We start from the raw sequence: 57,671 nt of genomic DNA, 5'->3' as shown, positions 1-57,671 counted from the left end.
ATTTTATTATAACCCTCTTTTAATTTAGCACCCTGCTTATCAAGATATGCCGGAACATTTTTCTCTTTCATTTCTTTTATTGTTGCTTTAACTGCAGCGAGTGATAAAGCTTCGCCTCCGAATGTTGTATAAAAGAAAATATCTTCATCTGCCAATTGCATAATTTTCTTTTTGCCGGTCAAGATTGAAATCGGCATACCGTTGGCAACAGCTTTAGAATAGGTTGCAAGATCGGGAGTAATTCCAAAATATTCCTGCGCTCCGCCGAGTGCCATTCTAAATCCGGTCCACATTTCATCAAAGATAAGTATAACATTTTTTTCTTTACATAGATCGGCGACCTTATGTAAGAAGTTATCTTTTGGTTCTTGAAAAACAACCGGTTCTAAAATTACCGCAGCAACATCATCATCAATTGAGTCTTTTAGTGAATCAATATTATTATAATCGAATGTGTATGTAATTGCTTGAACTGCTTCGGGAATACCGTGGTTGCGTGCGGTAACGGAAACATACCAATCATGCCAGCCATGATAACCGCAGCATAAAATTTTATTTTTACCTGTATAAGCTCGCGCAAGTCTGACTGCCGCACTAGTAACATCCGCACCGGTTTTACTATAACGAACCATTTCCGCATTTGGAATTATATCACGAATAATTTCCGCAACTTCAACTTCCAAAGGATGAACGAGAGAAAATGTAATTCCGTCTTCCAATTGTTTTTTTACTGCTTCATCAACTTTATCGTATGCATAACCGAGCGAAAGGGGACCGATACCCATATTATAATCGATGTATTCATTTCCGTCCACATCCCAAACATGAGAGCCCTTACCTTTAACTAAATATTTAGGTGCCATTCCGTTTACATATTGTGTTGGACCTTTTGCGAGTGTCTGAGTATTTGAAGGAATCAATCCAAGTGATCTTTTATAAAGTTCTTCTGATTTTTCAATAACGGGATAGTCATTATTTAAGTCAATCTTGTTGGGCATGAAGTTAAACTCCCTTGCAAGCAATTTTATTAATCAAGAAACTGTATATCATTGTCATTCCGATCGAACCGTATTTTGGTGAGAGAGGAATCTCAACTAAAACAAAATAATATTTTACATTTAGTAGGGTTGAGATTCTTCACTCCACTTCGTTACGTTCTGAATGACAGTCTCATTTGTTTACGGCTTTAATTTATTAATTATTTTCTCGGCAACTTGTATTGCTGTAAAACCTTCATACTCTAAAACATCATTTAGCAATGCCGGTTTAAACCACTTGTCCATCAATGCAATTGGCAGAACATCGGCTGTCCTTTTATTTTTTAATAATAATTCAGACAAGATAGAAAACAAACCTCCGGTAATAAAATGATCTTCTAATGTGACTAATAGTTTACAATCGTTTGCAGCATTCAATACTGCATCTTCGTCAATGGGTTTTGGTGTTCGAAGATTGATCAATCTTATGTTATAACCTTTTTCTTCAAGTAATTCCTTTGCTTGGTATGCTTGATTAAACAGAAAACCGTAAGTTAAAATTGCAATGTCTTTCCCGTCACCAAAAATTTCCGCTTTACCGATTTCAAAATCATCATGTTCAACCAATGGTTTTTGATTGTTATATCTAATGTAAAAAGGTGATTCATCAGCGAAGACTTTTGTTAATCCTTTTAACATCTCGTCTTCATCTGCGGGACAGAATATTTTCATATTGGGAATTCCGCGCATCAAAGAAATATCTTCTATAGATTGATGCGTTGGTCCGTTTGCATCAGATAAAAATCCCGGGACAGCTCCGACAATTTTAACTGGTAAATTACCGATTCCGACATCGGTACGAATAAACTCAAATGCGCGCATTGTTAAAAATGTTGCAAGTGCGTGAACAATCGGGATTCTACCGCGCAACGCCATTCCGGCTGCAACGCCAACCATTGTTTGTTCTGTAATCCCGGTATCTAAAAACTGATCTGAAATCTTTTGAGGTAATGTTCTTATCGCTGCTCTATTCTCGGCTGTGATAATAATGTACCTTTTATCATTAGTTGCAAGTTCGTATAGCAAATCTTCGTAGTTCATTATCGCACCGTCAATGTTTCTGATGTAAGTTCAGCTTTCGCAACACCGTGTAATTCTTTTAATAGTGCTTCTACTTCTTCATCTTTGAAATTTACGAACCATCTATCTGCACGTTTTTCAATGCTTGGTAAACCCTTACCTCGAATTGTATCGGCAATTATTACAGAGACTTTATTCTTTTGAAAGGGGAAAGAAGAGAATGCTTTTTCCATCTCTTCAAAATCGTGTCCATTAATTCTTTTAACCGAACATCCGAAAGCTTCAAACTTTTTCTCGAGCGGTTCGAGGGGAATTAAATCTTCTGTCTGCATATTAGCTTGAAATGCATTTCTGTCAACTACGATGCATAAGTTATCAACTTTATGTGCAGATGCAACTAAAAGAGCTTCCCAATTAGAACCTTCGTTAAGTTCACCGTCACCGACAATTGTAACAACTTTGTTGTTTTGTTTCTTTAGTTTGCAATCAACCGCAACGCCGAGAGAAACTGAAAGTAAATGTCCCAAAGAACCCGAATGGAATTCAATACCGGGAATATTCCTATTTGGATGCCAGTAAATGTTATCATTTGTTTTAAGATGATTTTTTAATCTATCCTTTTCCATCCAACCTAATTCAACAAAAGTTCCGTAAAGAGCCGGAACGTCATGTCCCTTTGATAGAAAAAGATAATCACGATTCTGGTCTTGTAAATTATCTTTTGTTGTGTTAAGAAATTTATTGTAGAGAAAAACAGTAAGATCAGCGCAGCTCAGTGATGCGCCAATAAAACATCCTCCGTTGCCAGACATTCGGATAATATGTTCTCTAACGCGTAAAGCCTGATCTTGTAATTTTTTTATTTCATCCTTAGTCATTGTTCTTGAATTCTCTCTTCTGCTTGTATTCACTAATGTTATTTAATTCATCAAGATGATTTTCATACCAATATTTACCGAGATGCTTTTCATTTATTTTATAAATATAAGGTTTTTCTTTCAGCAGATTTAGAATATCATTTATTCCGAAGTTGGGATTAATATCAAACAATTCATCATAAACAGTTTTTATAAATAAATAATCTTCTTCATAATCAATCGTCCAGCGATGAGTTGTTGAATAATCCAATCCGGTTTCCCATTCAACATTACCGATTCTGAATTTATTTTTATCTTCCCAGATGTATGGTGTTGTATGTTCTCTTTCAAAATCTTTTGAAGCTTCCTTCCAAGCTGTTTCAATTGTTTTGAATGACATTATTTCTACATCATTTCCATCAGGGTAAGTTGCCGGATGAAGATTGCTCACAAAATCATATTTATCAATGTTATCAAGAAAATGTTTAATGACTTTATCAATCACAGTCGGATCTATTAACGGGCAATCGGAAGGAATTTTTACAATTGCATCAGCGTTATATTGTTTCGCAACTTGATAATGTCTATCAAGTAAATCATTTAGACTACCTCTGTAATATTCTAAATTGTTTTCTTTGCAAAGTTTTTCAATCGGATTATCTTCTTTGTCAGTTGAAGTTGCAATTACAATAGATTTGACATATTTAGAAGCTTGAACTCTTTCCAACATTCTCAAAAGTAGAGGTTTATTTTTTATAGAGAGTAGAACTTTATTCGGTAAACGCGAAGAACTTGTTCTTGCTTGAACTACGGTTACAATTTTAATTTCATTCATAAATCATCGTCAGCTTAATGAGAAAGAGCTTGTTTTAATTCAAACTCTTCGTGGATTTCTTTTTCATTTTTTGCAGGTTGTTCAATGAGACTTCGTCCAAGTCTTGCTATGCTTTCTGCAGAAGTCCCGCTATTTTGAATTGGTGTTAATTTTTTTAATACATCTTCAGATAAATCCGAGTAAACTTTCTTGCCGAGGACGGCAGCAACAAGTACAACAGATGAATACCGCGTTAATAAAATGTCACAATTGGCTATCATATAATTTGTGTTGCCGTTAGTATATATTAATGAACCCGGAGCATATTTGTTAATTTCTTCGGTAGCCCGTTTAATATTTTCATTTGGGTGAAGTTTGAAAATTATCTGTCTGCCTTCGGCAATTTGAACCGCACGCTTAATCAACTTTTTTCTGTTTTCATATTTCCAAGTTTCTCGCATGTCTGAAGTAGCAACAAGTAAATAGTTTTTATGAGGAAAGTCATTATCAAAATATTTATGAACATCATCAAAGTTCGGTATACCGGTTACAATCAGTTTAGAGGGATCGGCTCCTTTGCGAATGAATAATTCCCGGTAACCTTCCGAAGCAATACAAAAATAAGTATACAGGTTAGACATCCCGGTTGTTGATGTACTTGCAGACCATCTAGGTAAGTGTAAATATTTTACCAAATAATATGCAAATGTTTCCGGGTCGGTCATCCCTTCTTGAATAAGAAGAATTTTTTTGTCCCTAATATTTTTTGGAACTATCAAATCTGAACAAGTAAAAGCAAGCTCATACTCGCTATTAAACTTTTCTCCTCTGTAATCGACTTGTAAATTATGTGTATTGAAGTAAGCTAAAGTTTGTTTTCGGAAATTCCCATTTCCTACAATTGTAAAATCTATTAACCTTAGTTTTGCATACATCTTAACAAAGTCATCTGCATAGTAATGTGTGAACCAACAATCATAATCATCGGATAAATTTTGTGAGATTTGGTGCATTATTGTGGTCTGGTTTAGCGAACCGCATATAAAAAGTATTTTTTTCTTCGACATAGTTCCCAAAAGTAATTAACAAATAATGATAATTTAATAAGTCTATGTTACTATTCTGTTAATCGAGTATTAAATTATAGTTAAGCCCTAGTTGCAGAAATTGATCATATTAGAAATGAAAAATACTAAAAAGTAATGACTAACTACCTCTTGGTGTGTGATTTTATTCTATAATGAATTTTGTTTGATTATGTATCTTCTCTGAATTGTGATTGTCAAACAGGTGCAGAAGTAAAATAAAGATAACCCCACATTCTATCCTTTTATTCTCAATAGACGATTCCAATTTTTCATTAATGAAAAAATTCTCTATTTGAAATAAGATTTTTACTAAAGAAACAGCTTTTTTAGGCGAAAGTTATGAGAAATATTCTCCAATTTTTATGATTTACTGGCATAGTATGTGAAACCAAATTATGACAATCATAAAATGAAAACAGAATGAAATTATTTAAATCAATTAAAACATTCCGCGGTGGTGTTCATCCTGCCGAGTTAAAAGAGTTAAGTGAGAGTTGCGAATTTGAAATTATGCCGAATCCAAAGCAGGTGATAATTCCTCTATCACAACATTTAGGTAAACCGGCAAAAGCTCTCGTTAAAAAAGGTGATGTTGTCAAAGCGGGACAAATAATTGCAGAACAAGATGGATATATATCTGTTCCCATACATAGTCCGGTATCAGGTAAAGTCACAAAAATTTCTAATGAAATTAGTGCTTCGGGATTTCCCAAAGAGTCAATCTTAATTTCCGCGGATGAATCAAATGAATTGGAATTACAACCTTCGTTGAATCTTGATTGGGTAACGCCTGAAGAAATTCAAGAAAGAGTTAAATGGGCTGGTATAGTTGGTCAAGGCGGAGCGGCATTCCCTACATTTGTTAAAATAACTCCTCAACCCGATAAAAAAATTGATGCCGTAATCTTAAACGGTTGCGAATGTGAACCATATCTTACCAGAGATTACAGATACATGCTGGAAAAAACCGAGGAAGTTGTTGACGGTTTAAGATTAATAATGAGATCACTTGGAGTTCAAAAAGGTGCGATAGGAATTGAGGATAATAAACCCAAAGCAATAAAAAAATTAAAAGAAGTGACTGCAAAGTATGACAATATCACTGTTGAAATTTTAGAGACAAAATATCCGCAAGGTGCGGAAAAGATGTTGATTAAAGCCGTACTTGATAGAGAAGTTCCTCCCGGTAAACTTCCGCTTGATGTCGGTGTAGTAATTCAGAATATCGGAACTGCAGTTGCAATTTTTGACGCAGTTGTAAAAGGTGAACCTCAAATAACAGCCGCAATGACAGTCAGCGGTTACGGAATTAAAGAACCTAAAAATGTTATTGTTCGTGTTGGAACTCCATTAGCAGACGTAATTGAATATTGCGATGGCGTTAAAGATGACGCAATAAAAGTTGTAGTAGGCGGACCAATGATGGGCGTTGCACAATTTGATTTTGCCGCACCGGTCATGAAAGCCACATCCGGATTATTAGTCCTTACTGCTAAAGAAGAAAATTTACATGAAGAAACGCCATGTTTACGCTGCGGTAAATGTATAGATGTTTGTCCGCTCGGTTTAGTTCCCTCAAAGTTAGCAAGGTATTCACAACTAGATAGATTAGAAGATGCCGAAGGACTTGATATAACAGTTTGTATGGAATGTGGAACTTGTACTTATACTTGTCCGGCTAACATACCACTTGTACAATGGATAAGATTAGGTAAGCAAAGAGTTTTGGCTATGCAGAGAGAACGAAAATCCGCATAAACAAAACTTATCATTCCGGACTAGATCTGGAATCTCAGCTTAATTTGGTAAAATTTCTAGATCAAGTTGAGAATGAAAAGCGATTAAGACTATGATTAAGAGAAAGATTTAGATTACTGGAAAAAATAAATGACTATAACAACTACAGAAAATCCTACTTACAAATTAGAACTAGCAAGTTCACCGCACGTGCATTCACGTTGGAATACTAAACAAGCTATGTGGCTGGTAGTGATTGCATTGATTCCGGCTGTTATCTCAGCGGTGATCTTTTTTGGAATTTATCAATTATTGGTTATTGCCGTTGCCGTTGGTTTTGCTGTTGGAACCGAAGCTGCAATAAAAACGATTCGTAAAAGAAAGGTTACAATAACTGACGGAAGTGGTATAATAACCGGATTATTACTTGCATTAATTCTTCCACCAAATTTTAACTTAGCATTTACCGCACTAGGATCAATTGTCGCAATTGGTTTAGGCAAAGAAATTTTTGGTGGAATCGGGTATAACATTTTTAATCCGGCTTTAGTCGGTAGAGCTTTTCTTCAAGCTGCTTTCCCGGTACCAATGACAACATGGACGAATCCTAATTTTTCACAAGTTGATGCTGTAACCACGGCAACACCACTTTCTGCATTCAAATTCGATTCGGTTGCAACGGAATTATCGTCAATGTTCATCGGAAATATCGGCGGTTCATTGGGAGAAACTTCTGCGATTGCTGTAATGCTCGGTGGAATATTTTTAATCGCAATTGGTGTAGTAAATTATCGAGTTCCGGCTGCGATGTTAATTGGTGCCATATTATTCGGTGGTGTATTTTGGATGATTGATCCTATTGCTTATCCCAATCCATTATTCCATTTATTAGCCGGCGGATTTTTGTTCGGACTTTTCTTTATGGCAACCGATTGGGTTACTTCGCCAATGACACCGAAAGGAATGTGGATTTATGGACTTGGAATTTCTCTAGTACTTATAATTATCAGATTATTCGGAGGTTTACCCGAAGGTGTTATGTACGCAATTTTATTCATGAATGCATTCGTTCCATTGATAAATAGATACACAAGACCAAGAGTATTCGGGGAGGTGAAATGAAAACAGTAATTAAAATGTTGATCACTCTCTCATTGATAGGTGTGGTTTCCGGCGGTTTACTTTCAGAAATAAGTAAATGGGCAGAACCTAAAATTGAAATGCACAGAAAAGCTGCTACTGAACAAGCAATTTTCCTTGTTCAACCTGATGCAAAATCTTATAACAAAATTGAGAACCTGGACTTTGAATTGTATGAAGTCTTGGATGAAAACAATAATAGAATTGGTTTTGCTTTACCTTACGAAGGAAACGGATTCCAAGGAAAAATAAGATTAATGTTTGGAATAAAATCAGATTTGAAAGAACTTGTTGGACTAGAAGTTCTCGAACAAGTTGAAACTCCCGGACTTGGAACGAAGATAACAGAAGAACCATTCACAAGTCAATTTGTAAATCTAATTGCTGAGCCAAAAATTGAATGGGTAAAAGGTGTTGCTCCATCAAGCGATAATGAAATTCAGGCAATTACGGGAGCAACAATTTCCTCAAAAGCTCTTGTAGAAATTATTAATGCAGGATTAACAAAACTCCGTTCTGTTGAAAATGGAGGAAATTTATGAAAAAGAAAGTAACTCTAAGTAAAGAATTCCTTAAAGGATTGTGGGATCAGAATCCGGTTTTCAAACAAGTACTTGGAATGTGTCCAACTCTTGCCGTGACAGTTTCTGCAATAAACGGAATTGCGATGGCGCTCGCAACAACATTTGTATTAGTCTCTGCTAGTTTGATAATCTCATCTATTAGGAAATTAATTCCAACTCAAGTTAGAATTGCGGCTTACATTTTAATAATTGCAACATTTGTAACTATAGTCGATTTAGTAATGAAAGCACAATTTCCCGAATTAAGTAAATCATTAGGACCATATATCCCATTGATAGTTGTTAATTGTTTAATACTTGGAAGACAAGAAGCGTTTTCATCAAAAAATACGGTCTTCAGATCTTTACTAGATTCATTAGGAATGGGAACAGGATTTTTAATCGCATTATTTGTCTTAGGAAGTTTACGTGAAATATTTGGTACCGGTACAATTCTTGGTTATACAATAATGCCGTCATTCTATGAACCTTGGTTAGTTATGATTTTACCTGCCGGTGCGTTTTTAACATTAGGATTATTATTTGGTGCGGCAAATAGTTATTTGCAAAGAAAAGATAAAATTGAAAAGAATTATCTCGTGGAAAAATATCTTAAAGCAAAAAGAGATGCAGAACAAGCAGGGGAGGCGATCTAAATGGAACTATTACTTATATTTTTATCCGCTGCTATTGTTAACAACTTTGTACTTGCATACTTTTTAGGAATTTGTCCTTTCATTGGAGTTTCCGGTAAAATTACTTCGGCATTTTCGATGGGACTTGCTACTACTTTCGTTATGACAATTACTGCAATTGTAACATGGTTGATTTATCATCTATTACTAGTTCCATATCATTTGGAATTTTTACAGTATGTATCATTTATTCTTGTCATTGCATCACTTGTTCAGTTTGTTGAAATGTTTATTAAAAAAGTTAGTCAGCCATTATATCGTGCGTTGGGAATTTTCCTTCCTTTAATTACTACGAACTGTGCGATTCTAGGTTTGGCTTTATTTATGGTATTGAAAGATTACTCATTTGTCCAAGGCGTCGTTTATGGAGTCGGCGCAGGTGCAGGTTTTACGTTAGCGATAACAATTATGGCTGGAATAAGAGAAGAACTTGATTTAGCGGATGTTCCAAAACCATTTCAAGGTGCACCAATAACTCTAATTGTCGCCGGTTTGCTTGCCTTGGCTTTTATGGGTTTCTCCGGACTGATATCAGTCTAAGTAATAGTTTAAAACAGTACGTTGATTGATTTAAATTTTTATAAATAAATGGAATTCAAAATGGAAGATGTACTTTTAATTGCAATTGCAACAATGGGCGGACTAGGATTTATTTTTGCCGGTGGATTAGCTATTGCAGATAAAAAATTAAGAGTTTATGAAGATCCCAAAATTGCTCAAATAAATGAAGCATTACCCGGAGCAAATTGCGGTGGCTGCGGATATGCAGGTTGCTATGATTTTGCCGTCAATGTTGTTGGCGGAAAGGCTTCTGTTACCGGTTGCCCTGTTGGTGGTGAAGATTGTGCTCAAGATATTGCAAATATCATGGGAGTTGATGCCGGTTCAAGTGTTAAATTGCTTCCTAGAATTTTATGTAAAGGTGGTCATCAAGAAGCTGTTGAAAAAATGGTTGAGTATTATGGACCGTTGAGCTGTTCGGCAATGACAATTGTTTCCGGCGGTGATAAACAATGTTATTACGGATGTCTTGGCGGAGGCGATTGTGTTGAAGCATGTCCTTTCAATGCTATGGTTATGAATGATAACGGTCTACCCGAAGTAATTGAAGAATTATGTACCGGCTGCGGTAATTGTGAAAAAGCTTGTCCGCGAAATGTAATTGAAATGCATCCGGCAGATAGACAAATATTTGTATTCTGTAAAAATCATGATGATCCCAAGAAAGCAAAAGATGTTTGTACAGTTTCTTGTATGGGTTGCGGAATTTGTGCTCGCAAATCCGATGGCGGTGTTGAGATGGTAGATAATTTAGCTGTTATTAATTACGATCATCTCGATACGGATAAGATTCCATTTGATAAATGTAAAACCCATGCAATCGGATTTCTTGATGGAAGAGAAAAGAAATTATTAGAAATAAAAGAAGAACAAAAGAATTGATAAAACAAAACTGTCATTCAGAGTCACGATAAAATCGGGACGAAGAATCTCACCCCAAATCATTTTCAAAGTGAGGTTCCTCGGTCGTCAGAAAAACGACTCCTTGTGAATGCCATTTGGTATATAAAACGTGCAAAACGAAAACATCATAGAAAAAGGAATTGTAATTTCTTCCGGCAACGGACATGCTGAAATTGCTTTAATTCAGACCGGAGCTTGTGAGGAATGTTCTGCAAAAATATTCTGTAAAACTTCCGAAAATAAAGATTCGAAAATCCTCGAGGTAGAAGATTCATTTGGAGTAGAAGTAGGTGATGAAGTTGATATAGAAATTAAAGGTAGCGATGTGCTTAAAGCATCATTTATGTTGTATGGAATACCGCTTATTTTAATCATCTTTGGTATAGTGATAGGAATGGATTTCTTTCATAGCACTAAATTACCCGAATTGCTTTCATTCATATTTGCAATCGGATTAACTTCACTTTACTTTAGCGGATTATTCCTAATAAAAAAATTAAAACACACCAAACCGAAATTACCTCAAATCACATTTGTAAAACGGTTAAAGTAATTTCAGATTTTTAATACAGCTTGAGAGAAATAAACTAAGCCCCCATTTTTACCCTTTCAATAAGATTTCTTTTTTTCATATTTTCATTTATATGGAATACAAACTATTTAAAAATCTTCCGGTTATTTTAATTCTTTTTACGACCACACTTTTCGCACAATATAACGGAAACGATTTCGGAATTTATTTGGCGGCAAATTATACAACCAGTGCTCGATTCTTTCTTAATCCCGATGCAACTCAAAAATTAATCAGAGAAGACAACGTTGAACTCGTTGATAATTATAGCGGATCAATTGAGTTTCGGTATCGTTTAACCGAATCGATTATCATCGGACTCGGGACAGAGTACATTGAAAAAGTTTCCAAAGAAAGAAATGTCATAGGTTTTCATCCTCAACTTGCCGGAGTTGAAGTAGAAGAAGGTTATCGAATGATTCCCGTTGAAGCCAGTATATATTATTTTATTCCTTTCTCAACGGATGATCTTAAGTTTTATATGGGCGGCGGACTCGGAATCTATTTTGGTGAATACATTCGTGATTTTGCAAATGTGAGTCTCGAAAATACCGGTAGAGATTTTGCGTGGGGAATTCACGGGCGAATGGGAATGGATTATATGGTTACAAATTATTTTTCCGTTCGCGGTGAGATGAAGTTCCGCGATCCCGATTTTAGAATGGAAAGTAAATACAACAAAGAATTTTTTGTATTCCGCGGTGAAGCTAGATCGCTGCCTCAAGAACCCTTTCCTACAAAAGTAAATATTGATGGGATGACATTTGCAATCGGATTAGTATTTCATTTTTAACATATCAACTTCTCATTCCATCTCTATTTTCAATATATTCTATTTATAAATAATTATGATTGAGCACAAACTTATATATCTAACCGGATTTATGACCAGCGGTAAAAGTACAATCGGACCGATACTTGCAAATGTGCTCGGTTGGAATTTTTATGACCTGGATAAAGTTATTGAAGAAAAAGAAAATAAATCAGTAGTTGAAATTTTCGATATCAACGGAGAAGCATATTTTAGGGATGTTGAAAACAAAACATTGAAAGAATTATCCGAACAAGCAAACACCGTTATCGCGCTCGGTGGTGGGACTTTAACCAACGACGAAAATTTAGATATAATTAAAAATTCGGGTATTTTAGTTTACTTAAAAGTGTCGCCCGAAGTTTTATATAAAAGATTAAGAAACAAAATCGATCGTCCTTTATTTAAGGATTTGGTTCTCGGTGAGAAAAGCGAAGAAGAATTTGTACAAAAAATTGAAGATCTCCTCGAAAGAAGAGAAAATTATTATAACAAAGCCGATCTAATAATTAACACTGATGAAACTAGAATTGGTTACACTGTTGATAAAATTGCTAAACAAATATTGAGTTTACTAAATGGAAAAAATTAAAGTAGATCTAAAAGATTATCCTTACGAGATAGTAGTCGGTCAAAATATTTTTGAAAACTTATCGGAAATTGTTGATTCAAAAAAACTTAACAAACATATATTTTGTTTGATCGATAAAACAGTTTACACTCTCTACAAAAATGAATTAGAAAAAGTATTCACTCCGCAACCCGGAAAATTTTCATACTTAACGATTGATTCAAAGGAAAAGAATAAATCGCTCTCAACTTTAGGTAAGATATATTCATCGCTAGTATTACCTAACTATGGAAGAGATTCACTGCTTATTGCAATCGGCGGTGGAATAATTGGTGATTTAGGTGGATTTGCTTCTGCAACTTATTCGCGCGGGATTCAATACATTCAAATTCCAACAACACTTTTAGCAGCGGTTGATAGTTCTGTCGGTGGAAAGACCGGAATAAATTTTGGTAAGACTAAAAACATCGTCGGCGCTTTTTATCAACCCAAGTTTGTTTTAATCGATACGGAATTTCTTAAAACACTTTCTCCGCGGGAAAGAATTAGCGGCGTAGGTGAAATTGTTAAGTACGCATTTCTAATCGGTGATGATTTCTATAGTTACGTTGATAAAAATTTAGAGAAGTTGATCGAACTCGACAACAAAGTTGTGACAAAAGTTATTTCGGAATCCGTAAAGTACAAAGGAGCGGTTGTAGTTCAAGATGAAAAAGAAGAATCGGGATTAAGAAAAATTTTGAATTTAGGTCACACTTTCGGGCATGCAATTGAAATTGAACAAGGACACAAACTTAAACACGGTGAATGTGTTATAGTCGGACTGGCGTGTGCATTATATCTATCACATAAACTCGGTTACTTGAATGATAAAAAATTGGTAGAAGGACTAACTCTTATCAAACGAGTTTCGAACAGTATAAAAATTAAGAAGTACGACAGAAAGAAAATTATGAACTTGATGAAACGCGATAAGAAATCCAAAGACGAAGTTTATAGATTTGTTTTACTGCAAGATTTTGGAAAAGTATTAGTTGATGTTGAAGCCGAAAACGATGATGTTAACTGGGCTATTAAAACCGGGATTAAGTTTTTTCAATAACTGATGAAAAAAGCATTCATATTTATTCTAATAATCATTTCAATTTCCTTAACAGCTCAAGTTAATAGAGAAACTCGTGCTGTTTGGCTCACTACAAACTTTCGTCTTGATTGGCCTCCAACTTCAACCGATCCTAAAATTCAAAAAAGTGAATTAAAAAAAATCTTTGACGATATTAAAAGTAAACGTCTCAACACTGTTTACTTCCAAGTAAGAAGCAATGGAACCGTGATGTTTCGTTCATCGTTTGAACCATTATCACCTTATATAAGCGGTGAAGTTGACGGAAAATCATCATACGATCCACTTAAATATGCTATTGAATTAGCTCACGAAAGGGGAATTGAAATTCACGCTTGGGTAAATGTTGTAAGGTGTTTTACCGGAAATGAAAAATTTATTTTTGAGCATCCGTATCACATCGCGCAGAGAAAACCTCAGTGGGTAATTGAAAACAATCGTGACGGAAAATCATATTGGCTTGATATGGGCTTGCCCGAAGTTAGAACTTATCTCATAGCAATTTTTGATGAGCTTGTAAAAAATTATGATGTTGACGGATTACATCTGGATTTTTTGCGTTATCCAGGCAAGGATTTTAACGATGACTTTTCATTTAATCTTTACGGTGAAGGACTTTCACTTGATGATTGGCGTAGAGATAATTTAAATGTTTTCGTAAAAGAACTATCGCAAAAAGTTAAATCCGTAAAACCGCTTATAAAAATAGGAGCTGCACCAATCGGGATTTATAAAAACAGCTCAAGCGGCAGCGGATTTGAAGGTTATGGTGAAGTTTATCAAGATTCAAGAGAATGGCTTAAACAAAAATGGATTGATTATTTAGTTCCGCAAATTTATTGGCCGTTGGAAGGTCCGCCCAGATTTGATAAACTTGCTCTTGATTGGACAAATGACACATTCGGAAGAAGTGTTGTCCTCGGTGTTGCGCCTTACAAACCGGAAGTTAAAAAACAATTAAAAAGAATTATCGATTTTACACGCACAACAAAAGCCGACGGAATTGCGTTTTTCCGGTACGGCAATATTAAGGATGTTTTTCCATTTACAAATGATTATGTCGCACTTCCGGCAAAAATGCCATGGATTGAATCTTCTATCCCGCTTGAACCGGCTAACTTAATGTTCAACTACGATTCGTTCGATGCAAGTATCGTAACTTTGGAATGGGAAAAACCAACTTATTCAAATCAACTTGACAGCACAAGTTATTTTGCTCTTTATAGTTTACCGGATAGAAATGCCAAGCCGAGCGGTGATACACTTTTTGAAATTATTTCATCGGATAAAAATTCAATTAAAATTGCCATAGATAAACCGAAAAGAATTAACTATTACTTCACACTAAAATCTCTTAACAAACTTTGGAATGAAAGTATAAATACATCAAATATGGTTGAAGTTACATTCCGGGAACTAAGTGTTGTCGCCGATATGAATAAGATTTATGAGAGCCCGGTTCTTGTAAAAGAAAAAAATGAAACACCAAAAATTTTGCTTTACTCAAATAAAGAAGATCAAATAAAAATTCTTGATTCCGGCGGTAAAATTGTAAAAGAAGCTAATGTCTTTGCCGGGAAGAATATCATTTCTTTAAATACATCTGATACTGAAAGTTTGATAATTCAGTACGTTAGTTCGGGTAAAGAAGTTAAGTTGCCACGTTAGTGATTTTTTGACCACACTTGTTGTAGTTCATCCCTCCTGAAAGACAATGAAAAACATGAAATTAAGTTTATAGTTTTTAATTATTCCTTCTTATAATTAAAATCGCACTAATTATCCACGAAAGGGTAAAAATTCGTCTCCATTATTTTTGATAGTTTATTAAACATGATAAAATTCAAAATAGAATTTTTTTATTGCCATTTAATATAAAATTATTCATGTTATAAGGGGAGAATAAAGTCTTTAGTTCATTTAATTAATTAAAGTGTAATTTTAAATAGGGAGGGGAAATTTTTGATTCATCGTAATCATAGTATTGGTGTATTGGTGAGAAAATTTATATGGTTTTTTCAGGATCGATTAATTATTAAGGAGAAATTGAAGTGAAGAACAAATATTTATTCATTTTATTCATATTGTTCATATCACTGCTTGTTAGCAGTTGTACACATACTATTTCAAAATATAGTAATGAACAGGAACTTGAGTTTTATAATAGAATTGGGAAAATATGCGAGAGCAAGGATGATATTACAGTTGAAACAGTTGATAAGGTTAAGTATCAGGGGGGAGAATTGAGTATTACCTTAGATACTACCAGTTTTATTGACTATAGAACTAATCAATTTATTGTTAAGAATACACAAGAAATATCATCCATCAGTTTTTCTGAAATGTCTCGCGGAGCTTTTGAAGGTTTTTTGTACGGGGCAATGATAGGAGGGGGTGTAGGTTTGTCTAGTCAATTAATAAACTTAGGAGGTGCCCCTAAGGGAGATATTTATTTTATTCTTTATTCAGCAATAACAGGTGCTGTTGCTGGTGTAATTTATGGATTAATTAATCCTAGCAAAACAATAATTAAGATCAATTAACTTTAATGGAGAGGTACGAGAAAGTCTATTGGTATAGTGGTATTTTGTCTTCTTTCACTTAACACAATTTTTGCTCATAAAGAGGAAGTTCATCAATATATGGTGCGTGAAGCGTATAAATTGCTTAAGAACTATGTTGGTCAGGAATTATGGGAAATGAAAGACCATGTTGGTTATAGTGAGCAAGGTAATGGTCAGTTTAACCCTGGCGGTCTATTAGTAATTGGAGCGTATCAAGAAGATCATACAGATGCAACGAACGAAGGATATGGCTTTTTGGGTTGGTTTGTTACAAATACTCATTTTTGGGATCCGGATCAAGGTGATAATTCGACGTTTGATTATGCTGGAAACTCATATTCTAATGCATATAAAAAGGCTAAAAAATATGTATATGGTGGATATGAATTAAGAGTTCCTTATCCAGCAAATCAAATTATAGAAGCTTATACGGCTCCAACAAATATATTTCAATTCTATAAAGATGGTCTAATATTCTATAGAGGCTATTACAACTCTTTAGGACAGTTTATTTCCCGTAATCGATGGATACTGCCTCTCTTGAATTCAGAAAAAAGGTGTTTTGGGAAATATTGGGCAGGGTTTGTCATCTATTAGGTGATATGTCTGTACCTGCCCATGTTCACAATGATCCACATCCACCTACCAATCCAGATTTTTACGAAAATTATATGAGTAAACCATGGAATTATTATCAATGGACATTTCAAAATGCTTTAGATCAAGGAGGTGTAATAATCCCAAACAGTTCAAATCCCTTAAAGTCTTTGTTTTATCCAGTTGCACAAATTGCAAATTTTTTTAGCAGTAATGATGTGGATGGCAATGATACAAATGGAATTAATGATTCCTTCCAGCTTTATCCGGGACTTTCGGAAATGCTGCAAAATTTAAATAATGAATTTAATGGTCCTCCAGATAAAACAATTCAATGGCTTTCTGGGACCTCAGATTACGCTTTCGTTTACGGAATTCGTGCAATTGCTGGGTTGCTGCTCTGGATTGCAGACGAATGCAATTTAATCCCACCTCCACTATCAATTCCACCAATAATATCTGGACTAAGCCAAACTCCTGATCCAATCTGTTAAAGTTCATACGGATATGTATACTGCAATTTATCGCAAGGGAACGGAACATTAACTTATACTTGGTCAGCTACAGATTTACCCGCAGGAGCATACATAACTCCTGATGGGAACAAATGTAAAGTAACATATTCAACTGCATTATCAGCAAAGGATGCGGGTGTAGATCAAATCATGGCGCCGATAGCACAAATATATTGCACAGTATCAAACTCAGCCGGATCAGACAATAAATCAATGACTCCTTCATTTAGTACAAATTGCGGGGGCTGCCCAACTTTAGCATTTAACAATGGCACAGAGAAAGCGGATGAGAATACATTATTAATCAATTCACTCTCAAACCCCGATGTTGATGTAACCGATTACTACTTGATTAATACTTCCGATAAATACAATAACGGTAATATAGAATTCATAATCCACGAACCTACAGAAGAACATAGCTGGTTTGATGAAATAGAACTGTGGGAATTAAAAGCAAATCACGGGGAGTTTATTGCTGTAACCGACGAAGGTGAATTTGTTAACTTTAAAGAGACAAAAAGAAATTATAAGTTTATACTGAATAATGAAACAGATATAACTGATTATCTTGAAGCAGAAGATGGTAAAATGTATCCGTTTATGCCCGGTGATCTTTTACGAATTGAGATAGAAAAAAGTAAAACACAAGGAGTGATTCAAGAAACCGAGACAATGTATGCAACAGCCATCGGAATAATACCGCCTCCGGTTGAGAAAGTTGTAGCAGGAAATATTTATGTAAAAAATTCTAAGAACAAACTCCCAAATGTAACAGGTGAAGATTATGGGTTAGGCGGATTTTACTTCCGGGATAACCTTAGCACAGTCTCAAAGAAGATAGGTGATTTAACTGACGATGATGCAGTTGAAATAGTCTTCAATAACATAACTGAAATTGATTATTTTGTCTTAACCGGAAACTTAAAGACAATAAAAGCAGAAAAACTTGAGCTAATAAGCTCACAAAAGGGTAGTGAAAACTTACGTAACAGTTTACTAACAAAAGACGGCAGCTATGCAGAATTATTCCCCGGTGAGGAAATTCGGTTTAAGTATAATACCCAACAGAATTTTGATAAAAAGGAAAAGATAAAACATGTTTTAAAGATTGTTGGCCGATATGAAAAAGAAGAAAATAGCGGACTACTTGCAAGTAAAGGTAATGATGATGGAATATCAAATGATGATGAAGAACTACCTAAAGAAAACAAGTTATTTGATAATTATCCAAATCCATTTAACCCGACAACAGTGATAAAATATGAGATAAAAGAACCTATGCATTTAAGTTTGAGAATATTCGACTCACTTGGAAGGTTGGTTGAAGTTCTTGAAGAAACGACAAAATCAGCAGGCAGACATGAAGTTAAGTTTGATGGAAGGAATCTATCGAGCGGATTTTATCTCTACCAACTGACATCAGATAATTTTAACTTCACGAAAAAAATGTTGTTGGTCAAGTAGTACCAAGTACCCAATACAAAGAATGGAACTTGAAAAATCCCACAATTTATAAGCTTGTGGGATTTTGTTATTCTAATTGGAGGTTAGAGTGAGAAAATTTATTTCGGTTTTCTTTTTATTTATAGTAACCAATAATGTCTTTCCTCAAGAAATCGATTCCACCAATTCAGCTAATGAAAATGAATTACGAAACATCTTTGTAACTTTTAATACTGGCATCTTGGAGTTTATTTCAGTCGGGATCGGTTATCAGATGAATGATGATTTTTCGATTGCGTTAAAAGGGTCGGCAACTTGGATCGGCTCCTCAGCAATGGGGCTTCCCAATAGTGCTAGTGGATTTGGGATTAAAGCATCGTATCACAAACCTTTTCTATTTTTTAATACAACCTCAATCGATTATCTAGTTTATTTTAATAGTACTTTAGACTGGGAAAGTAAGAAACAGCCCTGGAAGCTTGGTTATGAACCATTCGTAAAAGGACATTATTTTGAATTTAATGTCGGAAAAGAAAATATCAAGAAAAACGGATTCAATTTTTTCTGGTCTATTGGAATATGTGTAAGTGCCGCTAAAGAAGCACATATTCTTGTAAGTCCATCACTGAAAGGAGGCGTTAATTTTAATTTTTAGGTTGAATAAAGATAGATAATCTTTTCTCGGCTGAGAGGACCATTCCTCGATATGGGTAGTATTTTAATTTACAAAAAAAGTAAAAATAATTTTAAAACTATAAGAGACTAGAATGCAAAAAATAAAAACAATTTTTTTGATAATAGTGCTAAGCGGTATAAGTCTGTTGGGATTTCAACAAACAAATAAAAGTATTGATAGTCTATTTGCTCTTATGGATAAAGTAAGTTTAAATACGCAGAATGATTACGAAATGATAAAAGATTTACAATCTGATACAACATTTATAATAAAATTGGAAAATTACCTATACCAGTGTTATGCTTTTTGGCCGATGGAATTTGAAAGAGAATTACTTGAAAGAATTGAAAGTTGGGAAAAGTCACAAGAGAAACAGAGTATAAAACCAAACATTTTATTGGATTCACTCAAAAATCAGCTCATTATTAGATACGGTAAAAAGTATGTATTATACCTGGAAACACCATATTTCCTTAAAATAAGAGCATTAGACATACAACGATCTGAGTATGTTGTAAGTAGACCAGGAAGAGAAATAAAAGTCCCCAAGATAAATCTTGTGGTTGAAGTAATCGATGTGCTTAAAGGTAATCACGCCTACTCAAATGGGGATATTATAACCGTAAGTTACCTGCCTCATACATTTAAAGAATCACCGCAACCAAATTTTGAAATAAATTCTATTTATGCCTTTCCATTAAAGCACTGGTTTAGACCGTCAATGGCTAATTATGATGAACTAATGATGAAATTAAACGGACTGGATACATTTTATAAAATTGAGAATGGGAATGTGACCATGCCTCTCTTGTACTCAGAAAATAATCAAAAATCTTGGATCGATTTTAAAAAAATACTAGAGAAAGAATATTTTTTTAGGGAAAATGAATTTAAGGGGGTGAATAAGTGAAAAGAATAGAATTCGTATTAATTTTCTTCCTCAGTTCTGTATCATTTTATTTCACTAAACAATGTCCAATTGATTTCACTAGGTTTATTTTCTCTTAATGCGATTCATTAATGATAGTTTCACGGCTGTCGAGTTCATTCATCGACATAGGTAAAAGTTTATTTTAAAAAATTAACTATCTCAAAACCGGCAAAATTATTTAAAAGATAATCAATCGGTATTCAGTTTATATTTCCAGTCTACCCCAAATTGTTTTCTTCTCTCACTTCAAATTAACCCTTGCTATGTTACGTAAATTAATCAAAAATACCCTTGTTATGCTGCAAAAAATTATTAAATTTACCCTTGTTATATTACATAAAGGTGAAAATTGATAAAAAGAAACATATATGAAGATCTTCTGAAGTGGAAAGAAAATCCCTCACGGAAACCGCTAATTATACGCGGAGCAAGGCAAGTTGGAAAAACTACTTTAATAAAGTCATTTGCAGAAGGATATAAATATAAAATTCTACTTAATCTTGAAAAATCATCTGATAAACAAATTTTTGAAGAATTTAATAATGTTAAAGACATTATTGATGTTCTTCTCTTAAAGTACAATTTAACTACCGAGAATATAGATGGGTTACTTCTTTTTATTGATGAAATACAAGAATCTCCTAGAGCGATAAAATTATTGAGATACTTTTATGAAGAGTACCCGAAGATTCACGTAATTGCCGCAGGGTCACTTTTGGAATTTTCCTTAAAAGAAATAGAAAATTTTCCGGTAGGTAGAGTTGAGTATCTCTATATGCATCCAATTAATTTTTTAGAATACTTAAGTGCTATAGGAAACCGTAATATTCTTATGCAGCTAAATAAGATTCCGGTTGAAAAAAATGCTCATTCAGTTTTGATGGAACTTTTTAATAATTATGCAATAATTGGTGGAATGCCGGAAATAATAAAAACTTATGTTGAAAAGAGAAGTTTGGCAGACTTAAAAAGGATTTATGAGAGTCTTTGGGAAACTTTCAAAGATGATATGACAAAGTATGCATCAAATAAGACAGAGTTGAATGTAATACGGCACATAGTAAATACTGCTTATCTCAACTTAGATGAACGAGTTAAATTTCAAAATTTCGGAAACTCAAATTATAGATCGCGTGAAGTCGGTGAAGCAATGAGAACATTGGAAAGTGCAAGATTTTTATTTTTAATATATCCTTCAACAGAAGTGCAAATTCCGATAAAACCGGATATGAAAAAATCACCGCGATTACAGTTTTTGGATACCGGATTAATTAATTATAAAAACGGGATTCAAAATGAACTATTAGCGATTAAAGACTTGAGTACATATTACAAAGGATATTTAATTCCACATATTGTTACACAAGAAGTTATTTCTCTAAACAATTTAACTAATACTAAACCAAATTTTTGGGTGAGAGAAAAAACTCAATCATCAGCGGAGGTTGATTTATTAATTCCATTTCAAGGGAAAGTAATTCCAGTCGAAATTAAATCGGGAAGTGTCGGTAAGCTAAGGTCGCTACATCAGTTTATGGAAAGAACAAATCATAAATTTGCTGTGCGGATTTACGGTGGTGAATTTTCAGTTCAAAAAGTAGTATCGCCAAATAAAAAAGAATTTCTATTGATGAATATGCCTTATTATTTGGGGACAAAAATTTTTGATTATCTAGAGTATTTTATTACAAGTAATTGATTATGAGCTGGGACAGAGTAGCAGCTTATAATCAATTAAGAATAGAAGAAAATTAAAAAGATATCAAGCACTATTGCTTGATCGAAATTTTCTAGCAGCATCTTCTAATTTAATTCATCTCAAATATTTCTCAAACCACTCCTTCCTCATTCTATCAACTTCTTTTCTGTGTCCTTTCAAGAAATGATCTCCGTCTTTCAGCATGACTAATTCGAATGGAATGTTGTGCTCTAAAAGTTTGTAAGAAAGATCAAGTGAATCATGAGGTAAAACTCTGTTATCGGCAGTTCCGTGTATTAATAAAAGGGGAGTGTTCTTCGAGAGCTTGTTCGCAAAATTTACAATTGATCTCGATTCACATTTTTGATTGAAACTCCCCGTACCGTGCTTACCCATTGTAACTTCATATAATTTTTTCATGAATTTACTTTCATCGGAATTACAACGAAGATTAGCAATACCTCCGGTTACAACGGCACACTTAAAATCGTGATCTTTTGTTAAAGTTAAATAAGTCATCATACCGCCGCGGCTCCATCCTTCAATTCCCCAATTCTTTGTATCAGCACATTCGATTTCTTCTGCGACGGATTTTAAATTTATGACATCATTTACATCACTTCCGCCGAATTCATCTTTTCCTTCACCACCATCATTACCACGATATTGGGATGTAAGAACAACATAACCCCAACTTGCAAGCTGACCGAAAATTCCTCGTGCGTTAAAAGAATCAATCGCACCGGCATTACCTATTCCGCCGCGACACCAAATTATACATGGATATTTTTTTGAATCGTCATTCGGCTTTGCGATATATCCTTTTACTTTCAAACTATCGGATTCATAAGTGATCTTTTCCACGGTTGTATTATCTATAGTTTCATTTCCCCAACCGCTTCGTATCATCTTCTCTTGAATAGGGGATAGTTCGATTACTTTTCTATCAATAATTTTTGACATGATTTCTCTTAGTAAAATGTGTTAAATTTGTTCGTGCTTAAATAACAAAGATACTCATACAATAAAAATATGTCTAAAAAGAAAAAGGTTATCAAAAAAAATTATATGCCGCATTATATTACATTGTTTTTAGTGCTATTGATCGGGGGATATTTCATGTTCGGTAATTCAAACGATGAATCCGCAGAAAATAAATTTTCCGGTCATCAACAGTTTGATTTCAGAAAAGACGGTGAACTCACTTTTCAAAATTCTGACGGAAAATTTATTTCTAAAATTGATGTTGAAATCGCCGATGATTTAGTGGAACGCGCTGTTGGTTTAATGTATCGCGAAAAATTAGAATCTGATCAAGGCATGCTTTTTATCTTTCCTAACGAAGAATATCAATCCTTTTGGATGAAGAATACTGTACTTCCGCTCGACATACTATTCGTAAATAAAAAAATGGAAATTGTCACTATCCATAGAGACACAACACCTTTTGCCGAAACATCTTATCCATCCACTGCTCCTTCGATTTATGTCGTAGAAGTCAACGCCGGATACACCGTACAATTTGGAATTAAAGAAGGTGATAAAATTAGCTGGAGATTGAATTAACAATAATTTATTTAGGAAATTGATTTACTTATAATTATATATGAAACCGATTTTTTTAATGGATTTGTAACTTGAGAAGTACGTTTTTGCATAGAATATTTTTATTACTGTTTGTATTCCAAATTACAACAGTTATACCATTTCATTCACTTGGATTAAAAGATAAATCTCCTGAAGCAATCATTACTTTTGCAAACGAATCTGCTGAACTACTTCCAAATAATTTTCGCTTAACAAAAAGAATTTCCGAACGAACAATTGAATATAAAATCAGCGATTCTGAACAAGCTGCTACTTGTAGTAAAGGAGCATCGATTTTTTATATTCACAATCAGTTTTTACCTCGATCGTTATCACTTCAAATAATTCATACTAGTTGCAGTACTTCGTACTTTTCATCGGCAATCTGAGTTTTATTGAAATATCGTCTGTAGTAAAAAAAAATATTTCATTTAAAACTTGGAGAATAAAATGAGTACGCAAAAGAAGAATCAACTGAATACTGATAAAACAACCGATTTTAGTTTTTATGTCATGGTTGGTGCTTTAGGAATAGGATTTCTTGTTTCGATAGGATTTGTGATCTTTTCTTTATTTTAATTATACAGGAAATAAAAACCCAACTTCTCTAAGAAGTTGGGTTTTTTGATATTTACTTATTTATTCTGTTCGGCAATTAGGTTTAACGCGCTTCCGGCTCGGAACCACTTTATTTGATTTTCATTATAAGTATGATGCAATTTAACTTCTTCAACCGATCCGTCCTTATGATGAATCTTAAGAGTCAATTGTTTACCAGGAGCTAATTCTTTTAAGCCGATTATACTTAGTCTATCATCCTCTTGAATTTTATCATAATCACTTGGATTTGCAAAAGTAAGCGGAAGCATCCCTTGTTTTTTCAGGTTTGTTTCGTGAATTCTCGCAAAACTTTTTACAATAATTGCTTTGCCATTTAAGAAACGAGGTTCCATTGCGGCATGTTCACGACTTGAACCTTCGCCGTAGTTTTCATCACCTACAACAACCCAACCCAAACCTTCGGCTTTATAATCACGAGCAACTTGCTGAACTTGTTTGTATTCGCCGGTTAATAGATTTTTAGTTTCACCGGCTTTTCCTGTATAAGCATTAATTGCACCGAGGAACATATTGTTGGAAATGTTATCTAAGTGTCCACGGAATCTCAACCAAGGACCAGCCATCGAAATATGATCGGTAGTACATTTACCTTGTGCTTTTAGTAATAATGGAAGTTCGTTGTAATCTTCACCATTCCAGGGTTCAAATTTTTCAAGGAACTGAAGTCTTTCACTATCATCTTGAATAATAACATCAGTTTCCGGATGACCTTCACCTCCGGGTACATAGCCACTTTCGCCTTTATCAAATCCTTTTGTCGGAAGTTCTAATCCTTTTGGCGGATCTAATTTTATTTTTTCACCTTTTTCATTTTCTAATTCATCAGTTTCAGGATTGAAAGATAATCTTCCGGCTAATGCAAGAACTGTTGTTAATTCCGGACTTGCAACGAAAGCTAAAGTTTCGGCATTTCCATCATTTCGTTTTGCAAAGTTTCTATTGAATGAAGTAACAATTGTATTTCGTTCACCATTTTTTATATCCATTCGTTTCCACATACCTATGCAAGGTCCGCATGCATTTGCTAACACAAGACCGCCTACATCAGTAAGAATTTTTAATTGTCCGTCTCTCTCTATTGTAGCTCTGACTTGTTCTGAACCTGGCGTAATTGTGAATTGTGATTTTGTTTTTAATCCTTTATCCAACGCTTGTTTTGCTATACTTGCAGCGCGGTCAATATCTTCATAACTAGAGTTTGTACAGCTTCCTATTAATGCTACACTAATTTTATCCGGGTAACCTTCTTTTTCAACGGCTTCTTTAATTTTTGATATCGGCCAAGCCAAATCCGGTGTGAACGGACCGTTTAAGTGTGGTTCTAATTCACTTAGATTTATTTCTATAACTTGATCATAGTATTTTTCCGGATTAGCGTGAACTTCATCATCGGACTTAAGTAAATCTTTATGTTGCTCGGCTAATTCGGCAACATCATTTCTGCCGGTTGCTCTAAGATACTCAACCATTTTATTATCGAATTCAAAAATTGAAGTCGTCGCACCAATCTCTGCTCCCATGTTACAGATTGTTCCTTTACCAGTGCACGAAAGTGATTGTGCGCCTTCACCAAAATATTCAACAATAGCGCCTGTTCCACCCTTAACGGTAAGAATTCCGGCAACTTTTAAGATAACATCTTTTGCCGAAGTCCAACCATTCAATTTACCTGTTAGTTTAACACCGATAAGTTTCGGCCATTTCAATTCCCACGGCATTCCTGCCATAACATCAACTGCATCTGCACCGCCCACACCGATTGCAATCATCCCGAGACCACCAGCATTCGGAGTGTGTGAATCTGTCCCGATCATCATTCCACCGGGGAATGCATAATTTTCTAGGACAACTTGGTGAATAATACCGGCACCCGGTCTCCAAAATCCTACACCGAATTTTTTTGAAATACTTTCTAAGAAATCAAACACTTCCTTGTTCTCGTCTTTAGAACGAAGTAGATCATCTTTTGCACCAACTTGTGCTTGAATTAAGTGATCGCAATGAACTGTTGAAGGAACGGCAGCCGTTTTTCTTCCTGAGTGCATAAATTGCAACAAAGCCATTTGAGCCGTTGCATCCTGCATTGCAACTCTATCGGGAGATAAGTCGGCGTAATCTTTTCCTTTTGCAAGTTCTTTTTTAGGTGAATCCCATAAATGTGCATAAAGAATTTTTTCAGAATAAGTCATTGGCCGGTTAAGTACTTTGCGGGCAGATTCTTGTTTTTCTCTCATACCCTCGAAAACTTTTTGTATCATATCTAAATTTTCAGTCATTTTATCACCTTTTGTATTTTAATTTGTGCGAATATAGTGAAAATGAGGGACTTTTTCTCAGTGGGATTTTGTAAAGCGACGATCCCTCGTTGCTTACCCTAACTTATTTGGTAACCCCAAAGCAAGCGACCAACGATGGCCGCTTTACAATTTAATACAAACCCTTTTCAACCAGCTCACAAATAATATGAGCCACTGTTATATGACCTTCTTGAATTCTTTGAGTATTTGTGGAGGGGATAATAATTGGAATATCAACTTTGTCTTTACACTTTCCACCGGTTCCGCCGAGGAAACCGATTACCTTCATTCCTTTTTCTTTTGCTTTATCTATGGCAAGTAAAATATTTTTTGAGTTTCCGCTTGTAGAAATTGCAATTAATACATCACCGGTTTGACCGAGACCTTCAACATTTCTCGCAAACACATTTTCAAATCCAATGTCGTTACCGCCGGCTGTCAGGTTTGATGTATCGGTTGTTAAGGCTATTGCGGGAATTGCCGGACGATTAATTTCGTGAGATAATCTTATCATAAATTCCGCAGCTATGTGCTGACTATCGGCTGCGCTTCCTCCGTTTCCGCAGAGTAAAAGTTTATGTCCGTTCTTAAATGCCTCAATCAAAATATCAACCGAGTGTAGGATTTCAGTCGAACATTCTTTCTCAATCTGCAGTTTTACTTCTGCACTTTCCGTGAGTGATTCGTGTATGAATTTTTGTTTATCCATCAGCATAATTATTTAGACTTAGTTTTGAAATAATTTCTTTATCGAATGTAATAAATTCCGTTTTGAATTCGTTAGCGACTTGAATGTAAATTGAATCCAAACTTTTTAATCCATATTGTAAACTTAATTCTATTGAATCCATTAAACGTTTTTCGTTAAGTTCAATACTTTGGAAATGAGTTAGTCTGCTTAATTCTTTTATTACGCTGTTGACTAACTTGTGATTATTAGTACGTCTTTTAATTGCACTGGAAATTTCAAGTAAAGTAATACTAGGTTGGTAACAGAGAATCTTATGTTCTAATATTTTTCCCCATAATATTTTTGCTCGATCAGAGTAAACTTCAGTCTTTAATAGATAGGAAATTATTACAGAACTATCTACTGTATAAATTTTTTTTTCACTTACTACGTTGAGCACGTATTTCCTCTAATGCAGTGAGTTTATTATCCCATGCCTTGGAAATCTCTTCTCGTAACTTTTCCCATCTTTGAATAGTTTTTCGAACTTCAGGACCAGGCTTTTTTTTATGTTTTTTCTCTTTTTCCATTACTTAATATTCCTTTGGAATTGAACTTATGAAAAAATTCGTTAAATCTCATGCGGCACTTTTTTATGCACCGCATCCGCAAACTCTTTTATTTTATTCCAATTACTTTCATCTTCAAAATGATTACCAGCAACAATTATGCTTGCACCGTTTTGAACTTTTTCACCGGCTGTTTGAGCGTCTTTTATTCCGCCGCCGACTATAACAGGAATTGAACAAGTTTTTGAAACCAATTTAACCATTTCATTTGGAACTGAATCTTCTGCTCCGGAACCGGCTTCCAGATAAATTAATTTCATACCCATAAATTCCGCGGCTAGAGCTGTTGATGCGGCAATTTCCGGTTTATTTCTCGGAATTGGAAAACTATTACTTATATATTGAGCCGCGGTTAGTTTACCAGATTCAATCAACATGTAACCTGTTGAAATTGTCTCAACACCGATTTTCTTTATATAAGGAGCGGCTAAAACATGTTTACCAATTAACTGATCGGCATTTCTGCCGCTTATAACTGAAATAAATAATAGTGCATCGGCATTATTTGTTATTTGTTCAACACCACCGGGAAATGTAATTACCGGCAGCGAACAATTTGATTTAATCATTTCAATCGTTTCGTAAATATTGCCATCGATGAGCAGACTTCCGCCAATTAAAAATCCATCTACTCCGGATCTTTCACAATGTTTTACAAACTCAGCAGTTTTATCTTTTGAAAGTTTATCCGGATCGATTAAGATTAAAAATGCCGCACCTTTTTTTGCGATCGTATCTTGTAAATATTGATATGTTTTCAATTGCTTTGTTCTTTATTATAATTGAATTGAAAAATAAGAAAGATTAACAAAATTCTCATATAATTAAATTATTTTATAATATGGCTAAAAAAAGAAATGTAAAAGATAATTTTAACTTCCCAAGTCATTGTGATTTTTCATGTAAACACGCTGATTTCACCGATCCGAATTCTATTGGAGCTTGCAGAAAAGAATTAGCTGTCTGGTGCAAACATTTTAAACGATACAACAACAAACACAATAAATGTTTTGCAGTAAATTAATTTTCGATTGTAGCTTTATAGAATTCGTATAGTTTCATTTTCATGTCATCTTTCCATAAGATCGTATATTTTATCTCAGCACCTTTCACTGTCATTTTCGCGTCCATTGATTCAAAAATATCGATAATTGTTTCTTCCGGAAGAATCACTGTTATAGTTTCGGTTGGTCCTTGGAGATTATAAAGATCTCTTAACGGCGGTCTATCTGGAAAATATTCTTTTTCAACTCCGTCAATTGTGAAAATCATTTTTTCAAAAAACGGCCATTGAGTTGTCACGTACGAATTTGAGATGCTGTAAGTTTTTTTATCCTTTTCACGGTAACAGAATAATTGTATCTCAGTAAAGAATGTTTGAGCTTCATATTCACTTTTGACTTGCAGTTTAGGTGTGTTATAAGTAATGATATCAGGATTTGTTTCTGAAACATTTTTAGTAACATCAAATCCACCGCATGAAATAACTAAGAAAGCCAGAATAAATGTAAGAGCTAAATTTTTCATATTTTTTTGTCATTGATAATTATTAATTGATAAAAATTACTCTATTCTTTTTTACTATCCAAACCTTAAGAGGGAGATCACATAATGTCCAAATATCAACTTACTGTTTATGAAAAACCAACATGCACAACGTGCAGAAAGCTTGCCAAAAAGTTAACGGAATATGGAGTTGAGTTTGAAAAAGTGAATTATTACATCGAACCTTTTTCAAAGATAAAATTGAAAGCACTCTTAAAGAAAATGAATCTGAAACCGAGTGAGCTTTTGAGAAGGAAAGGTGACCCGTTTAAGAAATTGGATTTTAAAAACAATTCTTATACAGAGGAACAAATTTTGGACTTCATGATTGCAGATCATGATTTAATCGAAAGACCGATTGTCGAGAAGGGCAATAAAGCAATTTTGGCCAGACCAATTGATAAAATCGACGAACTTTTCTGACGCCATTTTAATTTGCTATTGATGTCCGATTAAGATTATTTTTAGGACTAAACTTTCAGAAAAGGTGTATGAAAAATACAATTCTCTTATGGTTGATTGCTGTTGTAATCACCATTTCATCCGCGGTATATCAGCGAATAACCGGCCCAACTTACCCGCTTAGCGGAAAAGTTACAATCAACGAAAAAACAATTAATTACAAACTTCTTAGAACATTTGGCGGAACAGAGGATGCTCCCGTTGAGATAGAGATAGATGATGCTTCGGTCAGCGGAACGCTTTATTGGAAGAGATTCAAAACTGATGATGAATTTATTCCGGTTCCAATGAAAAGAGTTGGAGAAAAATTAATTGCTGATTTACCCAACCAACCTCCGGCAGGCAAGCTTGAATATTATATTGAAATGAACGATGAAAAAATTCCCGCCAAACAAAATGTAGTTATTCGATTTAAGGGAGATGTCCCAACTTGGTTATTAATTCCCCACGTTATTGGAATGTTTGCCGCAATGTTGTTAGCCACCAGAACCGGGTTGGAGTTTTTTAGAAAAGGGAAAGACAATTTATTTAAACTAACTTATTGGACACTCGGCTTGTTACTTTTAGGAGGTTTTGTTCTTGGTCCGGCAGTGCAATTATATGCTTTTGGCGCATGGTGGACGGGATTCCCATTCGGTACGGATTTAACCGACAACAAAACTCTTATCGCTCTTATCGCTTGGTTGATTGCCTTTTTTATGTACAAAAAATCAAATAGACCTAAAACTTGGGCTCTCGGTGCTGCAATTGTTATGCTGATAGTATATTTAATTCCGCATAGCTTACTCGGCTCCGAACTCGATTATAATAAACTCGACGAACAACAAATTGAGATGCAATCTTCAACCATGGAGTGATGATGAAAAAATTATTTTTATTTAGCTGCTTATTTTTTGCGTCAATTATTTTTGCGCAAGAATTTGATCAAAGTTTTATTGCACTAAAATCGACGGGTGTAAAAGAATTCCTACAAAAATTTCCAGAATACGATGGAAGAGGAACTTTAATTTTAGTAATGGATTCCGGTGTTGATTTCGGAATTGATGGATTAACAACAACTACTACAGGCGAGAAAAAAGTTCTTGATGTTCAAGACTTTTCAGGCGAAGGTGATTTTTATTATTTAGAAGCTGAAGTTGATGAAGAACGTGATACATTATTTATCTATAATGAAAATGAAAAATTAAAAGTAAAAGTTCATCAGAATAATCTTCTCTCAAATAATGAAGAGTTTTTTATCGGAGCAATTGATGAACAACATTGGAAAAATTCTTCTTCAAGAACAACCGATTTAGATAATAACGGCAAGACTGACGATAAATTTGTTTTTATCGTTTTTAAACCAATCGATTCTAAGAATTGGGTTGTATATCTTGATTCGAATAATGACGGAAAGCTTGATGATGAAAAGCCAATAATGAACTATAAGATTAATCAAGATGATTTTATTATAAAGACAGAAGTTGATGAACCACAATACACAATGGGATTAAATATTTTCCCGGAAGACAAAAAAGTTGTTTTCCATTATGATGGAGTATCTCACGGAACACATTGTGCCGGCATTGCTCTGGGAAATAAAATAGGTAATGATGAATTTTATGGAGTTGCACCCGGAGCTTATTTAGGAAGTCTAAAAATCGGAAGCAGTATTTATTCCGGTGGAGCAACAACCGCAGGAAGTATGAAGGAAGCATATGATTATGCTGACAAATTATCACGTGAACTTGATATGCCGATTATTATCAACATGAGTTATGGAATAGGATCGGAAATTCATGGTCTAGCAGAAATGGAGAAGTATCTTGATAAACTTGTAAGTGCAAATCCAAATTTATATATCTCGGTTTCAGCTGGAAATGAAGGTCCCGGAATTTCTACTGTAGGATTACCATCATCTTCAAATTCGGTTTTTGTTTCCGGTGCGGTATTAGCTAAAGAAGTTGGACATGATCTTTACAGTGCGCCGATTGATAGAGATGTTATATTACATTTCAGTTCACGCGGCGGTGAAGTAAACAAGCCCGATCTGGTTTCACCGGGTGCTGCAACCTCAACCGTTCCTTATTGGACTCGCGGCGATAGATTCTGGGGAACAAGTATGGCTGCACCATATACTGCCGGAGTTATGTCTTTACTTTTAAGCGCGATGAAAGTGGAACATCCTGATATAAAAGTACCTTCACTTGTTTTGTATAAAGCTATGAGAGAAAGTGCTGTCCCATTACAAGAATATGATCCGATAGATCAAGGCGGTGGATTGATAAATGTAATGAATGCTTATGAGTTGTTGAAAAAATATATCAAAGATGGCGAGATTAATAAATTTGAGACATATACCATTTCTTCCGATGCGCCAACCACACCAAGTGGAAAAGCTGATCAACTTTATATTAGAAATGGTTCATACTTAACCGGTGTTGAAAAGTTTACTTATTCGATCGCCAGAAATAATTTCAATAAAACAGATAAATTTTTCAGATCATACAATATTAAAAGTGAAGCCGATTGGATCATTCCTATATCAAACAAAACCTATATTCGCAATACTCAAAAAGCACAAGTCACAGTTCAGTTTGATAAAACAAAATTAACAGAACCGGGATTATATAGTGGAAAAGTTGTGGCATATAGAAGCGACAATTCTAAAACTCCCGAATTTGAAATGATAGCAACTGTTGTTTTACCACATAAGTTTACACCGGAAAATAAATATCGACTAAAAACTTCTGGTAAATTAGCTCCCGCTGAAATAAATAGATATTTCTTGGAGGTACCTCCAGCCGCTTCTTCTATGAAAGTAACTCTTTCATATGATGAAGGAAAATATTGCAATACATGGTATTCTTTGCATGATCCAGAAGGAAGAGGAGTTGGCGGAATTCGTGCACTTGAATCTGAAAAAGGAGTTAATTCATCGGAAAGATTTTATTATGATCTAATTCCGGGAGTTTATGAGTTGGTTGTAGTTGGCCAATTCACAGCCGTTGATTCAGTTGATTATAATTTAGATATTGAATTCCAATCAATCCAAATTGTGGAAGGCAATAAAGTTGAAAAACTGCAAAGTAATGTGACGGTTGTAAATAATTACAGTGATATCCTTCGTTATAAGTTATCCGGCGCAATTACCGGCTACGAAAAAGAATATACAATAGAATTTAAGGATGAAGAAATTATCAGTCATAAATTTACCTTTAATGAAGATGAAGATGAGAAAGTATTTGAGCTTTCAGTTTCTCCTGAACATTTCAATAAAGTTACAGATTTTGCCGTAGTCATTTATAATGATGAAGGCAAAATAGTCTCGAATACTGGGTTCGGTTATAAAGATGCTTCAATTTCATTATCCAATAGTAGTAAAGAAAATACGGAGTACACATTAACTTTTGTTCCGGCGTTTGTTGATACAGTGAGTGAGCTAAATGTATTTGTAAAAGAAATTACAAATCTTAAAGAGGAAAAGTCATTTAAAGTAACAAATAAGTCTTCATCGAATACAGTATTATATCCATCAACTCCGGAACAATTTATCTTGGATATAGATTTTTCTGAAAGTAACTTTGACGAAAATGTATCACCGATTGGTAAAATTAAATTTGAAAACTCTAACGGTAAAGTTGAATATGAATTACCTATATATATCAATTTCTAAATAGGAGAGAATAAATGAGTCAGCATGAGCATCAACAGACGATTGTAGGACTTCCGGAGAATGCGTATTTCGAACTGAAACCAGGTGAAGAATACGTCCCGATAATGTCTCCAACTAAGGATTATCCGGAAGTTAGTGCATACTCGGTTACACTCGGTTTAATTATGGCGGTTCTCTTTTCTGCTGCAGCAGCCTACCTTGGTTTAAAAATTGGGCAGGTGTTTGAAGCAGCTATACCGATTGCAATTATTGCAGTTGGACTATCTACTTTAATTAAGAGAAATAAAGCTCTAGGTGAAAATGTAATTATTCAATCGATCGGTTCAACCTCGGGCTCCGTTGTCGCCGGAGCAATATTCACAATTCCCGCGTTATACATTTTAAATTTGGAAGCGGATTTCTTCCAAGTATTTATGGCATCTTTACTTGGTGGTTTCCTAGGTATATTATTCCTTATTCCTTTTAGAAAATATTTCGTTGCGGAAATGCACGGGAAATTTCCTTTTCCTGAGGCTACTGCGACAACTGAGGTTCTAGTAGCCGGCGAAAAGGGAGGAAAGCAGGCAATCGTGCTTGTTGTCTCAGGTCTAATCGGCGGTATCTATGATTTCATTATTGCAACATTCGGATTGTGGAGTGAAGTTTTTTCCACAAGAGTTGTTGCATTCGGTGAACAGTTAGCGGATAAATTTAAATTAGTTTTCAAGATAAATGTCGGCGCCGCGGTTATGGGTCTTGGTTATATAGTTGGATTAAAATACACTGCTATTATAGCCGCGGGTTCATTTGTAGCATGGTTTGTGATAATTCCCATATTCTCTTACCTGGGCGATTATATAGCAATTCCGGTGGGTGCTAGTGCAACATTGCTTATTAAAGATATGTCAGCCGAGCAAATATTCGGAAGTTATGTTCGTCATATAGGTATTGGTGGAATTGCCATGGCTGGTATAATCGGCATAGTTAGGTCATCAGGAATTATCAAGACTGCCTTTACCCTTGGTTTCAAGGAAATCTTTGGCAAGCATCAAAATGGTGATAATAATATTAGAACAAAGCGTGATATCCCAATGGGAATAATTGCCGGTGGAATCGTTCTTACAGCTCTTGTTATTTTCTTATTCTTTTTGTTTGGAGTTGTTGACAACTTTACACATGCGCTTGTTGGTTTATTAATTGTCATGATCATCTCTTTCTTATTTACAACGGTAGCAGCAAACGCAATTGCTATTGTTGGTACAAACCCGGTTTCGGGAATGACATTGATGACTCTCATTTTATCATCCATCATATTAGTAAGCGTTGGATTAACCGGTGCTCCCGGAATGATCTCTGCATTAATAATTGGTGGTGTTGTTTGTACCGCACTTTCCGTAGCCGGTGCGTTCATTACCGATTTAAAAATTGGATATTGGCTTGGTTCATCTCCATACAAACAAGAAAGATGGAAATTTTTAGGAACAGCGGTTTCAGCCGGTACAGTTGCTTGGGTTATCTTGATATTAAACGAAACTTATGGTTTTGTTGGCGAAGGAGCACTTGTTGCACCTCAAGCAAATGCAATGGCTGCAGTGATTCAACCTCTAATGTCAAACCAGCCTGCACCTTGGTTGATGTATGTTGCCGGTGCATTTATGGCTTTAATATTGACAATGATTGGAGTTCCGGCACTTGCATTTGCCTTAGGTATGTATTTACCTCTCGAATTAAATACTCCACTTTTAGTCGGAGGACTAATTTCACACTTTGTTTCAACCAGAAGTAAAGATGAAGCATTAAATAAATCACGTCGTGAACGCGGAACATTGATTGCGTCAGGATTTATTGCCGGCGGTGCATTAATGGGTGTTGTTGCCGCAATGTTGCGTTACTTCGGATTTGAATGGCATATGGATGATTGGGCAGCCTCTCACTCAGCTGAATTACTTGGTTTTGCTATGTTTGCATTACTAATCGGTTATATGATTTGGGATTCGTTAAGAGCTAAGAAAGAAGAATAGATTTAATACGAAAGTTTTAAGACAAACCCCGGCTGATTAATGTTGGTCGGGGTTTTTTTAATATTTAACTAACCGCATAGTTACTAACTAAGTGGTTAGTAACCATTTGGTTAGTAATTTGAATTTATTATATTTAGAATATGGAATCACCATTTCAATTTGGAAAGGTTGTTGAAGGAAACTACTTTACTAATCGGAAGGAGGACCTGAAGCATCTTATATCAAATTTTGACAATGGCATTAATACAATCCTTTTATCACCAAGAAGATGGGGTAAAACTTCACTAATTAAAAAAGCATTAGTAAAGTACAACAATAACAATAAGGTAAAGGTTTGTCTAATCGATTTATTTGGCGTCAGAACAGAAGATGAGTTCTTTTCTTTATTCGCAAGAGAAATTATTAAATCCACTTCAACAAAAGTTGAAGAATGGATTGCGTTATCAAAAGACTTTTTGAGTAGGGTAGCACCCCAAATAACCATTGGCACAGATCCTATCAACGATTTCAATATTAAGTTTAATCTAAACAAAGATTCCAAAACTGCATCGGATATTCTAAACTTGCCCGAAAAAATAGCTGAGAAGAAAAATATCCATGTGATTTACTGTATTGATGAATTTCAAAATTTGAGCAGTTTTTCTGATTCTTTAAAATTTCAAAAACTGCTGAGATCAGTTTTTCAGAATCATAAAAAAGTCGTTTACTGTCTCTTTGGAAGCAAAAGACACATGATGTTGGAGCTATTTGAAAATAAGTCAATGCCTTTTTATAAGTTCGGTGATCTTTTGAATTTGGAAAAAATCGATAAAGTAGAACTTACTAAATTTATTGTCAGTCGCTTTAACTCAACAAAGAAAGATATTTCAGAATCAATTGCTGAACTAATAGTTACCACAATGGATAGACACTCGTATTATGTTCAACAATTTTCTCATATTGTATGGAATAATACCGAATCAATTGTAACTGACAAAATATTTGAATATTCACTCAATAAATTACTTGAGCAAAATTCGATTCTATTTGAAAGAGAAATCGAAAATTTAAGTAACACTCAGATTAATTTTTTATCTGCTCTTGCAGATGAAGTCACTTCCGGATTCAGTTCTAAGGAAGTAGTATTGAATTATAAATTAGGGTCTTCTGCTAATGTGGTTAAAATAAAAAATGCTTTGATTGCTAAAGAAATTATAGACTTCGAAAACTCCAATATTGTTTTTGTTGATCCAGTATTCAAGTTGTGGTTTCAAAAATTTTATTTGAGAAAATAATCATGCTCAATAACTACCTCAAACAAATAACAACCCTTTATAACAAAGACGAAGCTCGCGAAGAATCCTATTATGATTTCCTGAAAGATTTATTAACTGAATTCTCTGATCAGAAACGCAAAAGAAAAATTAATGTTACAATTCTGCCTAAAGCTACCGAAGCCGGAAACCCGGATTTTAAAGTCAACGACGGACATTGGAATCAAATAGGTTACATTGAAGCTAAAACCATCGGTACAGACTTAAACAAAATTGAAGATTCCGAACAACTCGAGCGCTACATTTCAACTTTTCCTAATGTGATGCTTACTAATTTTACCGAGTTCCGGTTTTATCGCGACGGAAAGTTTATCGACAAAGTTGAAATTGCTCATTCAAAAAATATTACAAAACTCGGGGCGGTTCCGCCTGAATTAAATGAAGATAAATTTTTCGAACTACTCAATAATTTCCTCGATTATTCAATACCGAAAAAGTTCAACGCAAAATCTCTTGCTACCGAACTTGCAAAACGTACTCGTTTTCTAAAAGATCAAGTTGTTGCACAGGAATTAAAAGCAAATAACAAGGACATTCAATCGTTTCATAATGCATTCAAAGAATTTTTAATTGCCGGTATTGACGAAGATGAATTTGCCGATCTTTATTCGCAGACAATTACTTACGGACTTTTTGCAGCTCGTCTACGCGCCGACAAAAAGTTTAACAGAAAATTAGCTTACGATTACATTCCCAAATCAATCGGTATTTTACGCGATGTGTTCCGCTTTATTTCGAGTACCGACATTCCCGACCAAATGATTTCAATTGTTGATGATATTTCTGAAGTGCTTGAAGTTGCCGACACAAAAAAAATTTTGGAAGAATACTTTGTGCAGGGCAAAGGCAAAGATCCCGTACTTCACTTTTATGAAACATTCCTCGAAGTTTACGATCCCAAAACAAGAGAGAAGCGAGGAGTTTATTACACGCCCGAACCTGTTGTCTCTTTCATAGTTCGTTCGCTTCACGAAATTTTGAAAAAGGAATTCGGTATTGCCGAAGGTTTAGCCGGTGATAATGTAACGCTTCTCGATCCCGCCGGCGGAACGTTGAGTTTTCTTGCGCAGGCAATTCAAAAAGCGGTTGAAGAGAAAGAGGAAAAGTACGGTAAAGGTGTTGTTAAAGATTTTATCAGAAAAACTATTCTCAACAATTACCATGCTTTTGAGTTAATGATGGCGCCTTATGCTATCGGGCATATGAAAATGTCTTTTCTTCTCGAAGAACTCGGTTACAAACTTGCAGACGACGAACGCGTAAAATATTACCTTACCAACACGCTCGATATGGAAGAACTTGAAGAGGCTAAATTTCCGGGTATGACTTCCATCTCGCACGAATCTCATGAAGCCGGCAAAGTGAAAAAACAAGTTCCCATTCTTGTTGTGCTCGGTAATCCGCCTTATTCGGGACATTCATCAAATACAGGCGAGTGGATTTCTTCCGAAATAAAAGAATATTACAAAGTTGACGGCAAACCGCTTGGCGAAAAAAATCCCAAATGGCTGCAGGATGATTACGTAAAGTTTATCCGGTTCGCGCAATGGAAGATAGACGAAGCGGGAACAGGTGTATTGGGATTTATAACAAATCACAGCTATCTCGATAATCCTACATTCCGTGGAATGCGCCAATCTTTAATGAACAGCTTTGATGAAATCTATATTCTCGATTTGCATGGCAATTCTTTAAAGAAAGAAAAAACACCCGACGGCGGTAAAGACGAAAATGTTTTCGATATTCGTCAGGGTGTTGCGATTGCATTTTTTATTAAAAAAGAAAAGAAGAAAAAGCAAGTTTTACATTCTGAAATTTACGGAACACGCGAAAAGAAATACGAATGGCTTGAAAAGAAAGATATAAATTCTGTTAAGTGGAAAGAGTTGAAACCACAGAGCGAGTTTTATCTTTTTGTGAAAAGTGATTCTTCGCTCCTTGCAAAATATAATGAGCTGCCGAAAGTTACTGAGATTTTCCCGGTGAATAGTGTGGGGATTGTTACTGCGAGAGACTCCTTGACAGTACAATGGACAAAAGAGGATGTTTGGAAAACAGTAAGAAATTTTGCCAAACTCGATCCAGAATTAGCACGGCAAACTTACAAACTTGGGAATGATGTTAGAGATTGGAAAGTATATCTTGCACAGAAAGATTTGACTGACAGTGGATTAGAAAAGGAAAAAATAGTTGAAGTACTTTATCGTCCATTTGATTTACGCTATACCTATTACACTGGGAACTCAAAAGGATTTCACTGTATGCCGCGTGGTGAAGTGATGAAAAATTTAGTTTCTAAAAATATTGCGTTATCAATTGGTCGTCAATTCAGTGTTATTGGTTCAGATAATTATGATATAGTATTTGTTTCTGATTCAATTGTAGATTTTAATTTATACCGTCGTGGCGGTGAATTAGTTTTTCCCCTCTACCTCTACCCCGACACAACCAAAGAAGACTTATTCAGCGGCTCTGCATCGGGCGAAAAAGAACCAAACATAGCACCGGAGATTTTTGAGCAGCTAAAAACAAATTTTAAAAAAGATATTACTGCTGAACAAATATTTTACTACATCTACGCGGTACTTTATAGCAACACTTACCGCACAAAATATGCGGAGTTTTTAAAAATTGATTTCCCGCGAATTCCGTTCACAAAAGATTACAAGTTGTTCATAAAACTCGGTGAGCTCGGCAAAGAACTTGCGGATTTACATTTATTAAAATCAAAGCGGTTAAACAAACCAATCACCAAATTCCCAATAGACGGAAGTAATGAAGTAGATAAGGTAAGCTTCCAAAAAGAAGGTCATTCTGAACTTGATTCAGAATCTGCCGGCAAAAAAACGAGATCCCGGATCAAGTCCGGGATGACAGATGGAAAAGTGTTTATAAACAAAGACCAATACTTTGAACCCGTTCCCGAAGAAGTATGGAATTATCACATTGGCGGATATCAAGTCTGCCACAAATGGTTAAAAGACCGCAAAGGAAGAAAACTCACGCTCGAAGAAAGAGAAACCTATTGCAAAATAGTAACAGCGCTTTATCATACAATAGAATTACAAAAGCAAATTGATGAATTGTATGATGGGGTTGAGGGGTAAGGCAGATATGAGATTTAAGATGTGAGATTTGAGACCCCGGCTGATGAAAATTGGTCGGGGTTTTTTATTCAACCACTTCGTAGTTGTGGATTATTTTCTTTTTATCATTTTGTCTATTCATGTTCAACTCCTTCGGAGTTGTAAAACACGCAAGAGTTAAACGACTGCAAAGCAGTCGAATATGAATAGCTCCGTGTGAAACACGGAGAAAATGAAACACAAAAAAAAGAACCCCGGCGGGGTTCAACAAAAATTTATATTTCCGCAAATCTTATTATTAAGGAAATTTCATAACTTTACCTGCCAAAAAAATCGAGGAACACAATGAAGCCAAAATCATTTCTTCAATTAATGATTGCAATAGTATTCATCTCATCAAATCTATGGAGTCAAGTATTAATGAATAAAGAAGTAATCCCTCCAAAAGCTGAAAAGATTCCGCAAGAATTAGTTACCCACGGCGATACACGTATAGACAATTACTTTTGGATGAATCAGCGAGATGATCAAAAAGTACTTGATTACCTGAACGCTGAAAACTCATACACTTCAGAAGTAATGAAGAAAACGGAAGACTTCCAGCAAAAATTATATGACGAAATTATAGGAAGAATAAAACAGGACGATCAATCGGTTCCGTATAAAAAAAATGGTTACTACTATTATACGAAGTATGAAGAGGGCAAAGAGTATCCGATTTACTGTAGGAAAAAAGGTTCACTTGACGCTGAAGAAGAGGTATTGCTCAACGTTAATGAGATGGCAGAAGGTTATGCTTATTATTCTGTTTCGGGATTAAATGTTAGTCCCGATAATAAAATGTTGGCTTTTGGGGTCGACACATTAAGTCGAAGAAATTATGATATATATATCAAAAATCTCGAAACCGGAGATTTACTTGATTACAGTATTACCAAAACAACCGGTGGATCGGTTTGGGCAAATGATAATAAGACGCTTTTTTACACACGCAAAGATGAACAAACCCTAAGAGCTTATAAAATTTTCAAACATAGAATCAATGAAACCGAAGATAATGATAAACTTGTATTTCATGAAACAGACGAAGAGTTTTCAACGTTTGTATATAAAACAAAATCAAATAAGTTTATCATAATCGGTTCTAGCCAAACTGTTTCGAACGAGTATAGATTTATTGATGCAGACACACCGGATGCGGAATTCAAAATAATCCAATCGCGTGAAAGAGATCTTGAATACAGCCTTGATCATTTTGGCGAGCACTTTTATATAGTAACAAACTATAACGCAAAGAATTTCAAAGTTGTGAAAACACCGATCGATAATACTATAAAAGAGAATTGGGAAGATGTAATTCCGCACAGAAACGATGTCTTAGTTGAAGGAATTGAAATCTTTAGAGATTATTTTGTTGTACAAGAAAAATCAAATGCACTCGATCAAATTAGAATTATTAATTGGGAAGATGGCAAAGATTATTATGTCGAATTCCAAGATGAAGTTTACACGGCTCGCCCTTCAACAAATCCTGAATATGATACTGATAAACTAAGATTCATTTATAGTTCACTTGTTACTCCAACTTCTACTTATGATTATAATATGACTACGAAAGAAAGAGAACTAATGAAGCAAGATGAAGTTCTCGGAGATTTCGATTCGAATAATTATGATTCAAAACGATTATATGCAATTGCCGATGACGGTACAAAAATTCCAATCTCAATTGTATATAGAAAAGGAATTAATACTGACGGCAACAATCCAACATTGCTTTACGGATATGGTTCTTACGGATACTCGCAGTCAGCATTTTTCCGCTCATCTATATTAAGTTTATTAGACCGTGGTTTTATTTACGCACTTGCTCATATCCGCGGTGGACAAGAATTGGGACGTGATTGGTATGATGACGGAAAACTTCTCAATAAGATAAATACATTTACAGATTTCATAGATTGTTCCGAATATTTAATTGAAGAAAATTATACTAATCCGGATAAACTATTTATTTATGGTGGAAGTGCCGGCGGATTACTTGTTGGTGCGGTTGTAAATATGGCTCCGCAATTATTCAAAGGTGCAATGGCAGCAGTTCCGTTTGTAGATGTTGTTACAACAATGTTGGATGATTCAATTCCTCTTACAACTTTTGAATATGATGAATGGGGAAATCCAAACGCTAAAGTTTACTATGATTATATGTTGTCATATTCTCCGTATGATCAAGTTAAAGCTCAAGATTATCCGAACATGTTAATAACAACCGGATATCATGATTCACAAGTTCAGTATTGGGAACCGGCAAAGTGGGTTGCTAAATTACGCGAAATGAAAACCGATAATAATTTATTATTATTTGATTGTGATATGGATTCAGGTCACGGTGGGGCATCGGGTAGATTTAAAGCATATAAGAAAACGGCTCTTCAATATGCATTTATGTTGGATTTAGTTGGTATAGAAGAATAGCAAATTTAAAGATGGCATCTTTCTAAAAGATGCCATCTTTTTAATATAAAATATTACATCTGATCCGGTGGAATATAAGCCGGAGGAACATTTTGAACAGGCGGAGTTGATTTTAGATATTCAAAGATTGCACGTAAATCTTCATCGGTATAATTCTTAAATTCTTGCCAAGGCATTGGAGGCATAATCGGTCGGCTACCTTCCAAACCTTTGTATAACCCTTTTGTCATAGCAGTTTTAAATTGATCATATGTCCAATTCCCAATACCGGTTCCATCCGATGTTATATTTGCAGAAAACGAAACACCCCATGGACCGACTACTGCCGTCATAGTGTGTGAAAATAATGCCCATTCTCGAACAATATTTTTATCGTATGAAGGAATCGGCATATCAGCCGGATGACCTGCTAATAAATAATTCTCATCCGGTACAGGACCTTGCTCAGTCATTTTCTTTGGAGTGTGGCAATCATGACATCCGGATGTTGAAACTATATATTTCCCCCGCGCGATTAATTCCTCCTGAGTTAACTCAGCTTTTTGTGGTTGTTCTTCCGTTTGGCAGGAAGTAACAGCTATCATTGAAAAAACGACAATCAGAAAAAATAAATAATGGTGTAACTTCATACTTTTTTGCCTCCCAGCAAATTGGTTGTTTATTGATGAATTAACGTTTGGATTTTTAGAATCCATATTCGGACGCTTGGTGTTTTGAAAAGTTTCCACTCATTTGAGAAAAATTTTCCAATTCTAATGTATCGCAGATTAAAGAAGCTATGTTTTCTCATCCAATCTTCAAATTGAGAAAAAAGATAAGGGAGATTTTGATATGATGCAATTAAAAAGATAAACTATCTGAATAAAATTTATAATGAATTTAGTCTAGTTAAGCATTTTTGAGTATTTTTGAGGGATTCAAAAGAGAGAAAAAATGATATTAGATAACACAAATCAAAATAGACCGGAAATTGAATACCCATGTGAATGGAAGTATAAAATTATTTCAAAAACTCCCGATGAGGCAGTTCAAGCAGCGGAAGATGCGGCAAAAGGATTCAAATTTGAAATTACGGCTTCCAACATTAGCAAGAAGGGAAAATATGTGAGTATTAATCTATCAGTTGAAGTAGAAAGTGAAGAAGAAAGAAATCTTATTTTCGGAAAACTAGAATCCGACTCAAAAGTCATTATGGTAATTTGAAACACTTACTTCCTAAACTTTCCTTTAGAATTTCCGAAACAATTTGCCTAATTTTATAAGACATTTTTGACTTAATAATTGGGGTATATATGAAAGTGCTCACCAAAACTATCATTGCTTTATTTTTAATCTCATTTCTTTCAACAAATTTATTTGCGCAAAATGCTGAACGAGATGCAATCGATGCAAAATACAAATGGGATAATACCGTTGTATTCGCTGATGTAAATGCTTGGATAGCTGCAAAGGATGAACTCGCAAAAAAAATCGAATTAATCGATGACAACAAGGGTAAACTTGCAGAAAGTGCTGACAATCTTTACAACACATTAACGATTTATATTGATTGTCTAAAAGACTATTACTTGACATACGATTACGCATTCCGTGTTGCTGATGAAGATTTAAGAATCAGCACAAATCAAGAATATGTGCAACAGATGGATAACATCGGGACAAAATTTTCGGAAGCAAGTTCTTATGTCAGTCCTGAAATTTTAAAAATTGATCCGGCAACAATTGAAAAATTTTATCAAGATAAGCCGGAACTAAAAGAGTACGCATTTTTTATTGAAGATATTCAAAGACTCCGTGATCACACATTAACACAAGAACAAGAACAAATTCTTGCAAGTGCAGGAATGGTAACCGGAAATCCTTCCAATGTTTATAACATTTTTGATAACGCAGAAAAACCACAACCAAAAGTTACTTTAACTGACGGCACAGAATTAGAATTGTCTTCATCAGATTTCGTAAGATATAGAACTTCTCCGGATAGGGATAATCGCGCAAAAGTTTTTGAAGCTGTATTTAACAACTACGGAAAATTCCAAAATACAATCGGAGCGAACTTAGCCGGAAAAGTTTCCGCTGATTGGTTTTATGCAAAAAACAGAAAATATAATTCCGCATTGGAATGGTCTCTAAGCAGAGCAAACATTCCTACCTCTGTTTATGAAACCTTGATTTCTCAAATAAATGAGAACTTACCGACACTTCATAGATTCCTAAAATTAAAACAAAGAATGCTAGGTGTTGATCAACTTCATTATTATGATTTATATACATCAATTGTAAAAGAAGTTGATATGCAATTTAGTGTGGATGAAGGACAAGACATTTTGTTGGAAGTTTTCAAACCTCTTGGTGAAGAATATGTAAGTACTACAAAAAAATCATTTGACGAAAGATGGATAGACTATTATCCGTCAACCGGAAAGAGAAGCGGTGCGTACTCATCGGGTGCTGCATATGATTATCACCCATACATTTTAATGAACTGGAACGATGATTACAATGCATTGTCAACGTTGGCTCATGAACTTGGTCACACAATGCATAGTTATTTCTCAAACAAAACACAGCCGTTTATTTATTCGGATTACGCAACATTTGTTGCTGAAATTGCTTCGACAATGAATGAAAATTTATTGAATGATTATATGGTTGTAAATGCAAAATCCGATGATGAAAAATTATTCCTACTCGGATCTTATTTAGAACTAATGAGAACTACTATTTTCCGTCAAACTTCATTTGCTGAATTCGAATGGGAAATTCATAAAAGAATTGAAGCCGGTGAACCTTTAACCGGTGAGAAGATGAGCGAAATTTATTTTGATATAGTAAAAAGATATTATGGAAACGATGAAGGTGTTTGTGTTGTTGATGATTATATAAAGTACGAATGGGCATACATTCCTCATTTTATTAATTATACATATTATGTATATCAATATTCTACTTCGTTGATTTATGCGACTGCCTTTGCAGAAAAAGTTAAAGCCGAAGGTCAACCCGCAGTTGATAAATATTATGAAATTCTAAAAGGCGGCGGTTCTGATTATCCTATCGAATTAATTAAGAAAGCCGGATTAGATCCAATGTCATCTGAAGCCTTCGATTTAACAATGAAAAGAATGAATGATGTAATGGATCAGATTGAAGTTATATTAGATAAGAAATAAAATTTATTAAATCCCGGGATTTTCAAAATCCCGGGATTTTTCCAACAATTATGACAATCAAACAAATCAGACAAACTTTCCCGCATATTGAGACTGGAAGAATCTATTTCAATCACGCTGCAATTGGACCACTTTCAATTCCTGTCAAAGAAAAGCTGCATCAATATTTAGAAGAAAGAAGTTCCGGATCAATTGAAAATTTAGGAATGTTACTGGAAGCTTCTTCGTCTGCAAAGAAACATCTAACCAAATTGTTAAATGCAAAGAAAAACAGAATTGCATGGACAGAAAATGTTTCTGCCGGATTGAATATTCTTGCACAAGGATTAAAATGGAATTCCGGTGATCGGGTTATTATAAATGATTTGGAGTTCCCTTCAAATGTATATCCGTTTCTCAACCTAAAACAATATGGTGTTGAAATTGATATTGTTAAATCAAAAAACGGTAAAGTTGATGTAGAAGATTATGAAAAGTTAATTACTCCTAAAACCAAATTAATTTCAATTAGTGCGGTTCAATTTTTATCCGGTTACAGGGCTGATTTAAAATCACTCGGTGAACTTTGTAAATCCACTAATGTTATTTTCTGTGTTGACGCAATTCAAGCAACTGGTGTAATTAAAATTAATGTTGAGGATTGTAATATTGATTTCCTTGCCGGTGGTTCTCACAAATGGTTGATGAGTTTACAGGGGTTGGGATATATTTATATAACACCGGAATTGATGGAGAGAATAAATCAAAAATATGTCGGCTGGCTTTCTGTTGATGATGAATGGAATTTGTTAGACTATAATCTTAAGCTAAAAGATAACGCTTCGAGATTTCATTTAGGAACAAACAGTGTTATCGGAATTTTTGCGTTGGCTCAATCACTTGAATTATTTAGTGGATTCGGAATTGATAAAATTGAAGCAATTAACTTGGAAAACACAAAATACTTTATTGAAAAATTATCGATCAATAATTTAAATCCGATTTTAAGAGATGAGCCGGTAAATAAACTTGCCGGAATTACAACCGTAAAAATTGAGAATGCGGAATCGATCTATAATAAATTAAAGGAATACAGAATAGATTGTTCCTTGAGGGAAGGTAAGCTGAGATTTTCACCTCATTTTTACAATACTAAAGAAGAAATTGATATAGTTGTAGAAAAGCTATTAGAGTTAACTAAAAAATAAAATCAAACGACCAACGGAATAAAGCAATTCCGATTAAAATAGCTCCTTCAACTTTAGAAATTTTCCATCCCGTTCTGATCATAATCATAATAACTAGCAAAGTAACGACGAGTAGAATCAAACTTGTATATTCTGATGAGGTAATTGAAAGCGGTTTTAGCATTGAAGCTACGCCTAGCACACCAAGTAAGTTAAATAAATCACTTCCTATTAAATTTCCGGCAGAGATCCCATGTTTTCCTTTAATAATTGCAACCACAGATGTTGCGAGTTCGGGCGCTGAAGTTCCGGCTGCAACAATTGTAATACCAATCATCCATTCAGAAACTCCAAAAATTCTAGCTATACTACTAGCTGATCCAACCAAAAAGTGAGCACCCCCAACTATTAAAACAATTCCAATCAATAATTTTGGGATGTCAATTAACTTAAATTCACCTTCGGGTACTTCTTCTTCAATTGGTTGTTTTTGTCTTACTAAAATGATGATGTAAATCACTAATATGGAGGCGAGTATTAATCCTTCATACCATACTAATCTTAAATCAGAATAAAATATTAAAAGCAAAATACCCGTGAAAAATAGAAGCATTGAATCGCGATAAAGCAATGCTCGTGTTGTTTTTAGAGATGAATAAAGTGCTACAAGACCTAGAATAATTCCGAGATTAAAAATGTTCGACCCGACAACATTACCTACCGATATAGCTGACTGGTCAGTTAATGCGGCATAAACTGTAACTGCAAATTCCGGTGCCGATGTTGCTATGGCAACAACCGTTAATCCGATTACTAATTCGGAGAGACCGATTTTTTTTGCGATGTGAGAAGCTGATTCAACAACCCAAACAGCTCCACCCCATAAGGCAAAAATGCAGACGATAATTATAAGTATGTCAAGTGCAATTGTCATTAATCAATAAATTGTGAAGTGTGAAAATAAGAAATGAAAGAGAATAAAAAAATTTATTAGCGGTGATAAGAAAAAAGCGAAACAATTAAAAATTGCTTCGCTTTATGAGAATCGAAAACTTTGAATTAATCTTCGGGATTATATGTGATTTCGACTTTTATGTGAAAATCGGCTCCGCTGAACAATGTATATTTTACATCTCCGATTGTACATTTATAATCTTCACCTACCAAATCGCTAACTACTTTACCAATCCCTTTTTCGAGAGCATCTACGCTCACGGATTTCAGTTTATTTTTTAATAAACGATCGACATCAATTGCTTTTTCTTTTGCGTCGCCCATTTTTCCTCCTAGAAATTTTCTACTTTAGACGCTGAATTTGTTTCTTTGTTTCAACAAACTAATTATCAATATAACATTTTCCGTAAAAAGATAAATTGAAAATTATCATTTACGAACGAATTAGATTGAGCAATTCCTCTGTTTTTTCTTCCATCAATTTATAATTACCTTTGGATTCTACATTTAGTCTTATTAACGGTTCTGTATTACTCATTCTTACATTGAAACGCCAATCATCATATTCAACGCTAACTCCGTCAAGAAAATCCATTTTTCCATCGGAATATTTTGTTTTGATTTCTTCTAATTTTTTTGCCGGGTCATCCAATTTTGTATTTATCTCTCCCGAACAAGGATAAGCAGCAACCATTTCTTCAACCAATTGACCGAGAGTTTTGTTTTCTTCCGACATCAATTGAAGAATTAATAAGAAGGGAATTATTCCGCTATCCGAATAATAATTATCTCGAAAGTAATGATGCGCCGACATTTCACCGCCATAAATAGAATTTACTTCGCGCATTTTTTCTTTTATATATGCATGACCACTTTTAGAGACAACAGCTTCACCACCAGCGGCTTCAACTACTTTGATTGTATTCCAAGTTAATCTTGGATCATGTACGATTTTTTCACCGGGATCTTTCTTTAAGATTGATTTTGCAAGAATACCGACTATGTAATAGCCTTCTATAAAATTTCCTCTTTCATCAAAGAAGAAACATCTGTCATAATCGCCGTCCCATGCAACACCAAGATCGGCTTTGTGTTCTTTCAATGCATCGATTGTTGGTTGACGGTTTTCCGGCAATAATGGATTAGGAACACCGTTTGGAAAATTTGAATCCGGTTCATGAAAAACCTTTATCATTTTTATCGGAATCAGTGGTTCAAGAGCATCTAAAGCCGGACCAATGCAACCGTTACCGCCATTTACAATAACTTTGTATGGGTTAATTTTTTGTGGATCATAGAACTGTCTTAAATTATCGATGAACTCTTTCATCAAATCTATCTGTTTAACTTTTCCTTTTATTGCGCCATCAATTTCATAATTGCCTTTAAGAACCATTCTCTCCACATCACTCAAACCGGAATCATAGCCCATCGGTACCGAACCTTTTTTAACAAATTTGAGTCCGTTGTATTCAGGTGGATTATGTGACGCGGTAATCATAACACCGGCATCTGCATCTAAATGTGGTGTTCCAAAGTAGATCATTTCAGTTCCACACAAACCTAAATCATAAACATCGGCACCGTTTTCAGTAATTCCTCTCTTTAAAGCTTCGGCTAATTCGGGGGAGGATTTCCTTACATCTCTGCCTATTAAAATCTTTTTGGCATCCAAATACTTCACAACAGCTTTCCCAACTTTATATGCTAGATCGGTATTCAGATCACCGGGCACTTTTCCACGAATATCATAAGCTTTGAATGATGCTATCTTATCCATTGTATGTCCTTAACTATTTGCAAAATTTTGAAAAAGTAAGATACTCAATGCAGTTCAAATTAGAAACAGTCCGAAAAATAAGCATAACCAATTTTTTGCATAGCATTTAGATAAACAGTAAATTATTTTTAGACATCAAAACTTCGGAGGGGCTTATAACTCATTTCTACAATTCTTCAAAAAAATTCGCAGTTTGTTCAAACAGAAAATGTGGATTAATTTATAACTGCGATGAGTTTATTGTTGGGGGAGAGGATAATCTACTTTGTCCTGAATGCAGATCAAAAATGGAGACACATCACATTGTTCAATGTCTGCATTGTGAATCGATAGTAGATTTTATTGAAGCAGAACCAAGCGAAGAGCCTGTGGTTTTCACAATCGAAAGATGTTCGCGCTGCCATGGTTCTAAAGAAGATCAAAAAGATATAACCGCTTCGTACTTCCCGGACGCTTTTATGTAAAATTTAACCCGGATTAATTCCGGGTTATTTTTTAACCAAAATTGAACCTTTTCACGCCAAAACTGATTTCATATCTGATAAAATCTTTATAACTTTCAAACGACAATTACGTCTAATTAATACTAAACATATACACAAATAAAGGATGATTTATAATGAATTCCGTAAAATTTAAGTCTCTTTTTTCGACAATATTTATATTGCTTTTTTTAGCAAGCAGTAGTTTTGCCCAATCCGTATTTAACCCCGACACGGTTAAAGCTAAACGTTTTGATACAGGTAAAATGTGGACTTTCGATTATCCACCGTATGAATATTGGAAAACTACCTATGATTTTGATGCGACCGAAGAATGGATAAAACATGTTCAATTAGCAACACTAAGAATTCCCGGCTGTACTGCTTCATTCGTTTCGGAAGATGGATTAATTGTAACAAATCACCATTGTTCAACTTGGCATAGAGATGCAGTTGAAGAGGAAAGTGAAGATTTTTATCGCGATGGATTTTACGCTGAATCTTTGGATGAAGAACGTTTGGTTCCGAATATGTACGCAGATCAATTAAAATTAATTAGAGACGTAACTGATCAAATTTTGGATGCAATTCATGAAGCCGACGGAGATGAAAATAAAATTAAAGCAAGAGACGAGAAAATTAAAGAAATTGAAAACATGTACAATGAAGAAACCGGATTAAAATGTGAAGTAGTTTCATATTACAACGGCGGGAAGTATGCGCTTCACGGTTATAAAAGATACGATAAAGTAAAACTGGTGTTTATCGGTGAAGATTGGGTAGGAATGTATGGCGGTGATCCGGATAATTTTACTTATCCACGTTATAATCTTGATTATGCATTTTTTAGAATTTATGACGAAGACGATAAACCTTTAAAAACTGAAAACTATTATAACTGGAATACATCAGGCGTTGAATTGGATGAACTATTATTTATTATAGGCAGTCCGGGTTCAACAAACAGATTAAAAACAGCTGATCAATTAAGATATTATCGTGATATAACTTATAGAAATTATTCGTTTTTAATGACATCTATGTTGGACGAGATTTATTCGTTATTAGATAAATATCCTGAACGTCAAGACGAGTTTGCGGGTATGTTGAGTATGGTCGGCAATTCTGAAAAAGTTGCAAGAAATATTGTAAAAGGATTAAATGATCCTTATCTCATTGCTAGAAAAGAAGCATTCGATAAAAAGCTTCAAGAAGAAATTGCAAAAGATTCTGATTTACAAAAAAATTATGGTCATCTCTGGAACTCAATTAAAGAGAATAGAGACGAAGCAAGAAAATATGCAGAGAAAGTTTCTGCCTATACTGTCTCGGGAAGATTAGCCCCGGCATATTTTAAAATTGCCAAAGATATGATTGAACTAGCTAATGAATTAAAGCTACCGGAAGAAGAGAGAAATCCAAAGTATAAAGAAGAAAGTTTGGAAGAAACAATTAATTCAATCTACCCGGCAAAATTTGATCAAGCACTTGAAGACGCAAAATTAAAAGTACAACTTGATTATATCAGATTAAATCTAGGCAATGACGATCCAATGGTAAAATTATTAAGTGACAATAAATCAGGTTATGAAGCTGTTGAATATGCTAAAAGTAACTCTGTTTTAACCAGTGCCGAATCAATTAAAGAAATTGCAATTAAAGGACATGAAGCAATTCTTGAAAGTGAAGATGTTTTCATTCAATTTATACTCGGTACATCCGATGAACTAAAAGAACTTCAAGCAAAATATGATCAGATTAATGAAGCCGAAAAAGTATTAAGCCAAACTCTTGGTGAGGTTATGTTCAGCGTTTACGGAACTTCAATTCCGCCCGATGCAAATAGATCAATGAGAATAGGCGACGGACAAGTTAAACAAGTTGAATATAACGGAACTATTGCTCCTTACCATACAACTTTTTATGGTCTGTTTGATAGATATTATTCACACAATAAGAAGTTTCCATGGGATTTACCTGAAAGATGGGTTAATTATCCGGATGATTTTAATCTTTCAACTCCGGTAAATTTTATTACTGATATCGATGTTATCGGTGGACAAAGTGGTAGTCCCATTGTTAACAGAGCCGGTGAGTTTGTAGGTGTCGCGTTTGACGGAAACATTGAATCAATTATTGGTAATTTTATTTTTATGCCGGAATCAAATCGATCAATTACTGTTGCTGCTGAAGGTATTGTTCAAGCACTTCGTTATATTTACAAAGCTGATCGTTTGGTTAAAGAAATTGAAAACAACAAAATTGTAAAATAAAAATTGGTTATTATGATGAATAAAATTAATAGACACAAAATGACTTTTAATTTTATCAAGAAAGCAACGGTTTATACTGTTGCTTTCTTTTTATTCGCAGCGGTTAACTTTGCTCAACAAACACTCTCACCGAATACAAATTACTTAACCGACTTCGGAAAGATGTGGACTTTCGACGATCTTCCTCTTGATTATTTTAACGATCAATACGGATTTGAACCATCGGAAGAATGGATAGAAAAAGTTCAAAAATCTGCTTTACAATTCGGCGGTGGTTGCTCGGGCGCATTTCTTTCGGAAGATGGATTGATAATGACAAATCATCATTGTGCACGGGGTGGTTTACTTACTGTTCAAAAAGAAGGTGAAGATCTTTTCAAAACCGGTTTTTATGCTGAGACATTGGCTGACGAAAGAAAAATTGATGGCTTATACGTTGATCAATTAGTTAAAATTATTGACCTGACAGATGAAATATTCTCCGTTATGCAGCAAGCCGATAACGATTCATCCAGAATTGAAGTGAAAAATCAAAAAATAAAGGAGATTCAGACAAAGTACAATGAAGAGACCGGATTAGAATCAAAAGTTGTTACTTTGTATAATGGTGGAAAGTATTCTTTATATCTTTATAAAAGATACGATGATATTAGAGTTGTAATGGCGCCTGAGTTTCAAATTGCTTCAACCGGTTGGGATTGGGATAATTTTACATATCCACGATATGAACTGGATTATATGTTTTTAAGAGCTTTCGAAAACGATCAACCCGCTAAAATAGATTTCTATTTTAATTATAATCCCGAAGGTGCAAGTGAAGATGAACCAATTTTTATTATAGGAAGACCCGGTAACACGGATAGACAATTATCAGTAGCTGAATTAGAATGGCAAAGAGATGTGAGATATCCATTCTTATTGCAATACCTTAATTCTATTTATGATGCGTATTACGAAATGTTTATGAAATATCCTGAACGTGAATCTGAGTTGCTCAATAGGGTTATGGGTTTTGGTAATTCAAGAAAATCATATTATGGAAGTTATATAGGTTTACTTGACGAAACGTTAATGTCTCGTAAAAAACTTTTTGAAACCGAGCTAATTAATAAAGTTCAGAATGATCCGGAATTAAAAAGCGAATATGGCGAACTGTGGAGCGATATAGAAAATTTATTTTTAGAAAAAAGAAAAAACGGTTATAGAGAATTTGTATTTAACTTAATGCCGTTCGGCAGACCGCAATATTTATCAATGGCAATTGAAATGGAAAAACTGATTAATGAATTGAGATTACCAAATGAAGATCGAGCAGATAAATTTAGACAAGAAAATTTGCGTACAACTTTAGAAAGTATTTATCCCGAAAATTTTGACGAAGAATTGCAAAGAAAATTATTGCGAGCATTTGTTTCTTCAATCTACCATGAATTTAGAAATGAACATGAATTTGCACAACGATTATTTAATAATAACAGAGGTGAAGAAGCTGTTGATTATGTTTTATCAAATTCATTTCTACAAAGTCGAGATAAATTTTTCGAATTAGAAATCATGAGCTATGAAGAAATTAAGAATGCAAACGATCCTTTTATATATTTTATTCAATCAACGAAAGATGAATTAGAAGAACTTAAGAAAAGGAATAAAGAACTTGATGATGCTTTACTTTTATTAAACCAAAAATTAGGCAAAGTGATTGTCGAATTATTCGGCGAACAAATGCCGCCTGATGCTACCGCCACATTAAGATTATCGGATGGTGTTATAAAAGGTTATGAATATAATGGAACAATTGCACCCGGTAAAACAACTTACTACGGAATGTATGATAGATATTATTCATTTGATGAAAAACTTTATCCTTGGGGTTTAACTCCAAATTGGCAGACTCCCCCAAACGGACTTGATCTCAAGACACCGATTAACTTTGCTGCAACTCTCGACATTGTTGGCGGTAATTCCGGCAGTTCGATAATAAATCAAAATGCTGAAGTAATCGGATTAGTTTTTGATGGTAACTTAGAAAGTTTAGCAGGTAACTTTTTGTATATGCCGGAAAATAACCGAGCCGTCGCTGTTGATTCAAAAGGATTAATCGAATCATTAAAACATGTTTACAAAACTGATAGATTGATTCAAGAACTATTAGAAGGGAAGTTACCGAATTAAGAGAAGTATAAATATATTTGTTCCGGTTTGGCACTTTATACTAAGTGTCCAAATCCGGAACCTTATATATTTTCGGGAACTCATTTTATAGAAGATTCTGTTCCTTATTAATATGAATAATCAAAAAATAATCTCACCATGCAATAATATCTGCAAACTTGATAATTCTAGTTCAATTTGTATCGGATGTGGTAGAACATCCGAAGAAATCACAAATTGGATTTTCTATTCTGATGAAAAACGAGTAGAAATTATGAATTCGCTTACACAAAGATTAGGTAATTATAAAAGTTTCCAACAAGATGGAAAACGTTAATAAATATTTCACTCAAATTTACACCGGAAACGGAAAAGGCAAAACAACCGCTGCAATCGGACAAGCGATTCGCGCTGCCGGTGTTGGGTACAAATCGCTAATTATTCAATTCATGAAGGAATATCCTTATAGTGAATTGCAAGCTTTACAACATTTTCAAAAGTATATAGCGGTTGAACAATATTGTGGTGATGATTTTGTGTATAAAAAAGAACTGCCGAGTGAGAATGAAAAGAGGAAAGCAAAATTAGCGTTGCAAAAAGTAGAAGATGAGTTTTCAAAAGACAATTATGATATCATCATTTTAGATGAAATAATTGTTTCAATTTATTTCAAGCTGGTCGAACTTCAAGATGTAATCGAAATTGTTAAATCAAAACCTATAAACAAAGAATTAATATTAACCGGAAGATACTGTCCACAAGAATTAATAGAACTCGCCGACTTAGTTACAGAAATGAAAGAAGTAAAACACTATTACAAAAAGGGAATTACCAGCCGAAAGGGATTCGAATCGTAATTGTAAAGCGACCATCCTTGGTCGCTTGCTTAAAAATTTTGAAAACCTAATAAAAAGCGATGAGGGATCATCGCTTTACAAATTAATACAACATAATAACTGCACCGCCAATCATTATCAATGTTGCAATTGCTTTCCTTATTAGATGGTGTTCCTTAAAAATTTTTCCGCCAATAATTGTTGCAAAGAATACCGACGATCTTTTAACCGTTAAAACTAATGCAACGGGAGCAATCTTTACTGCTTCTACTTGTGACCATCTGTAACCAACTGTAAAAATCGATACAGCAATAACAAACAACCAAATATCTGATGAATGAGTTTTTATATTCTTAAAAACATTTGTTTCTACTACTAGAACAATTATTAAAAAATTAACAGCAAGAAACAAATGCTGGAAAGGAATGAAGACAGTTGGTTCTAATTGAAAATCTCTCAGTAACCATTTATCGGTGAGACTAGTAATTGTGAAAAGCGATAATGCAAAAATTATGTAATGATGGTTTCTTGATTTTACAAAGATTAATAAAGGTTCAAGAAAATCTTTTCCTTTTCTTTCCAAAATATATGTTCCGGCAAGCAGTAAAATCATCCCAATGATTTCTAAATTGGATAGCGCTTCACCTAAAAATAAAAATGCAAAAAATGCTACAATGCCGGGAGTTAATACAAGCAAGGGAAGCGCTCCGCTTAATTCCATATTTTTAATTGCGAGCATAACGCACCAAAACGCCAACGCTCCTAAAATTGATTTCAAATAAAGAACAAATAAACTATTTAGTTGAAGTAAGGCATAATCAACTGCAAAAAAGAAGGGAATAGAAAACAACAGAGTTAGTACAGCGGCCATAAATGAAAATTCTAAAGCCCCAAGTCTAAAAAGAATTTTTTTCTCAAAAATCGATGCGGTTGCTGAAAGTACTGCTGAAATAAGTGCTATAATAAACCATGTCATAATAAATCCGCCTCATCAGTGTTCTAGTTTGTTACCAACTAACTTTAATTTTAGTAAAGATGTTTCTTCCAGGTTCAAGTGCGACTAAACCGCGGAAGGTTGAAAGATGATTTTTGTATGCTTTATCGAAGACATTTTCTATTCCTGCAAATATTTGTAAATCAACCAAACCGAGATTAATAGGAAATGAATTTACAAATAAATTTAATACTCCATATCCGGAAGTGGACTTTTCGCCAAGTGCAACTTTATTCTGTTCGGCAGAATATTGGAAATTCACATCAACGCTGAATAAGTCGTTGACTGGTGTCTTAATTCCTATAACTCCATTCAATGGCGGAATTTCTGCTAAGTCTGTTTTATTCCCGGAATCTATTCCTCTTACATAAGATGTGTTGCCATACATGACGATTTTTTTGTAAGGATTAACTTCCGCGCTTAACTCGAATCCGTATAACTCCGCTTCACCGATATTTTGAGTTCTATATAAACTGTCATTTACATCGTATTGATCAGCCACTAAATCGGTAAAAGTATTATAGAAAACATTTCCTTTAATTGAAGCGAAATCACTCCAATATCTTATTCCCAAATCGATTGAGTAACTTTTCTCCGAATCTAAATTCGGATTTCCGAGATAAACAGTTCCACCTAAATCAATATATTGATAACGCTCCTCTAATGTAGGCGAACGAAAAGCTCTTGCAAGATTTAATGTAAAATCAATGTTCTCTGTTGCCTTAAATAACAATCCAATATTAGCACTCCAAGATTTATCGCTGTCTTCATTTTTGGGATAAGATGCTTCAGGTATAATCGGTGGGCGATCATTTCTATTTCCATCGACGATTATGAAATTCGGATTATTGGTTTCTTCATTCGATACATTTATAAAATCATACCTTCCGCCCAAAGTTAAATTCAATTGATCATTGAAAAGTATAAATTCATCTTGCGCGAAAACTCCTAAACTTTTATAAATTGAATTAGGCACCGGCGAATCAATTATAAATCTTTTTTGCGGAATTATATGTCGAGTTCGTGAACCGTCATATTCTCTCTGCCAGTAATCAATGCCGGCGATTAATCTGTTGTTATTGCTTAAATACCAATCAGTTTGAAATTGAAATCCATCAATAATATGATCGGCACTTGTGTTTGTTGTTGCATTTTGGTTCGGAATAATTTCAACTCTTCTTTCAATTAATTGATGAAAATATTTTGCGGAGAGTGTCATTAAAGAAGGAAATAAATTTTGTAATTGGTACTCAACGCTGTACATTTCTCTAAGTTCGGTTGGATAATTCGCTTCTGCCGTTGCGGGGAACGGATCGCCACCGGGTATTCCAACATTCTTGGCACTAAAGCGTTGATAATTAATTTTTAATTCATGATTAACAAACGGTCTAAAACCAATAGCAGCAGAAATATTGTTATCCTTAAATTGACTGTTTTCTAAAGTACCTTCCGGTGTTTCTGTATTGGATGCATTTCTTAAAGTTCCGCTGAATTTAGCAAACCAATTTGATTGGCTTGCAGATAATGAAATATTTCCTTTTGAGCCTTCATTGACACTGTTATAACTGCTATTTAGACTACCGGAAATATTTAGTGCGTCAGA

Annotated in this window: 54 protein-coding genes (2 of these 54 cut by a window edge); 36 read left to right on the top strand and 18 right to left on the bottom strand. The window is 34.6% G+C overall.

From position 1 onward, the window contains the following. The 5 genes from QY331_13150 to QY331_13130 form a co-directional block, all read right to left on the bottom strand. Nucleotides 1-998: the 5' portion of an aminotransferase class III-fold pyridoxal phosphate-dependent enzyme gene (locus tag QY331_13150; GenBank protein WKZ68900.1), read on the bottom strand. 334 nt of this gene lie to the left of the window's left edge; the window shows 998 of its 1,332 coding nt (coding positions 1-998); its start codon is at nt 996-998; the stop codon falls past the left edge of the window. 180 nt (nt 999-1,178) lie between these two features. After that, entirely contained in the window at nt 1,179-2,078 is a 900-nt protein-coding gene (locus QY331_13145; GenBank protein ID WKZ68899.1) for a transketolase C-terminal domain-containing protein, read from the bottom strand. Further along, on the bottom strand, nt 2,078-2,935 hold the full coding sequence (locus QY331_13140) for a 1-deoxy-D-xylulose-5-phosphate synthase N-terminal domain-containing protein (GenBank protein WKZ68898.1): 858 nt from the start codon (nt 2,933-2,935) through the stop codon (nt 2,078-2,080). Before QY331_13140 ends, QY331_13145 begins: the two co-directional genes overlap by 1 nt. Further along, nucleotides 2,928-3,749 carry a glycosyltransferase family protein gene (locus tag QY331_13135; protein WKZ68897.1) on the bottom strand — a complete coding sequence of 274 codons (822 nt, stop codon included), beginning with the start codon at nt 3,747-3,749 and terminating at the stop codon, nt 2,928-2,930. Before QY331_13135 ends, QY331_13140 begins: the two co-directional genes overlap by 8 nt. Nucleotides 3,750-3,763: 14 nt before the next feature. Next, nucleotides 3,764-4,795: a hypothetical protein gene (locus QY331_13130; protein WKZ68896.1), complete on the bottom strand. Its 1,032-nt coding sequence runs from the start codon at nt 4,793-4,795 to the stop codon at nt 3,764-3,766. Between the two features lie 441 nt (nt 4,796-5,236). Here QY331_13130 and rsxC point away from each other — a divergent pair, with 441 nt between their 5' ends. From rsxC to QY331_13040, 18 genes are all read left to right on the top strand, one after another. After that, complete coding sequence (gene rsxC, locus QY331_13125) at nt 5,237-6,574, top strand: electron transport complex subunit RsxC (GenBank protein ID WKZ68895.1); 1,338 nt, start codon at nt 5,237-5,239, stop codon at nt 6,572-6,574. A 129-nt stretch (nt 6,575-6,703) separates the two neighbouring features. Beyond that, complete coding sequence (locus tag QY331_13120; protein WKZ68894.1) at nt 6,704-7,675, top strand: RnfABCDGE type electron transport complex subunit D; 972 nt, start codon at nt 6,704-6,706, stop codon at nt 7,673-7,675. Further along, nucleotides 7,672-8,235 carry an FMN-binding protein gene (locus QY331_13115; protein ID WKZ68893.1) on the top strand — a complete coding sequence of 188 codons (564 nt, stop codon included), beginning with the start codon at nt 7,672-7,674 and terminating at the stop codon, nt 8,233-8,235. Before QY331_13120 ends, QY331_13115 begins: the two co-directional genes overlap by 4 nt. Further along, nucleotides 8,232-8,912, top strand: a complete 681-nt coding sequence (locus QY331_13110; protein ID WKZ68892.1) for an electron transport complex subunit E — start codon at nt 8,232-8,234, stop codon at nt 8,910-8,912. The genes QY331_13115 and QY331_13110 overlap by 4 nt, the downstream gene beginning before the upstream one ends. Continuing rightward, entirely contained in the window at nt 8,913-9,491 is a 579-nt protein-coding gene (rsxA, locus tag QY331_13105; GenBank protein ID WKZ68891.1) for an electron transport complex subunit RsxA, read from the top strand. Between the two features lie 60 nt (nt 9,492-9,551). Further along, nucleotides 9,552-10,394 (top strand): RnfABCDGE type electron transport complex subunit B, encoded by an 843-nt coding sequence (locus tag QY331_13100; protein WKZ68890.1) that lies wholly within the window; start codon nt 9,552-9,554, stop codon nt 10,392-10,394. Nucleotides 10,395-10,524: 130 nt separating this feature from the next. Further along, nucleotides 10,525-10,968, top strand: coding sequence for a SoxR reducing system RseC family protein (locus QY331_13095; protein WKZ68889.1), 444 nt, complete (start codon nt 10,525-10,527; stop codon nt 10,966-10,968). Nucleotides 10,969-11,059: 91 nt separating this feature from the next. After that, the gene (locus QY331_13090) at nt 11,060-11,779 is read left to right on the top strand and encodes a hypothetical protein (protein ID WKZ68888.1); all 720 of its coding nucleotides are present in this window, start codon (nt 11,060-11,062) and stop codon (nt 11,777-11,779) included. Between the two features lie 55 nt (nt 11,780-11,834). Next, nucleotides 11,835-12,389 (top strand): shikimate kinase, encoded by a 555-nt coding sequence (locus QY331_13085; GenBank protein ID WKZ68887.1) that lies wholly within the window; start codon nt 11,835-11,837, stop codon nt 12,387-12,389. Further along, nucleotides 12,376-13,470 (top strand): 3-dehydroquinate synthase, encoded by a 1,095-nt coding sequence (gene aroB / locus QY331_13080; protein WKZ68886.1) that lies wholly within the window; start codon nt 12,376-12,378, stop codon nt 13,468-13,470. Before QY331_13085 ends, aroB begins: the two co-directional genes overlap by 14 nt. A gap of 3 nt (nt 13,471-13,473) precedes the next feature. Next, nucleotides 13,474-15,159: a family 10 glycosylhydrolase gene (locus QY331_13075; GenBank protein ID WKZ68885.1), complete on the top strand. Its 1,686-nt coding sequence runs from the start codon at nt 13,474-13,476 to the stop codon at nt 15,157-15,159. A gap of 383 nt (nt 15,160-15,542) precedes the next feature. Then, nucleotides 15,543-16,034, top strand: a complete 492-nt coding sequence (locus QY331_13070; GenBank protein ID WKZ68884.1) for a hypothetical protein — start codon at nt 15,543-15,545, stop codon at nt 16,032-16,034. Between the two features lie 99 nt (nt 16,035-16,133). Then, nucleotides 16,134-16,652, top strand: a complete 519-nt coding sequence (locus QY331_13065; GenBank protein ID WKZ68883.1) for a hypothetical protein — start codon at nt 16,134-16,136, stop codon at nt 16,650-16,652. A gap of 5 nt (nt 16,653-16,657) precedes the next feature. After that, nucleotides 16,658-17,146, top strand: a complete 489-nt coding sequence (locus tag QY331_13060; GenBank protein WKZ68882.1) for a hypothetical protein — start codon at nt 16,658-16,660, stop codon at nt 17,144-17,146. Between the two features lie 171 nt (nt 17,147-17,317). Next, nucleotides 17,318-18,634: a T9SS type A sorting domain-containing protein gene (locus tag QY331_13055; protein WKZ68881.1), complete on the top strand. Its 1,317-nt coding sequence runs from the start codon at nt 17,318-17,320 to the stop codon at nt 18,632-18,634. 88 nt (nt 18,635-18,722) lie between these two features. Beyond that, the gene (locus tag QY331_13050) at nt 18,723-19,268 is read left to right on the top strand and encodes a hypothetical protein (GenBank protein ID WKZ68880.1); all 546 of its coding nucleotides are present in this window, start codon (nt 18,723-18,725) and stop codon (nt 19,266-19,268) included. 112 nt (nt 19,269-19,380) lie between these two features. After that, nucleotides 19,381-20,199 carry a hypothetical protein gene (locus tag QY331_13045; protein WKZ68879.1) on the top strand — a complete coding sequence of 273 codons (819 nt, stop codon included), beginning with the start codon at nt 19,381-19,383 and terminating at the stop codon, nt 20,197-20,199. A 370-nt stretch (nt 20,200-20,569) separates the two neighbouring features. After that, on the top strand, nt 20,570-21,919 hold the full coding sequence (locus tag QY331_13040; GenBank protein ID WKZ68878.1) for an AAA family ATPase: 1,350 nt from the start codon (nt 20,570-20,572) through the stop codon (nt 21,917-21,919). 114 nt (nt 21,920-22,033) lie between these two features. Here the strand turns inward: QY331_13040 and QY331_13035 are convergent, their stop codons facing one another. Then, a complete protein-coding gene (locus QY331_13035) occupies nt 22,034-22,882 on the bottom strand; it encodes a prolyl oligopeptidase family serine peptidase (protein ID WKZ68877.1) in 849 nt (282 codons plus the stop codon). 156 nt (nt 22,883-23,038) lie between these two features. Here QY331_13035 and QY331_13030 point away from each other — a divergent pair, with 156 nt between their 5' ends. From QY331_13030 to QY331_13020, 3 genes are all read left to right on the top strand, one after another. Continuing rightward, complete coding sequence (locus QY331_13030) at nt 23,039-23,485, top strand: DUF192 domain-containing protein (protein WKZ68876.1); 447 nt, start codon at nt 23,039-23,041, stop codon at nt 23,483-23,485. 86 nt (nt 23,486-23,571) lie between these two features. Continuing rightward, nucleotides 23,572-23,895 (top strand): hypothetical protein, encoded by a 324-nt coding sequence (locus QY331_13025; GenBank protein ID WKZ68875.1) that lies wholly within the window; start codon nt 23,572-23,574, stop codon nt 23,893-23,895. 61 nt (nt 23,896-23,956) lie between these two features. Further along, nucleotides 23,957-24,085: a hypothetical protein gene (locus QY331_13020; GenBank protein ID WKZ68874.1), complete on the top strand. Its 129-nt coding sequence runs from the start codon at nt 23,957-23,959 to the stop codon at nt 24,083-24,085. 56 nt (nt 24,086-24,141) lie between these two features. Here the strand turns inward: QY331_13020 and QY331_13015 are convergent, their stop codons facing one another. The 6 genes from QY331_13015 to QY331_12990 form a co-directional block, all read right to left on the bottom strand. Further along, complete coding sequence (locus tag QY331_13015; GenBank protein ID WKZ68873.1) at nt 24,142-26,403, bottom strand: aconitate hydratase; 2,262 nt, start codon at nt 26,401-26,403, stop codon at nt 24,142-24,144. Nucleotides 26,404-26,554: 151 nt separating this feature from the next. Continuing rightward, nucleotides 26,555-27,133, bottom strand: coding sequence for a D-sedoheptulose 7-phosphate isomerase (locus tag QY331_13010; GenBank protein ID WKZ68872.1), 579 nt, complete (start codon nt 27,131-27,133; stop codon nt 26,555-26,557). Continuing rightward, nucleotides 27,126-27,554: a type II toxin-antitoxin system VapC family toxin gene (locus tag QY331_13005; GenBank protein ID WKZ68871.1), complete on the bottom strand. Its 429-nt coding sequence runs from the start codon at nt 27,552-27,554 to the stop codon at nt 27,126-27,128. Before QY331_13005 ends, QY331_13010 begins: the two co-directional genes overlap by 8 nt. Further along, entirely contained in the window at nt 27,535-27,684 is a 150-nt protein-coding gene (locus QY331_13000; GenBank protein ID WKZ68870.1) for a hypothetical protein, read from the bottom strand. The genes QY331_13005 and QY331_13000 overlap by 20 nt, the downstream gene beginning before the upstream one ends. Nucleotides 27,685-27,725: 41 nt before the next feature. Further along, nucleotides 27,726-28,484: a geranylgeranylglyceryl/heptaprenylglyceryl phosphate synthase gene (locus QY331_12995; protein WKZ68869.1), complete on the bottom strand. Its 759-nt coding sequence runs from the start codon at nt 28,482-28,484 to the stop codon at nt 27,726-27,728. A gap of 259 nt (nt 28,485-28,743) precedes the next feature. Further along, nucleotides 28,744-29,250, bottom strand: a complete 507-nt coding sequence (locus tag QY331_12990) for a hypothetical protein (GenBank protein WKZ68868.1) — start codon at nt 29,248-29,250, stop codon at nt 28,744-28,746. 84 nt (nt 29,251-29,334) lie between these two features. Here QY331_12990 and QY331_12985 point away from each other — a divergent pair, with 84 nt between their 5' ends. The 7 genes from QY331_12985 to QY331_12955 all read left to right on the top strand — a co-directional run bounded on the left by QY331_12985 (nt 29,335) and on the right by QY331_12955 (nt 42,259). After that, entirely contained in the window at nt 29,335-29,691 is a 357-nt protein-coding gene (locus tag QY331_12985; protein WKZ68867.1) for an ArsC/Spx/MgsR family protein, read from the top strand. 68 nt (nt 29,692-29,759) lie between these two features. Next, on the top strand, nt 29,760-30,587 hold the full coding sequence (locus QY331_12980) for a hypothetical protein (protein WKZ68866.1): 828 nt from the start codon (nt 29,760-29,762) through the stop codon (nt 30,585-30,587). Nucleotides 30,588-30,589: 2 nt separating this feature from the next. Then, nucleotides 30,590-33,385, top strand: coding sequence for a S8 family serine peptidase (locus QY331_12975; GenBank protein WKZ68865.1), 2,796 nt, complete (start codon nt 30,590-30,592; stop codon nt 33,383-33,385). A 14-nt stretch (nt 33,386-33,399) separates the two neighbouring features. After that, on the top strand, nt 33,400-35,385 hold the full coding sequence (locus tag QY331_12970; GenBank protein WKZ68864.1) for an oligopeptide transporter, OPT family: 1,986 nt from the start codon (nt 33,400-33,402) through the stop codon (nt 35,383-35,385). Nucleotides 35,386-35,525: 140 nt separating this feature from the next. After that, the gene (locus tag QY331_12965) at nt 35,526-36,659 is read left to right on the top strand and encodes an ATP-binding protein (GenBank protein ID WKZ68863.1); all 1,134 of its coding nucleotides are present in this window, start codon (nt 35,526-35,528) and stop codon (nt 36,657-36,659) included. A 2-nt stretch (nt 36,660-36,661) separates the two neighbouring features. Further along, nucleotides 36,662-39,805 carry an N-6 DNA methylase gene (locus tag QY331_12960; GenBank protein ID WKZ68862.1) on the top strand — a complete coding sequence of 1,048 codons (3,144 nt, stop codon included), beginning with the start codon at nt 36,662-36,664 and terminating at the stop codon, nt 39,803-39,805. 324 nt (nt 39,806-40,129) lie between these two features. Continuing rightward, nucleotides 40,130-42,259 carry a S9 family peptidase gene (locus tag QY331_12955; protein WKZ68861.1) on the top strand — a complete coding sequence of 710 codons (2,130 nt, stop codon included), beginning with the start codon at nt 40,130-40,132 and terminating at the stop codon, nt 42,257-42,259. Between the two features lie 53 nt (nt 42,260-42,312). Here the strand turns inward: QY331_12955 and QY331_12950 are convergent, their stop codons facing one another. After that, nucleotides 42,313-42,888: a c-type cytochrome gene (locus QY331_12950; protein ID WKZ68860.1), complete on the bottom strand. Its 576-nt coding sequence runs from the start codon at nt 42,886-42,888 to the stop codon at nt 42,313-42,315. Between the two features lie 304 nt (nt 42,889-43,192). Here QY331_12950 and QY331_12945 point away from each other — a divergent pair, with 304 nt between their 5' ends. The 3 genes from QY331_12945 to QY331_12935 all read left to right on the top strand — a co-directional run bounded on the left by QY331_12945 (nt 43,193) and on the right by QY331_12935 (nt 46,619). Next, complete coding sequence (locus tag QY331_12945) at nt 43,193-43,462, top strand: DUF493 domain-containing protein (protein WKZ68859.1); 270 nt, start codon at nt 43,193-43,195, stop codon at nt 43,460-43,462. Between the two features lie 89 nt (nt 43,463-43,551). After that, nucleotides 43,552-45,432 carry an oligoendopeptidase F gene (gene pepF, locus QY331_12940; protein ID WKZ68858.1) on the top strand — a complete coding sequence of 627 codons (1,881 nt, stop codon included), beginning with the start codon at nt 43,552-43,554 and terminating at the stop codon, nt 45,430-45,432. A 50-nt stretch (nt 45,433-45,482) separates the two neighbouring features. Then, entirely contained in the window at nt 45,483-46,619 is a 1,137-nt protein-coding gene (locus tag QY331_12935; protein ID WKZ68857.1) for an aminotransferase class V-fold PLP-dependent enzyme, read from the top strand. On the opposite strand, the gene QY331_12930 is transcribed toward QY331_12935, so the two are convergent. From QY331_12930 to QY331_12920, 3 genes are all read right to left on the bottom strand, one after another. Next, a complete protein-coding gene (locus tag QY331_12930; protein ID WKZ68856.1) occupies nt 46,609-47,532 on the bottom strand; it encodes a calcium/sodium antiporter in 924 nt (307 codons plus the stop codon). The genes QY331_12935 and QY331_12930 overlap by 11 nt on opposite strands. Before the next feature lie 125 nt (nt 47,533-47,657). Beyond that, a complete protein-coding gene (locus QY331_12925) occupies nt 47,658-47,876 on the bottom strand; it encodes a hypothetical protein (protein WKZ68855.1) in 219 nt (72 codons plus the stop codon). Nucleotides 47,877-47,985: 109 nt separating this feature from the next. Next, entirely contained in the window at nt 47,986-49,332 is a 1,347-nt protein-coding gene (locus tag QY331_12920) for a phosphomannomutase (protein WKZ68854.1), read from the bottom strand. A gap of 287 nt (nt 49,333-49,619) precedes the next feature. On the opposite strand from QY331_12920, the gene QY331_12915 reads away from it, so the two are divergent. The 5 genes from QY331_12915 to QY331_12895 all read left to right on the top strand — a co-directional run bounded on the left by QY331_12915 (nt 49,620) and on the right by QY331_12895 (nt 55,095). Further along, on the top strand, nt 49,620-49,796 hold the full coding sequence (locus tag QY331_12915) for a hypothetical protein (GenBank protein WKZ68853.1): 177 nt from the start codon (nt 49,620-49,622) through the stop codon (nt 49,794-49,796). Nucleotides 49,797-49,951: 155 nt separating this feature from the next. Then, nucleotides 49,952-52,087 (top strand): S46 family peptidase, encoded by a 2,136-nt coding sequence (locus tag QY331_12910; protein ID WKZ68852.1) that lies wholly within the window; start codon nt 49,952-49,954, stop codon nt 52,085-52,087. 15 nt (nt 52,088-52,102) lie between these two features. Further along, nucleotides 52,103-54,259, top strand: coding sequence for a S46 family peptidase (locus tag QY331_12905; GenBank protein ID WKZ68851.1), 2,157 nt, complete (start codon nt 52,103-52,105; stop codon nt 54,257-54,259). Between the two features lie 112 nt (nt 54,260-54,371). After that, on the top strand, nt 54,372-54,575 hold the full coding sequence (locus QY331_12900; GenBank protein ID WKZ68850.1) for a DUF1289 domain-containing protein: 204 nt from the start codon (nt 54,372-54,374) through the stop codon (nt 54,573-54,575). Continuing rightward, nucleotides 54,562-55,095: a cob(I)yrinic acid a,c-diamide adenosyltransferase gene (locus QY331_12895; GenBank protein ID WKZ68849.1), complete on the top strand. Its 534-nt coding sequence runs from the start codon at nt 54,562-54,564 to the stop codon at nt 55,093-55,095. The genes QY331_12900 and QY331_12895 overlap by 14 nt, the downstream gene beginning before the upstream one ends. An 82-nt stretch (nt 55,096-55,177) precedes the next feature. Here QY331_12895 and QY331_12890 read toward each other — a convergent pair whose 3' ends face one another. After that, nucleotides 55,178-56,050: an EamA family transporter gene (locus tag QY331_12890; protein WKZ68848.1), complete on the bottom strand. Its 873-nt coding sequence runs from the start codon at nt 56,048-56,050 to the stop codon at nt 55,178-55,180. 31 nt (nt 56,051-56,081) lie between these two features. Beyond that, nucleotides 56,082-57,671, bottom strand: partial view of a TonB-dependent receptor gene (locus QY331_12885; protein WKZ68847.1) — the 3' portion only. It continues 705 nt past the right edge of the window; only the last 1,590 of its 2,295 coding nucleotides appear in the window; its start codon lies beyond the right edge, outside the window; the stop codon is at nt 56,082-56,084.

The sequence above is a fragment of the Melioribacteraceae bacterium genome, from assembly GCA_030584085.1.
Lineage (GTDB): Bacteria > Bacteroidota > Ignavibacteria > Ignavibacteriales > Melioribacteraceae > SURF-28.
The sequence above is the reverse complement of the archived record's forward strand: the minus strand, read 5'-3'. Positions and strand labels throughout refer to the sequence as shown.

Excerpts from the sequence above, each read along its gene's own strand:
- QY331_13145 (WKZ68899.1), bottom strand. The coding sequence starts at position 2,078 with ATGAACTACGAAGATTTGCTATACGAACTTGCAACTAATGATAAAAGG.
- QY331_13140 (WKZ68898.1), bottom strand. The coding sequence starts at position 2,935 with ATGACTAAGGATGAAATAAAAAAATTACAAGATCAGGCTTTACGCGTT.
- QY331_13135 (WKZ68897.1), bottom strand. The coding sequence starts at position 3,749 with ATGAATGAAATTAAAATTGTAACCGTAGTTCAAGCAAGAACAAGTTCT.
- QY331_13130 (WKZ68896.1), bottom strand. The coding sequence starts at position 4,795 with ATGTCGAAGAAAAAAATACTTTTTATATGCGGTTCGCTAAACCAGACC.
- rsxC (WKZ68895.1), top strand. The coding sequence starts at position 5,237 with ATGAAATTATTTAAATCAATTAAAACATTCCGCGGTGGTGTTCATCCT.
- QY331_13120 (WKZ68894.1), top strand. The coding sequence starts at position 6,704 with ATGACTATAACAACTACAGAAAATCCTACTTACAAATTAGAACTAGCA.
- QY331_13115 (WKZ68893.1), top strand. The coding sequence starts at position 7,672 with ATGAAAACAGTAATTAAAATGTTGATCACTCTCTCATTGATAGGTGTG.
- QY331_13110 (WKZ68892.1), top strand. The coding sequence starts at position 8,232 with ATGAAAAAGAAAGTAACTCTAAGTAAAGAATTCCTTAAAGGATTGTGG.
- rsxA (WKZ68891.1), top strand. The coding sequence starts at position 8,913 with ATGGAACTATTACTTATATTTTTATCCGCTGCTATTGTTAACAACTTT.
- QY331_13100 (WKZ68890.1), top strand. The coding sequence starts at position 9,552 with ATGGAAGATGTACTTTTAATTGCAATTGCAACAATGGGCGGACTAGGA.
- QY331_13090 (WKZ68888.1), top strand. The coding sequence starts at position 11,060 with ATGGAATACAAACTATTTAAAAATCTTCCGGTTATTTTAATTCTTTTT.
- QY331_13085 (WKZ68887.1), top strand. The coding sequence starts at position 11,835 with ATGATTGAGCACAAACTTATATATCTAACCGGATTTATGACCAGCGGT.
- aroB (WKZ68886.1), top strand. The coding sequence starts at position 12,376 with ATGGAAAAAATTAAAGTAGATCTAAAAGATTATCCTTACGAGATAGTA.
- QY331_13075 (WKZ68885.1), top strand. The coding sequence starts at position 13,474 with ATGAAAAAAGCATTCATATTTATTCTAATAATCATTTCAATTTCCTTA.
- QY331_13065 (WKZ68883.1), top strand. The coding sequence starts at position 16,134 with ATGGTGCGTGAAGCGTATAAATTGCTTAAGAACTATGTTGGTCAGGAA.
- QY331_13060 (WKZ68882.1), top strand. The coding sequence starts at position 16,658 with ATGTCTGTACCTGCCCATGTTCACAATGATCCACATCCACCTACCAAT.
- QY331_13055 (WKZ68881.1), top strand. The coding sequence starts at position 17,318 with ATGGCGCCGATAGCACAAATATATTGCACAGTATCAAACTCAGCCGGA.
- QY331_13045 (WKZ68879.1), top strand. The coding sequence starts at position 19,381 with ATGCAAAAAATAAAAACAATTTTTTTGATAATAGTGCTAAGCGGTATA.
- QY331_13035 (WKZ68877.1), bottom strand. The coding sequence starts at position 22,882 with ATGTCAAAAATTATTGATAGAAAAGTAATCGAACTATCCCCTATTCAA.
- QY331_13030 (WKZ68876.1), top strand. The coding sequence starts at position 23,039 with ATGTTCGGTAATTCAAACGATGAATCCGCAGAAAATAAATTTTCCGGT.
- QY331_13020 (WKZ68874.1), top strand. The coding sequence starts at position 23,957 with ATGAGTACGCAAAAGAAGAATCAACTGAATACTGATAAAACAACCGAT.
- QY331_13015 (WKZ68873.1), bottom strand. The coding sequence starts at position 26,403 with ATGACTGAAAATTTAGATATGATACAAAAAGTTTTCGAGGGTATGAGA.
- QY331_13010 (WKZ68872.1), bottom strand. The coding sequence starts at position 27,133 with ATGGATAAACAAAAATTCATACACGAATCACTCACGGAAAGTGCAGAA.
- QY331_13000 (WKZ68870.1), bottom strand. The coding sequence starts at position 27,684 with ATGGAAAAAGAGAAAAAACATAAAAAAAAGCCTGGTCCTGAAGTTCGA.
- QY331_12990 (WKZ68868.1), bottom strand. The coding sequence starts at position 29,250 with ATGAAAAATTTAGCTCTTACATTTATTCTGGCTTTCTTAGTTATTTCA.
- QY331_12985 (WKZ68867.1), top strand. The coding sequence starts at position 29,335 with ATGTCCAAATATCAACTTACTGTTTATGAAAAACCAACATGCACAACG.
- QY331_12980 (WKZ68866.1), top strand. The coding sequence starts at position 29,760 with ATGAAAAATACAATTCTCTTATGGTTGATTGCTGTTGTAATCACCATT.
- QY331_12975 (WKZ68865.1), top strand. The coding sequence starts at position 30,590 with ATGAAAAAATTATTTTTATTTAGCTGCTTATTTTTTGCGTCAATTATT.
- QY331_12970 (WKZ68864.1), top strand. The coding sequence starts at position 33,400 with ATGAGTCAGCATGAGCATCAACAGACGATTGTAGGACTTCCGGAGAAT.
- QY331_12965 (WKZ68863.1), top strand. The coding sequence starts at position 35,526 with ATGGAATCACCATTTCAATTTGGAAAGGTTGTTGAAGGAAACTACTTT.
- QY331_12960 (WKZ68862.1), top strand. The coding sequence starts at position 36,662 with ATGCTCAATAACTACCTCAAACAAATAACAACCCTTTATAACAAAGAC.
- QY331_12955 (WKZ68861.1), top strand. The coding sequence starts at position 40,130 with ATGAAGCCAAAATCATTTCTTCAATTAATGATTGCAATAGTATTCATC.
- QY331_12950 (WKZ68860.1), bottom strand. The coding sequence starts at position 42,888 with ATGAAGTTACACCATTATTTATTTTTTCTGATTGTCGTTTTTTCAATG.
- QY331_12945 (WKZ68859.1), top strand. The coding sequence starts at position 43,193 with ATGATATTAGATAACACAAATCAAAATAGACCGGAAATTGAATACCCA.
- pepF (WKZ68858.1), top strand. The coding sequence starts at position 43,552 with ATGAAAGTGCTCACCAAAACTATCATTGCTTTATTTTTAATCTCATTT.
- QY331_12935 (WKZ68857.1), top strand. The coding sequence starts at position 45,483 with ATGACAATCAAACAAATCAGACAAACTTTCCCGCATATTGAGACTGGA.
- QY331_12930 (WKZ68856.1), bottom strand. The coding sequence starts at position 47,532 with ATGACAATTGCACTTGACATACTTATAATTATCGTCTGCATTTTTGCC.
- QY331_12925 (WKZ68855.1), bottom strand. The coding sequence starts at position 47,876 with ATGGGCGACGCAAAAGAAAAAGCAATTGATGTCGATCGTTTATTAAAA.
- QY331_12920 (WKZ68854.1), bottom strand. The coding sequence starts at position 49,332 with ATGGATAAGATAGCATCATTCAAAGCTTATGATATTCGTGGAAAAGTG.
- QY331_12915 (WKZ68853.1), top strand. The coding sequence starts at position 49,620 with ATGGAGACACATCACATTGTTCAATGTCTGCATTGTGAATCGATAGTA.
- QY331_12910 (WKZ68852.1), top strand. The coding sequence starts at position 49,952 with ATGAATTCCGTAAAATTTAAGTCTCTTTTTTCGACAATATTTATATTG.
- QY331_12905 (WKZ68851.1), top strand. The coding sequence starts at position 52,103 with ATGAATAAAATTAATAGACACAAAATGACTTTTAATTTTATCAAGAAA.
- QY331_12900 (WKZ68850.1), top strand. The coding sequence starts at position 54,372 with ATGAATAATCAAAAAATAATCTCACCATGCAATAATATCTGCAAACTT.
- QY331_12895 (WKZ68849.1), top strand. The coding sequence starts at position 54,562 with ATGGAAAACGTTAATAAATATTTCACTCAAATTTACACCGGAAACGGA.
- QY331_12890 (WKZ68848.1), bottom strand. The coding sequence starts at position 56,050 with ATGACATGGTTTATTATAGCACTTATTTCAGCAGTACTTTCAGCAACC.